Origin of the sequence: Desulfotomaculum copahuensis (assembly GCF_001655685.1) — a bacterium.
In the GTDB taxonomy this organism is placed as follows: Bacteria; Bacillota; Desulfotomaculia; order Desulfotomaculales; family Desulfovirgulaceae; genus Desulfotomaculum_G; species Desulfotomaculum_G copahuensis.
This window is the reverse complement of sequence record NZ_LYVF01000137.1, coordinates 57,672-115,342: the sequence shown is the minus strand read 5'-3', so window position 1 is coordinate 115,342 and position 57,671 is coordinate 57,672. Positions and strand designations below refer to the sequence as shown.

Below are 57,671 nucleotides of genomic sequence, written 5' to 3'. Positions count from 1 at the left end.
CGGCGGAAAAAGTAAACCAGTTGATCGGGAAGTAGGGAAAGCCGTGCGACGTTTCATCCCGCTGGTTTTTATCGCCCCGGCGCTGTTTTTGATCGTTCTGTTTACCTTCTGGCCGGTGCTGTCCACCCTGCACCTGAGCTTTTTACAGTGGAATATGATCAGTCCCCGGGCCCGCTGGGAGGGCCCGGGGAATTACCTCAGCCTGCTCACCGGCCGTGAGTTTTGGCTGGCCGGTTACAATACCCTGGTTTACACCGTTATTTTGCTGGTATTCAACCTGGTACTGCCTTATCTGGTTGCTTACGCCGTGACCAGGGTGCCGCCGCGCCGGCAGACGCCTTACAAGGCGTTGATCTTCGCCCCCGGTGTGATCTCACTGGCTGTGGCGTCGGTAATTTTCTTGTGGCTCTACAACCCAGTTTTGGGTCCGGTGGACATCCTGCTGCGACATCTGGGCCTGGGAGCGCCGGCCTGGCTCACCGGCTACCGGACGGTAATCTGGGCGCTGTCCCTGATCACCACCTGGAAGCTTTTCGGCTACAATTTTATCGTGTTGCTGGCCGGGCTGGTGGCGGTGCCCCGGGAACTGATTCAGGCGGCGCAACTGGAAGGGGCCTCCGGTTGGCAGATCTTCTGGCACATCATCCGTCCGCAGACATCGGCCACGTCCCTTTACGTCCTGGTGATGACTGTTGTTTGGGGGGCGCAGTATGTTTTTGTGCCCATCCAGATGCTTACCAACGGCGGTCCCGATTACGCCAGCACCAACCTGGTCTTTCTCATTTACCAGTACGGGTTTGGCTTTTTCCAGGCCGGCAAGGCCGCCGCCTGTGCCGTTCTAACCCTGCTGGTCTTTCTGGTCTTGATTTTGCTGCAGGCACGTGTCCTGGAAAAAAAGGTTTACTATGAAGATTAGCCGGCGGCCGGGGAAGATTTATGTCTGTAGAAGGAAGGATTTACGATGAAGGTTCGCCGGTGGTCAAAAGAAGCCCCCTGGCACATTTTACTGATCCTGACGGCGGTGCTCTCGCTGCTGCCTTTTATTTGGATGCTTGCCACTGCTTTTAAACCCGAACCGGAAATATTCGCCGGCGGTCTGAATCCGCTGCCTGCCGTCCCGACTTTGGCCAATTTCCGGTTTGTCATGGAACGTGTGCCCCTGTTCCGCTATTTTGCCAATACGCTGCTGGCGGCGGTATTAATCACCGGCCTGAAAATGGTTACCAGCATATTGGCCGCCTACGGCTTTACCCGGTTCCGTTTCCGGGGGCGGGAGTTCATCTTCTATCTCTGTCTGGTCAGCATTTTTGTGCCGGTCCAGGTCACTATGCTGCCTAATTATTTGTTGATATCGCACCTGGGCTGGCTGAACAGTTTTGCCGGTTTGGTCATTCCCCAGCTGGCTGATGCAATGGGCATTTTTCTGCTTCGTCAGAGCATCCGCACAGTGCCGGTATCACTTTTCGAGGCAGCCCGGATCGACGGGGCGGGACACCTGGCCGTCCTGCGGCGCGTGCTTTTACCGGCCATCAAGCCGGCGGTGGTGGCACTGGCCATCCTCTTTTTTATCAATGCCTGGAATGAGTATTACTGGCCGCTGCTGGTATTGAACGATAAATCCATGTATACCCTGCCCCTGGCGCTGCAGATGTTCACCAACCAGGAGGGGGGAACGGCCTGGGGGGTGATGATGGCGGCGGCGTCGCTGACCGCACTGCCGCCTCTGGTTGTTTATCTCCTTACTCAGCGTTACGTGGTGGACAGTTTTATAAATTCCGGCCTGAAAGGCTGAAGTCCGGGAGGGATAAACATTTGACCGTCATTGCGGAAAGTATCCAGTTTGAAGCAGTGACCAAAAATTACGGCCGGGTCACGGCCCTGCGTGAATTCAACCTGGAGGTGGCGGCCGGGGAGCGGATGGTACTGCTGGGTCCGTCCGGTTGCGGCAAAACTACGGCCTTGCGCCTGGTGGCCGGTCTGGAAGAGGCAGGCCGGGGTAAGATCTACTTCGGCGACCGGTCCGTCAATGATTTGCCGCCGGGGGAGCGGGGAGTGGCCATGGTTTTTCAAAACTACGCCCTCTATCCCCATATGACCGTGGCCGAAAATATGGCCTTCGGGTTGAAAATGCGCCGGGTGCCGCCGGATCAGATTAAAGCGCGCATCGACCGGGCGGCTTCCATGCTGGGATTGGAGGAATTGTTGCTTCGCCGGCCGCGGGAACTGTCCGGCGGGCAGCGGCAGCGGGCGGCGCTGGGGCGGGCCATTGTCAAGGAAGCGCCCTTCTTTTTGCTTGACGAGCCGCTTTCCAACCTGGACGCCCAGCTTCGGGCCAGAGCACGGGCGGAACTGGTCAGTTTGCACCGGCAGATCGGCTCCACCATGCTTTACGTAACCCATGATCAGGTGGAGGCCATGACCGTCGGGCAGCGCATTGCCGTTATCGCCGGCGGTGAACTGCAGCAGGTGGATACCCCGGAAAGGATCTACCACCGGCCTATGAATGCGTTTGTGGCCCGGTTTATCGGCAACCCGCCGATGAACCTGATGCCGGTCAAGGTAGCCGGTAACCGGTTGCGCATGGGCGGCGTTTCCCTGCAACTGCCGGCGGTCTGGGCGGCCTGGCTGGCCGAGCGTCCCCAGGGGGAGATTACGCTGGGCATCCGGCCCGAGGATCTGGTTCTGCGCGCTGAGGCCGGTCCGGCCGGTTGCAGCTTTCCCGTCCGGCTTACCTGGCAGGAGGATCTGGGGGCGGAAGCGGTTTTCTACCTGCAAGCGGCCGGTGAATTGGAACTGGTGGTGCGTGGCCGGCCCGGCGGGGTGAACACCGGGGATACGCTTTGGGTGGAAATTAATTGGGAACGGGTACACTTTTTTGACGGTCCGGGCCGCTCGCTGGGGCGGCCGCAGGCACTTGACCGCAATGACCGGTCCGGCGCCGGCGGCGCATAACCGCCTGCAAAACCACTTAGATAGTATATCCATATAAATAATGGCCGGCTGGATACAAACATGTTCTTCAGTAGATGCGAAAAAAATCCAAATCCGGCGGCTCAGAATCAGGGAAGGTGAAATAAAATTATGTCGACGCTGAACGTTTCTTTTTCCGATTTGCCCCTGCTGGGCAAAAAGCCGGCGGCGGTCGTCCGGTTGCTTTGCGAGGCCGGGGCGGACGGGTTGGAAATTTTAATGGACGGCCCGGCCTGGGATGATCCCGGGGAGGCGGCGCGGCAGTTGCGAACGGTGTTGCGCACGTGCCCGGTGCCGGTGTCGCTGCACCCGCCGGCCTGGGACATTAATTTGACCAGTGAAAACGGCGTCATCCGGGCGGCCAGTTTCGAGGCGCACCTGGCGGCGGTGCGGCTGGCGCATGAGGTGGGGGCGAAACACGTGGTGGTGCACCCCGGGTTCCGCCATTCCCCGGCCTTTCCACTGTACGCCGCCTGGGAGCGGGCGGAAGATGCGCTGGCCCGGCTGGTGGAGGCAGCCCGCCCGCTGGGGGTGGTCCTGGCGGTGGAGAATGTCGGTTACGGCGGCGAGTCGCTTTTTACCCAGGATGAATATGTGGTTTTTGTGGAACGGTTCGATTCCGCCGTAACCGGCTATTTAATTGATACGGGGCACGCCCTGCTAAACGGGTGGGATCTGCCGGCGCTTCTGGAGCAGGCGGCGCCGCGCCTGGCGGGCATACACCTGCACGACAACTACGGGGATGCCGACACCCACCGGCCGGTGGGGGAAGGGACCGTTGCCTGGGACGGGATCTGGCGCGCACTGGGCGCGCTGGCCCCGGACTGCCCGCTCATTCTCGAATACGCCCCCGGTACGCCGTTGAGCCGTCTGAGCGCCGACCGGGAGCGCATCGCGCGGTGGATTGCCGGCGCCGGGTGCGGCTTGTCCGCTTGAGTGATTCGTCTTGGCATTTCCGCCGGGGGCGCTGCGCCAATCGCAAGTGAGCGGCCCGGTGCGGGCCGCTGAAAATTGAAGCACGGGCAGCCTGGATACGGGCCGGTTGGCGGGAGTTTTCACGGATTGTTCATTAATTTAACCAGCCCGGCGTTTTGCCTTGTTTTGGCGTGTGACGCCGCCGGTCTTACAGGCGCAAGCCCCGTTTACGCGCTATTTTGTCCGCTTCTCAATTGTTTGGCCAGTGATGCCGCCAGGTCGGGGTTTCTTTCCTTTACTGCGGCCAGGTAGGCGAATACGCTGCCCGGATAGTCTATGTTTTCGGTCAGAATCATGTTCTCCAGACTGTGGCGCACCAGTGAGATGACGCAATCGGGGGAGTGGTTATCCCGGCATTCACGGCATTGCCGGCAGGTTTCGGCCAGGCCGGCGGCAATCATTTCCGGGTAGTAAGGTTTGAAGTCGTGGCCGGGGATTAACCCGGCAGCCCCCGGGATATCCAAAATTCCTTTTGAAATGGCGAATTTCAACACCTTGCGGGCAAAACCGGCCAGACAGGCGGCTTCCCGGCAGTCCGGCGTATCCCGGAGGTCGCAGTTCAGGCAGAGTTTGGCCAGCGGCCTGTCCAGAGCCGCCAAATCAACCTCGCCGGCGCTTCTGATGCTGGTCAACCGGATCACCTGCTTTCATGAAAATACTTCCTTAATTATGGCAGTAGCGCGGCCGTTAATTTTGCAGAAACTGCACGAACTCATCATCAGCGGCCAGGACAGCCTTTTCCGCGCTCAACAATCCGGCCGGCGGCAGGAAAGGAGTCAGTCCCAGTCTCTCGACGGCCCGGCCCAGCTTTTCCCTTGGTTCGGCCAGGACTTCAAAACGTTCCAGCACATGTTCCAGGACGGTAAAAACTTTATCCCGGGGGACGTTTTCAGCGATGATCTCCCCGTGTCTGGGACAGTTGCTGCCGCCCATACCGCCGATGGCAATCCGGAAGCGATCATTTCCGGCGGCGATTACTCCAAAGTCGGCGCAATAGGGGTCGGTACATCCCCGGGGGCAGCCGGCCACGGCAATCTTAAAATCCTTGGGCGTCTCCCGGCCCAGATAGCGTGCCTGGATTTCCACACCCAAATCAAGGGCGTCGCCCAGAGAACGGGGGCAAAGGGAACTGTTGCCGGCGCATGCCTTGACCGGACGCACCACGTTGCCGAAGGGGGAAACCTGCAACTCCAGCGGTTCCAGCGCTTCTTCCAGAGCGGAAACGTTACCCTCCGGAAGTAAAACCACCACCGTTTGCCGGGTGGTCAGCTTGATCCGGAAGGCGTTGTTATCAACCGCCGCCCGGGCCAAACCGGTCAACTGCGCCGGCGTCATCACGCCGCAGGCGGCCGTCACGTCCACTGCGTAAAGGCCGTTTTTTTGTTTGAACAAACCCCGGCCCATAAAAACACCTCTCATTCAATTTAACAGTAACTTTTATTAATATTATGCATGCCGTAAAATTTTCCTGCTTTTTTCCGGGAAAATTTTCATCTTTATTGGGATAAATGTACGTCACAACTGTTTTTGGGCAGGTGGTATTTTTTTTTAAGCATCTATCGTCCGGTATAAAGCGGGGTTGTTTTGTTCAATACTGGAGAAAAGAGGTAAACAGGCAATAAAGCTTTTTCAGGTGGTGAACAAACATGTCCGGGCGGCGCTCCATGCTGGTGTGCCTGGGTATTTGCCTGGCCCTGGTTGTTTTCGGACTGCAGGTGGCGGCGGATGGATTCAACCAGGATGTGCAGCCGGCGCAGCCGGTTTGCCTGTTTCATCTGAACGCGGCCGGTCCGGGGGATGTTCAGGTGGACTTGTTGGGGCGGAACTGGACGCTGACCTGGCCGTCTGACGGCTCCGCGCTGCCGGTTATCACCGGGCAAATAAAAAGGGAATGGCAATGGCGGGTGATCGTTGATACCATTCTTGAATATGGTCAACAGCTGAACGCTATAATCATCGACGGCGTTCACCGGCTGGACCGTCATCTGTAAAAAACCGGGTGCCGGTTTATCCGGACGGTCATCTTTCAGTGGAAAAGTCCACATCGGCTTTGATTGCATCAGCGCCGCCCTGCGGATCCCTGTTGCCCTTTTCCAGCCGCAGATGATATAATTTATTGTTAGGATTTTTTACCGCAGGCAGCAAGGAGGCCATAGCCCTGATGGGGAGAGAGCAGGAACTGATCCGTAATTTTTGCATTATCGCTCACATAGATCACGGCAAGTCGACGCTGGCCGACCGGCTTCTGGAGCATACGGGTGCTTTGAGCGCCCGGGAGATGACCGAGCAGGTCCTGGACCAGATGGACCTGGAGCGGGAGCGGGGGATCACCATCAAAGCGCAGGCGGTGCGCCTGAGTTACCGGGCTAAAGACGGGCGCGAGTACCAGTTGAACCTGATTGACACCCCCGGTCATGTGGACTTCACCTACGAGGTGTCCCGCAGCCTGGCGGCCTGCGAGGGCGCCCTTTTAGTGGTGGACGCGGCCCAGGGTATCGAGGCGCAGACTCTGGCCAACGTGTACATGGCCATTGAACACAACCTGGAAATCATCCCGGTGATCAATAAAATCGACCTGCCCAGCGCGGATCCGGAACGGGTGAAGAGGGAAATCGAAGATGTGATCGGGCTGGACGCTTCCGGCGCCATTATGGTTTCAGCCAAAATGGGCACCGGTGTGGAAGCGGTGCTGGAGAGCATTGTCAGCCGGATTCCGCCTCCCCGGGGCGACAGCAACGCCCCGCTGAAAGCGCTTATTTTCGACTCCCACTATGATTCGTACAAAGGGGTCATCGCCTATGTACGGGTGATGGAGGGGCGCCTGACCGAAGGGATGCGCATGCGCCTGATGGCCACCGGGCGGGAGTTTGAGGTAAACGAGGCGGGTATTTTCCGGCCGGCCATGATTTCCACCGGCGTGCTGGACACCGGCGAGGTGGGCTTTGTGGCGGCCAGCATCAAAAACGTCAAGGACACCCGGGTCGGGGACACGATTACCGACGCGGCGCGTCCGTCCGCAGACCCCCTGCCCGGCTACCGCAAAGTAACGCCGATGGTTTACTGCGGTCTTTATCCGGTGGATGCGGTGGATTACGAAAATTTGCGCGACGCCCTGGAAAAGCTCAAGCTCAATGACGCTTCTCTGATTTACGAAGCGGAGACCTCAGACGCCCTGGGCTTCGGCTTCCGCTGCGGCTTTTTGGGTCTGTTGCACATGGAGATCATCCAGGAGCGCCTGGAACGGGAATACAACCTGAGCCTGATCACCACTGCCCCAAGCGTGGTTTACCGGGTGACCACCACGGCCGGGGAAGTGCTGGATATCGACAACCCGACCAGGTTGCCGCCCGCCGGCAAGGTGGAAAAAATGGAGGAGCCTTTTGTGGCGGCCACCGTTATGGTACCCAAGGATCATGTGGGGGCGGTGATGGATCTCTCCCAGGAGCGGCGGGGGATCTTCAAAAATATGGAATACATGGGGGAAAACCGGGTCATGCTGACCTATGACCTGCCCCTGTCCGAGATTATTTTTGACTTTTTCGATCAGCTCAAATCGCGCACCCGCGGTTACGCCTCCCTGGACTACGAACTGGCCGGTTACCGGGAAAGCCAGTTGGCCAAACTGGACATCATGATCAACAGTGAACCGGTGGATGCCCTGACCTGCATTGTGCACCGGGACAAGGCCTATCAGCGGGGGCGGCAGTTGGTGGAAAAGTTGCGCGGCCTGATCCCGCGGCAGCTTTTTGACGTACCGGTGCAGGCCGCCCTGGGCAACAAGATCATCGCCCGGGAAACCATCAAGGCCCGGCGCAAGGATGTGCTGGCCAAGTGCTACGGCGGCGACATCACCCGCAAGCGCAAGCTGCTGGAAAAACAAAAAGAAGGCAAAAAACGCATGAAGCAGGTGGGGAATGTGGAAATCCCCCAGGAAGCGTTCATGGCCGTACTGAGCATTGAAAACAAATAATACTGGAGAGGGCAAAAATGAGTTGTTATTTGCGTCATCTGGGGCATATTTTAGAGCAGGCCGGGGTGGCGCCCCAAACGAAGCAGGAAAGGAAACGGGTGGATCTGGCCGTGCGTGAGATTGTGGGCAGCAGCGGGGAAAAATGTCCGGCGGTGTGGAAACGGGTCAAGGCTTTGCTGCAGGAGCCGGACGGGGAAGAAAAGCTGATTGACGGGTTGAAAAGGCGCTTCTAGCCGCAGGTGCGCCGATGCCGATTGGACTTTACATTCATGTGCCCTTCTGCCTGCGCAAGTGCCGGTACTGCGACTTTGTTTCCTATCCTTACAGCCATGCGGCTGCCGCCCGTTACCTGGCCGCCCTGGAACGGGAGATGACGTTTTACGGTCACCGGCTGACCGGAGAGGAAAAACAGGTGGCCACCGTTTACATTGGCGGGGGTACGCCCACCTGTCTGCCGGCGGCGGCATTGACCGCCGTTTTGGACCGCTGCCGCACTCTTTTTCAGTTTGCACCGGAAGTGGAAATAACCGTGGAAGCCAATCCCGGCACATTGGATCCGGATAAACTGGCCGCCCTGCGCGCCGCCGGTGTGAACCGGCTTTCCCTGGGTGTGCAGGCCTGCCGGGAAGACCTGCTCCGCCTGCTCGGACGGGTGCATAATTTCGGCCAGGCGGTGGAAGCCGTACATCAGGCGCGGCGGGCCGGCTTCCAAAATCTCAGCCTGGATTTGATTTTCGGCATTCCCGGGCAGACTACCGCTCAGTGGCGTTCCTGCCTGGAACAGGTGCTCGATTTGGCGCCGGAACATGTTTCCGCCTACGGGCTGCAAATTGAGGAAAACACCCCTTTGGGCCGGGCGGTGCAAACAGGGGACGTGATTCCTTGTGACGAGGAAACGGAACTGGCCATGTTCCTGGAATCAATTCACCTGCTCACCGCCCGTGGCTTTGAACATTATGAAATATCCAACTTCGCCCGGCCGGGACACCAGTGCCGGCACAACCTGCGCTACTGGCATAATCTCGAATACCTGGGGCTCGGGCCGGCCGCACATTCCTTCATGCGCGGCTGCCGGTACAGTAATGAAGAAAAAGTGGCCGCCTATGCGGCCCGCCTGGCGGACGGGGAACGGCCGGTCGCTTTCAGTGAACGGCCTTCCCGGCGCACAGCCATGGGGGAGGGCATTTTCCTGGGACTGCGCCTGATCAAGGGGCTGTCCCTGGATGAATTCGCCCGCCGTTATGGAGAGCGCGCGGAATATGTTTTTGCCCCGGAAATAGACCGTCTTTGCCGTTTAAGCCTGCTTGAGAGCAGGGATGGTTATTTGCGGTTGACCGGGCGCGGCCTGCCCCTGGCCAACCAGGTATTTGTCGAGTTTGTTTAAACATCGTGCAGAGCGCTTCCGCCCGGTGCACTTTCCGGCAGGGCGCCGGCCGCAGCGCCAGGGCATGAGCCGCCGTAAACAAGCGACGCGTTTCGCCGGACGGGGCATACTTGACAAAAGTTTACGCCGGTGCTATGTTTTATTTCAGAGGCCTTAGCACTCATGAATTAAGAGTGCTAACAGCAAGGGGTGAGATGAATGGATGCCCGTAAACAAGATATCCTGCTGGCCATAATCACCGATTATATTGCCACTGCGGAACCGGTGGGCTCGCGGACCATTGCCAGGAAGTACCGCCTCGGGATCAGTCCGGCCACCATACGCAATGAAATGGCGGATCTGGAGGAAATGGGCTATATTGAACAGCCGCACACTTCCGCCGGCCGGGTGCCCTCGGAAAGCGGGTACCGTTATTATGTGGACTACTTGATGAAGCGCGAGGAGCTGAGTTCGGGGGAAGAGAAACTGATCCGGGAAAATTACCGCTCCAAGGTCAAGGATGTCGGGCAGGTCATTCAGCTTACCGGGCAACTGCTGTCCCAGCTCACCCGGTATGCGGCGGTGGTCATGTCTCCGCGCGTCGGTCCGAGCGCTTTTAAACACGTGCGCCTGATTGGCATGGGACCGGGCCGGGCCATGATGCTGGTGGTGATGGATAACGGCTCGCTGCATCACCGCATGGTGGAGGTGCCGGAAAGTATTACGGATCCGGATCTGGAAACCATCTCCAGCGTACTCAGCGCCAAGCTTCAGGGGCACACCATGGAAAGCATCAAGATGACGCTGATCAAAGAGATTTATGCGGAGCTGGCCCGGCATAGAAATATTCTGGATCTGGCCCTGGATTTGATCCGGGAAGGTTTGACCGTGGAGCCGGGGGATAAAATTTACCTGGGCGGGGTATTTAATATTCTGAACCAGCCGGAATTCCATAATGTGGAGAAGGTAAAAACACTTTTAAGCCTGCTGGAACAGGAAGAAATGGTTTGCAATTTGTTGAGCGGCGGTGAAGATGCACCGGGAGTCACCGTGCGCATCGGCAACGAGATGCACTGCCGGGAAATTGTCGACTGCAGCATGGTGATCGCACCTTACCGGATCAGCGGGCGGGCCGGGGGGTCGATCGGCGTGCTCGGGCCGACGCGCATGGATTACGCCAAGGTGGTCAGCGTGGTGGAATGCATGACCAGAAACCTTTCCCGTGCTCTGGAGGAAATGTTTGCCGGCCGGGGAACTTAAGGAGGATACCGTAAATTGAGCCTAAAGCAGCAGGCCAGCGGCGGCGCGGAAGTGGACGAACGGCTGGCCGCCCTGGTCACCAACGCCAACGCCGTCCGGGCCATTGCCTCGGCGGTGGAGGGTACCCTGGGACCCAAGGGACTGGATACTATGCTGGTGGATAAGTTTGGTGAAGTGGTGATCACCAACGACGGGGTGACCATCCTGACCATGATGGAAGCCAACCACCCGGCCGCACGCATGTTGATCAACATTGCCCGGGCGCAGCAGGAGGAAATCGGCGACGGCACCACCACAGCCACGGTGATGGCCGGGGCGATGGTGGGCGCGGGAGTGGAGCAGGTGGCCCGCGGTGTGCCGGTGGCCCGGGTCATTGAGGGCCTGCGCGCCGGGGTGCGGCGCGGCCTGGCGGCCATGCAGGAGCGGGCCTGCCCGGTGGCGGATGTGAACAGTCCCGATTTGCGCCGGGTGGCCCTGGTGGCCGGCCGCGGGCACGACGACATTGCCGATCTGGTGGTGCGCGCCGCCGGTTTGATCGGCCGGGAGAAACTGCTGGACCGGGCCTTCAAACTGGCCGACACGGTGGTGGCCGAGGAAGGGGCGGAAAATCAGGTTTTCATGGGTGTGATCATCAACAAGGAACCGGTGAACCGGCAGATGCCCCGGGAGTTGAACGGCGTGCCGGTATTGGTGATTGATGACGCCCTGGAACCGGAGGAGATTGAGGAGGAGGCACTGGCCACCGAGGCCGGTTTCGCCCGCTACATGGAACTGCAAAACCAGTTCCGGGAAAATGTGCAGAAAATCATTCAACTGCAGGCCGGCCTGGTGCTGGTGGACCGGGGTGTGGACGATGCGGCGGAGGAGATGCTCACCGACGCCGGGATCATGGTGGTGCAGCGGGTGGCCAACAAAGAGCTGCGCCGGGCGGCGGAACACACGGGTGCCCGCATGATCAAGCGCACCGGGCTGAAAAAGGACCTGCCCCAGCTGGCCGCCTGCCTGGGCCGGGCCGGCCGCGTCTACAACGATGAGAAGTTGGAGCACGTGCAGGTTTTGGACGGCGGCGGCAAGCCGATGGCCACCGTGCTGGTCGGTGCGGCCACAGGTGAAGTGGTCGGCGAGCGGGAGCGCATCGCCCGGGACGCGGCCTCGGCCGTGCAGGCCGCCCTGCGCGGCGGCGTGGTGCCCGGCGGCGGTGCCGTGGAACTGGCGGTGGCGCGGGAGGTGGAGCAGGTGCGCGCCGGCATGCGGGGCATGGCCGCCTACGGCGTGGACTGCGTTGTGGAAGCCTTGAAACGGCCGCTGGCCCAGATTGTCTCCAACGCCGGATTCAACCCGCTGGAGAAAATCGGTGATGTCATCGCGGCACAGGTGGAAACAGGCAACGATGCGCTGGCCGTGGACTGCGACACCGGCCGGTTGGCCGATATGCGTGAACTGGGAGTGGTTGACCCGCTGCCGGTTAAAACATATGCCTTCAAGGCGGCGGGTGAAATTGCCGAAGCCATTCTGCGCATTGATACGATCATCAAAAAACGCGAAGAAAAGTCTGAAAAAGACACCGGTTGAAACCGCCGCTTGAGAACCGTAATCAGGCAACCGGTTTTTGTTTGCAAGAGCGCGGCCGGCAGCGGCCGGCGGGGTATGTATACAACGCACGGGTGGGAATATTTTTATTTGAATCCATACTGTTGTAAAGTGTAATTAAGTTAGTACATGATGAGGTGAACCGGATGAATGTTGAGGATAAGGAGCGCCTGCCGGGCGGGGAGGATGCCCTTCAGGGGGGTGACCGGCGGTCCGGGGGAAGCCCCGGCGACGATGATCAGACGGTTGCCGGAACGCCGCAGGATTCACGGGAAAAAACCGGGACGGCCGGCGGGCCGGACGGCGCCGTACCGGATGCAACAGCCGGTGCGGACACGGCGAATGCGGCCGGTGTGGTTGCGGAAACAGAGCAGCCCGTGACGGATGCGGCTGAGCTTGAGCGCAAACTGGCGGAGCAGGCCGCCCGGGCGGAAGACTATTACCAGCGACTGGTGCGTCTGCAGGCCGATTTTGAGAACTACCGCAAGCGGACGCAGCGGGAAAGGGAAGAGTTTTTCAAATTTGCCGGGGAACAGGTGGTTACCGCCCTGTTGCCCGTACTGGACAACCTGGAGCGCGCCCTGGCCGCCAAAGACCAGGATCCGGCCGGGGTGGTGGCCGGGGTGGAAATGATCCACCGCCAGTTGCAGGATGTGCTGGCCAAAGAGGGGCTATCCCCGCTCAAGGCGGTGGGTGAGCAGTTCGACCCGGCGTTGCACGAGGCGGTCATGCAGGAAGAAAGCACCACTGCCTGCGATAACACGGTGCTGGAAGAATTTTGCCGGGGTTACTGCTTCAAAGACCGGCTGATCCGTCCGGCCATGGTCAAGGTGGCCCGGTCGGCGAAAAAAACAGGCGAGTGACACACGGGAGGTTGGAAAATTCAGATGGCAAAAGTAATCGGCATTGACCTGGGTACGACCAACTCTTGCGTAGCCGTGATGGAAGGCGGCGAAGCAGTGGTCATCCCGAACGCGGAGGGCAACCGCACCACTCCGTCGGTGGTGGGCTTTTCCAAAACGGGCGAGCGCCTGGTGGGCCAGGTGGCCAAACGCCAGGCGGTGAGCAATCCGGAGCGCACGATCAGTTCCATCAAGCGCCATATGGGCTCGAATTTTAAAGTAAACATAGATGACAAGGAATACACGCCACAGCAAATATCGGCCATGATTTTGCAGAAGTTGAAAACGGACGCCGAGGCCTACCTGGGCGAAAAAGTGGAAAAGGCCGTGATTACCGTGCCCGCCTACTTCACCGACTCCCAGCGCCAGGCCACCAAGGACGCGGGCAGGATTGCCGGACTGGAAGTGCTGCGCATTATCAACGAGCCAACAGCGGCCGCGCTGGCCTACGGTCTGGACAAAGGGGAGGACCAGACCGTCCTGGTTTTCGACCTGGGTGGGGGCACCTTTGATGTTTCCATCCTGGAACTGGGCGAAGGCGTGTTCGAGGTCAAGGCCACCAGCGGCAACAACCGCCTGGGCGGCGACGACTTCGATCAGCGCGTGATGGACTGGCTGGCCGATCAGTTCAAGAGAGACAGCGGCATCGACCTGCGCAACGACCGCATGGCCATGCAGCGTTTGAAAGAGGCGGCGGAAAAGGCCAAGATTGAATTGAGCGGCGTGGCCACCACCAATATCAACCTGCCCTTTATCACCGCCGACGCCAGCGGTCCCAAGCACCTGGACATCAACTTGAGCCGGGCCAAATTTGATGAAATGACCGCCGACCTGGTGGAGAAGACCATGGGACCGACCCGTCAGGCGCTGGCCGACGCCGGCCTGGAGCCGAAGGACATCGACAAGGTTTTGCTGGTGGGCGGTTCCACCCGTACTCCGGCGGTGCAGGAGGCCATTCGCAAGTTTTTGGGCAAGGAGCCGCACAAGGGGATCAACCCGGACGAGTGCGTGGCCATCGGGGCGGCCATTCAGGCCGGCGTGCTGGCCGGGGAAGTGAAGGACGTGCTGCTGCTGGACGTGACGCCGCTTTCTTTGGGTATTGAAACCCTGGGCGGCGTATTCACCCGTCTGATTGAGCGCAACACCACCATTCCCACTTCCAAGAGCCAGATTTTCTCCACCGCCGCCGACGGGCAGACCACGGTGGAGATTCACGTGCTGCAGGGTGAGCGCCAGATGGCGGCGGACAACAAGACCCTGGGCCGGTTCCAGTTGACCGGTATCCCGCCCGCGCCCCGGGGGGTGCCGCAAATCGAGGTCAAGTTTGATATCGACGTGAACGGCATCGTCAATGTATCGGCCAAGGATATGGGCACAGGCAAGGCGCAAAGCATTACCATCAGCGGCGGCACCGCCCTGTCCGACCAGGACATCGATCGCATGGTCAAGGAAGCGGAACAGCACGCGGAAGAGGATCGACGGCGCAAAGAAGAGGTGGAATTGCGCAACCAGGCCGACAGTATGATTTATCAGGCGGAAAAAACAATCAAAGATTTGGGCGACAAAGCGGACAAGGACAAGGTGGACCAGGTCAACCGGGCCGTCGAGGAACTGAAAGAAGCCGTGAAGGGGCAGGATATGGAGGCGCTCAAGGCCAGGATCGAAGCGCTGACCAAACCGCTTTACGAGTTGACCACCCAGCTGTACCAGCAGCAGGCACAGCAGGCACAGGCCGGCACTGGGCCGGCCGGCGGCGGTGCCGGCAAAGATGAAAATGTGGTGGACGCCGATTACGAAGTAAAGAAAGAGGAAGACAAGTAACAACCTGCTGGCCGGAACGGGTCCGGTTGTAGTATAATGTATTTATGCCGGCCCATCCGGCCCGGTTTTGATCATGTTATTTCAGGTGGTGTTGACACCGTGGCGAAACGCGACTATTACGAGGTGCTGGGGGTTTCCCGGGAGGCGACGGCCGAGGAAATCAAGAAGGCCTTCCGTAAACTGGCACGCCAGTATCATCCCGACGCCAATCCGGACAACAAGGCTGCCGCGGAAGCAAAATTCAAAGAAATTGCGGAAGCCTACGAGGTATTGAGCGACCCGGAAAAACGGGCCAACTACGACCGCTTCGGCCATGCAGCCACCGACGGCCAGGGTTTCAGCGGTTTTGGCGGCGGTTTTGGCGGTTTCGGCGATTTTGGCGGACTGGGCGATATCTTTGACATGTTTTTCGGTAGCGGCGGCCGGCAGCGGCGCGGTCCGGAAAAGGGCGCGGATGTACGGGTGGACCTGGAAATATCCTTCAAGGAAGCGGCCTTCGGGCTGGAAAAGGATATCCGCGTGCCCCGGGTGGAAACTTGCACCACCTGCGGCGGCAGCGGCGCGGCGCCGGGCACCCGACCACAGCCCTGCGTGGCCTGTGGCGGTACCGGTCAGATTCAGTTCGCCCAGAGTACGCCTTTCGGGCGCATTGTGCAGACGCGGACCTGCGAGCGGTGTCACGGTTCGGGCCGCATCATTGAAAAGCCCTGCGGCACCTGTCACGGCAGCGGCCAGGTGCGCCGTACGCGCAGTATTCATATCAAAATCCCGGCCGGCGTCGATACGGGCACCCGGCTGCGGGTGGCCGGCGAGGGCGAGACCGGCCTGCGCGGCGGTCCGCAGGGCGACCTGTATGTATACATCCACGTGCGTGCGCACCGCATCTTCCGGCGGGAAGGCAACGATGTGGTGATGGAGGTTCCCCTCTCATTTGTGCAGGCTGCTTTGGGGGACGAAATCGAGGTGCCCACCCTGGAAGGGGACGCCCAGTTGCGCATTCCGGAGGGCACCCAGCACGGCACGGTATTCCGCCTGCGCGGCAAGGGTATTCCCGATCTGGGTGGTTACGGCCGGGGGGATCAACTGGTGCGGGTGAAGGTGGTCACTCCGACCAAAATGTCGGAAGAGCAGAAGCAATTGCTGCGCGAATTCGCTCAACTGGGCGGGGAAAGCCCGGCCGGCGTAGAAAAGGGCTTCTTCAAAAAGGTCAAGGATGCCTTTATGGGATAAGACTCTGAAACCGGGCGGAGCCGATCTTTGCGGCATCTTCAACCGGTCCGGGGATGTGTTTATAGGTTGATGGCATCCCGCGGGACGGCAGGTTGTACGGCGATCAATTCTCCGCTTGGGTCATAACCGTTTGAGCGCCGGAAATATATTTGTTTTACGCTGTGCCGGTATGAAATGTGGTTTAAAATGGCTCCGGACCGGTCTTTTATTCGGATGCCAAGGGGCGTGAACTGTTTTGCAGTGGCTGGAAATAGCCGTCAGCATACCGCCGGAAGACGTCGAGGCGGTGTGTAATTTCTTTGTTGAATTCGATACCGGCGGGGTGGCCGTTGATGACCCCGCCTTTATCTCTGCTTATATGGATCTGCCGCCCGATGCGGTGGTGCCGGGGGCACTTACGGCGCCGGAGATGCCGGTGGTCAGGGCTTACCTGCCGGTGGACGGGCGCCTGGAGGAGCGTCTGGCCAGGTTGCGGCAGACGCTGACCGCTTTGTGGCCGGTAGCGGCGCGCGGGCTGAAAACGCGCCTTTTGGATGAACAGGACTGGGCCAATGCCTGGCGGGCCTACTACAAGCCGGTGCCGGTGGGCCGGAGCCTGGTGGTGAAGCCCTCCTGGGAGGAGTACCGGGTGGACCCCGGGCGGCATGTAATTGAGCTGGATCCGGGTATGGCCTTCGGCTGCGGCACTCATCCGACCACGGTGATGTGCCTGGAATTGCTGGAAGAAACCGTGGCTTCTGGCGAAACGGTAATTGATGTGGGCACCGGTTCTGGTATCCTGGCGGTGGCTGCCGCCCTGCTCGGGGCCGGCCGGGTGACGGCCGTGGACAATGATCCGGTGGCCGTGGCCGCGGCCCGGGAGAACATAATACGCAACGGCGTGCAGGGTATAGTAACGGCCAAACAGGGGGATCTGCTGGCCGGGGAATGGGAACCGGCCGGCCTGGTGGCGGCCAACATAGTGGCTGATGTGATTATCCGCCTGGCTCCCGCCGCGGCGATGCTGCTAAAGCCCGGCGGCCTGTTCATCGTCTCCGGGATCATCCGTGACCGGGAGGCGCAGGTGCGCTGGGCGCTGGCGGCTGCCGGCCTGTCCGTGAGCCGGGAGCGGCGCGGCGGCGAATGGGTGGCGCTGGCGGCCGGGCGGGTTTGACACCGCCGGGGGCAACCGGCGCGAATACAACATCCGGCCGGCCCTGTTCCGGCATTTGTTGCGGAAAGGTTCCGCCCAAGATTAACATGGTGCATTTTCATGCGGATGCTTTTTCCCCCTGCCGCGGCCGGCGGCGGGGGTGCCGGAAGCGGGGGCTGGTTGTGAGCCGTTTTTTTGTCGCACCGGAACAAATCAGCGGGGAGCGGGTGATCATCACCGGCCCCGATGTTATACATATATCTCGTGTGCTGCGTCTGGGGGCGGGGGATACGGTGACCGTCCTGGACGGCGCCGGCCGGGCCTGCCGGGTGCGCCTGACCGCCGCCGGAAAAGACGCTGTGGAAGGACTGATCATTGAGGAGTTTGCCGCCGGCGGTGAATCGCCTTTGCGCGTGACCCTGCTGCAGGGGTTGGCCAAAGGTGACAAGATGGAAATGATTATCCAGAAGTGCACCGAACTGGGGGTGGCGGCGGTGGTGCCCCTGCACTGCCGCCGTTCGGTGGCGCGGCTGGAGCCCGGCAAGGCCCGGCAACGCCGGGAGCGCTGGCAGCGGGTGGCCATGGAGGCGGCCAAGCAGTGCCGGCGGGCGGTGATTCCCCGGGTGACGGAAGTGATGAGCCTGCCGGAAGCCCTGGAATTGATTCCGCCGGACGCGCTGGCTGTGATGCCCTATGAAATGGAGAAATGCCGGGCCTTGAAACAGGTTTTGCGGGGGCGGGCGGCCGGCGAGGTCTATCTTTTGATCGGCCCGGAAGGCGGCTTTGAACCGTTGGAAGTGGACCTGGCCACCGGGCGGGGAGTGATTCCGGTTTCCCTGGGACCGCGCATCTTGCGCACTGAAACGGCCGGCCCGGCGGCGCTGGCCATGGTTTTGTACGAATTGGGCGATTTGGGGGGCACTTAGGGACTTATGCCGGAGAAAAAAGTGGCCCTGGTCACCCTGGGCTGCAAGGTGAACCAGTACGAATCGGCTTCCCTGGCGGAAATGTTCCGGCGGCGGGGCTACCAGGTGGTTGATTTTAAACAGCCGGCGGATATTTATGTGATCAATACCTGCACCGTGACCCATTTGGGTGACCGCAAGTCCCGCCAGCTAATCCGCCGCGCCGGCCGGAAAAATCCCGCCGCGCTGATCGTGGTTACCGGTTGTTATGCCCAGACCGCTCCGGGGGAGGTGCTGGCCATCCCCGGGGTGGATCTGGTGGTGGGCACACGGGACAAGGCGCGCATTGTGGAGTTGGTGGAGTTCCACCGTCCGGGCGGGGAGCCGCTTGATGCCGTCAGCGATGTTTTCGCCGGACATGGGTTTGCCGAACTGCCGGCCACGGCAGTTACCGGGCGGGTGCGCGCCTTTTTGAAGGTGCAGGAGGGGTGCAGCAACTACTGCGCCTATTGCATTGTCCCTTATGCCCGCGGTCCGTTGAAAAGCCGCCGGCCGGAAAATGTGATCGAAGAGGCCCGTCGCCTGGTTGCGGACGGCTTCAAAGAACTGGTGCTCACCGGCATTCACACCGGCGCCTACGGCCGGGACCAGCCGGACGGACCGGACCTGGCCGGTCTGGTGGCCCGTGTGGCCGCAGTCCCGGGATTGCTCAGGCTGCGTTTGAGTTCGGTGGAGCCGCTGGATGTAACCACGGAATTGCTGGACGTAATGGCTTCCCGGGGAAATGTCTGCCCCCATCTGCACATCCCGCTGCAAAGCGGCGACGATACCGTGCTCGAGCGCATGCGCCGGCACTATACCAGCGCCTGGTTCGGCAACCTGCTGGAAGAGGTGCGCCGGAAAATACCCGGTGTGGCCGTGACCACCGATGTGATTGTTGGTTTTCCCGGTGAAACGGAAGAACAGTTTGAACGTACGTTGCAGTTTGTCGGAGAAATGGCCTTCAGCCGTCTGCATGTGTTTAAATATTCCCCGCGCCGGGGAACACCCGCGGCCGCTTTTCCCGGTCAGGTTCCGGCGCAGGTAAAGGAGGAGCGCAGCCACCGGCTGATTACCCTTGGTGAGGCGCTGGCCCGTGATTTCGCCGTCCAATACACCAGCCGTCAGGTGACAGTATTGGCCGAGGAGCCCTTCCCGGCCGGGGATGGTCTTTGGGAGGGCTATACCGGGAACTACTTGCGGGTGGTTTTCCCGGCCGGACCGGCCGTGCGCGGGGAGCTGGTGCGTGTACAGGTGGAAGAATGGCGGGATAATCACTTAAAAGGCAGAATAATTTAAATCCGCGGCAGGATTTAATTCCGCCGGTGTTGAATAAAATAAAACTGCCGTGGTGTTTCCTTTAAGGCAAGGGGGGAGGTGGTTACAATGCAGGATTGTATTTTTTGCAAAATTGCAAGCAAAGAAATTCCCGCCGAAGTTGTCTATGAGGACGATTACGTAATGGCCTTTGAAGACATCCACCCGGCGGCGCCGATCCACCTTGTATTGATCCCCAAAAGGCATATCCCGACGTTCTTTGATATAAAAGATGAGGATGAAGCCGCGCTGGGCCGTTTGCAGCAGGCCGCGGCCCGGGTGGCCGCCAAACTGGGCCTGGAGGAGAAAGGTTTTCGCCTGGTCAGCAACTGTAAGGAGGATGCGGGCCAGCTGGTTTTTCACCTTCACTACCACCTTTTGGGCGGCCGGCCGTTTCAATGGCCTCCGGGTTAGTTATTGACGGTGACGCCGGCTCACAGTATAATAATATGGTGTTCGCAATTTAAAGCTGGAGGCTGTATCATCCGTATGATTAAGCTTGACGGCCTGGCGGAGGGAGGGAAAGAGCAGTGGCAGAAGTGCGTGTAGGCAAGAATGAAACCCTGGACAGCGCCCTCCGCCGTTTTAAACGGACCTGCCAGAAGGCGGGAGTATTAGCAGAGGCCAGAAAACATGAACATTATGAAAAACCCAGTGTAAAGCGCAAGAAAAAATCCGAAGCGGCTAGAAGACGCAAGTTCCGTTAATTCCCCAGCCGGCCGGGTTATATAGACAATGACGCCCGGTGAAGAAAACATTTTTCTTCACCGGGCGTTTTTATTTTACAGACGCCTGCAGAAATATCATGGTGGTTTTCCATGGCGAATGCATGTTTATCTTGCTGCGCTTGATGTTGCAAATATTACTCGGACAGGGCGTACCTCTGATTGCATTGACATATCTGTTGGCAAAATCTTCACGGTCACCCTGGAAGCGGCTGCTTGGGTTTGTCCCTCACTATCTCCTTTTTAAAATATTGCCTGCAAACTCATGTGCTCATCTTGTGCGTGCGATCAAGCCGGCATATAATAACTGGTAGGCAAAACCGGTTGGCGGCATTATTTGCCGCACCGGCTTTGGCTTAGGGACCGTGTTGTTTAATACTCTTGGAAGGTTGGAAGGGGTATTTATTAAGGGGGTGAATATCTTGCCATGTCCCAGCAGATGTTGACCTGGCTGGCCGTGCTGGCTTTCCTTCTGGGCATTGTCGCACTGATGCTGGAGATCTTCGTTATTCCGGGGGTTGGCGTGGCCGGTATGCTCGGGTTGCTCCTGGTGGCCTGGGGTGTGCTGCTGCTGGCGGTGGATTTCACCCGGGCCACGGCGGCGCTGGTGATTGCCCTGGCGGCAACCGTGGTAATCTTTGTACTGGGCGTGCGTTTTTTTGCCCGCTTCAAACTCTGGCAGCGCCTGGCCCTGGGTACCAGGCAGCATAAAGAGGCCGGTTACGTGACCGGGCAGGTGGATCTGGTGCATTTGGTGGATCTCACCGGGGTGGCTGTAACTCCCCTGCGTCCTTCCGGTACGGCGGAAGTGGCCGGCCAGCGCCTGGACGTGATTACCACCGGGGAATTTATTCCGACCGGCGCCGCTATCAAGGTGGTCAGGGTGGAGGGAGTGCGGGTGGTGGTGCGCCGGGCAAGTGCGGTGTAGGGGCATCTGCCTTTAACAGGGCTGAAGGCGTGGTGTCAATTTGCGGTGTTATCAAGGTTTCCATTCAGTGCCGTATATACAGGCAAACGGGTAATACGCGCTTTTATTTTTTAATGCGGCAGAAACATTGACGTTGACATGCCAATGGCGTTCTGGTCTATTTTACGGTATTGCTATGGGCATAATGGTAGGTAATTCATAGCGGAAAACAATGTTTATACGTTGAGCAGGTATGCAGGTATATTGCCGCCGGCATCCTGCAACCTGTAATCAAATTGGGAGGTGTCTATTCTTGTCATTGGTCGGTACACTGGTCGGTCTTTCTTCACTCATTCTGATTGTGCTCATTTTGGTCGGCCTGGCGATCATCTTCAGCTTTATTCCGGTCGGACTGTGGATTTCTGCCCTGGCGGCCGGGGTGCACATCGGCATTTTCACCTTGATCGGCATGCGTCTGCGCCGTGTGCCGCCGGTGCGGATAGTCGGCCCGCTGATCAAAGCGGACAAGGCCGGCTTGAACGTAACGGTGAACCAGCTGGAAGCGCACTACCTGGCCGGAGGCAACGTGGACCGAGTGATCGACGCCCTGATTGCCGCCGAGCGTGCGGACATCCCTCTGGCCTTCGAGCGGGCGGCGGCTATCGACCTGGCCGGCCGCAATGTGCTGGAAGCGGTGCAGATGAGTGTCAATCCCAAGGTGATCCAGACACCGCTGGTTTCCGCCGTGGCCAAGGATGGCATTGAAGTCAAAGTAGTGGCCCGGGTGACCGTGCGGGCCAACATCGATCGCCTGGTGGGCGGCGCCGGCGAGGAAACGGTGCTCGCCCGGGTGGGCGAGGGCGTGGTCACCACTGTCGGTTCTTCTTCCAGCCACAAGCAGGTGCTGGAAAACCCGGACTCCATTTCGCGCACTGTGCTGGAAAAAGGCCTGGATGCCGGCACCGCCTTTGAGATCCTTTCCATCGACATCGCCGATGTGGATGTGGGTCGGAACATCGGCGCCCAGTTACAGACCGACCAGGCCGAGGCCGACAAGCGCATCGCCCAGGCCAAGGCGGAGGAGCGGCGGGCCATGGCCGTGGCCAAAGAGCAGGAGATGAAAGCCGGGGTGGAGGAAATGCGCGCCCGGGTGGTGGAGGCTGAAGCAGAAGTGCCCCGGGCGATGGCCGAGGCGCTGCGCCAGGGCAAGCTGGGCGTGATGGATTACTACAACATGCAGAACCTGCTGGCTGACACCCGCATGCGCGAGGGCATCGCCGGCGCAGGCGGCGGCGCCCCCGGCGGCGGGCAGCGGGGGGAACAGCACGGGGGCAAATAGAGCCCGAAAAGAGGTGCGACCGGAATGAAATTCATCTGGTTATTGTTGCTGTTGATTTTCATCTTCAGTCAAATTGCCAAAGCGGGGCGTACCGGACGGCAGCAGTTGCCCCGGCCGGGCAATCCGCTTCCCCGGCCGCGTTCCGGGGATGAAAATGATGATCGTTCTGTACCCGGACCCTGGAGTCAAAGGGGTGAGCGGGTGCCGGAAATGGACCGGCCCGCCTCCGGCCGCCGCAGTGGGGTGGATGACGGGTATGCGGCAGACGGCCGTCCGGTGGCCGGCCCCTGGAGCACGTCCGGGCCGGCCTCTGAACGCACTTCCCGGCCGGGAGGCGCGACAGCCCGCCGGGGGGAAAAGCCAGCCGCTACAACCCAGCCGCGCCGTTACCGGAAAGATGAGCCGGCCACGGACGGGATGCCGCAAAACGTCCGGGACGGCCGAAGAGGCGGGGAAGTGACGGCAGATCCTTTGCGGTCGGATTACATACCGGAGCGCCAGGCGGACGGCATGTTCGCCGCAACTACCGCCCCGCCGGACCGGGAAACCTGTCCAGAGGTTTCGCCGGGGGCTTGCGGGGATGTACGCAGACTCCTTTCCCCGGGCAACCTGGCGGCTGCGGTGGTATTGTCCGAAATGCTGGGTCCGCGGGGCGGCCGGCGGGCCGGCCGCAGGTAAGGGCGGGTAAATTTTAGCTTTTCAGCGGGACTGGAAGCGACTGGACTCACACTTTGGGAAAAGTAAAAAATGGCGCCGATTGATTTTCTGCCGCCGTAACATGACTCTCCGAAAGGCCCGTATCTTAAGACCGAATGAACCGGGAAGCCCCCGCCTTTCAAGCGAATGAAGGCGGGGGCCTGCACAAAAAAATTACACGGAAGAAAGGTGATTTACATGTCTAATGAAATTTGCGGCGTCAGTCCGTCCGGCGCCGCGGGAATGCCCTGTCCGCAATGCCGCCGGCCCGGACTGCCGGTGAAACAGGTGACCGTGGCCGCCCTGGTGAAGGATGAGCAACTGCTGCAGGCTACGGGGGAAGGATTTCATCTTTGCACCACGCCGTATTGCCCGGTGGCCTATTACAACAGTGAAAATGTAATTGCGGCCGAAGAACTCAAAGTGCCCGTCTGGTTCAAGGAGCATACCGGACCGGTGCCGGTCTGCTATTGCGCCGGAGTGACGGACTGGGAGATACAGGGCCATATTGAGCAGGGTTGCTGCTCGACCCTGGCCGATATCCAGAAACATACCGGGGCCAACACGGGCAAACAGTGCCTGACCAAAAACCCGGCCGGCCGCTGATGCAAACCGACAGTGCAATCGGTGATTGCCAAAGCAAAGCGGGCTAAAAACCTTTAAACACGCATGAATACCGGGCCGGAAAGATCGAACAAGTCGAATCGGAAAGGATATGGCTATAATAGAATTGTTTAAGATAAAATCTGTAAAAATAATGCCAAGTGTATGTGCATTATTAATATTTATTGCATTGACATCATATTTAGTTATGGCAAGGACTAAGGATGTTAACCCTCAAAAATCATCTGAAAATCATATTTCAGATTATAATGAGTTGGATATTGAAAGAAATAGTATTATACCTGAAATTTTGTATAAAAAACCATCCGGAATAATAAAAAGCATGAGTGAAGATGGTGCAGCACTAGGAGTAAATAGTAATTGGGAAAAAGGATTAGGAAATAAGTGGTATATTGAAGAGCAAAGATATGGAGAAGATGCAGTTGTCGGAGGAATTATTAAAGGCGATACAAAAGCTATAGATGCTGGATTGAAGATGTTTAATTGGGGTTTCAAGCATCAAGGAAATGATGGAAGCTTTTTGGGAACGAGTGATGCTTTTCACAGTACATCATTTTTTGTAGAAGCTGTATCCCGTTCAATATTATGTCTTGAAGAATCAAATTTCAAAGAAAAATATAAAGATAGAATCAATTATTATATACCATTAGTTCATAAGGCAGCCAAATGGATGATGGAGCCCGATGTGTTGTCTAAAGGGTTAAGAAATGATGCGCCTTATACACACAGAAAATATTTAGATGCGGCTGCGTTGGGTCTTGCAGGGAAGCTTACGAATGACAATAAACTAACTGAAGAGTCACGCAAGTTAATTAAAGATGGAATTAAGCTTCAGCTTAAAAATGGCGTAAATCCTGAAAAGGGCGGATACGACAGTAGCTATCAGATGGTTGGAGTGGTGTATGCGGAGAGATGGCTAGTTTATTTTAAAAATGATCCACTCAAGCCGGATGTAGAAAACATGATTGAAAAGGCGCTTAAATGGGAGGAATCCAGAATTCTTAAGAGCGGAGTTATTGATACTTCGGGTAATACCAGGGTTGAAGGACAAGGAAAGGAGAAAGGCCCCAATGATACAGTTAAAACTGTATCTTATAGTTTCGTAGTCAGAGGTTTTGCCTTCTGGGCTGTTTATGATCATGATAAACATTCGGAACTTGTAGCAAGAAAGGTAGCAAGTGGGTGGGACTGTATAAAGAAAAGAAAAGCGAAACATATTTAATAAATTGAGATCAAAGCCATGGCTATATGAGGACTGATGGTGTGCGCAATTGCTTTCTCCGAAGGCTCACCGGTGAACAGGTTTATGAGCTCATGCTTGAGGTGAGACATTATACCGGAGCCCATATTCAAGTAGGCATTGATCACATAACCCTGAGGATTAGCCCGGTAAAAATCGAGGTCGTGAATTTTGAGCATATAAAGAGTTTACCGGTGTCGCCCCACTTGTGATTAAAGTAGGTCTTGGCGTATCACCTATTGGAAACAGATACCATATCCCGGAGAGATATGGTAAAAAACATGGGAATGTTGTTCTGACACGGGCCTCACCTGCAGGGGAATTTTTCCTGAATGAGGGTGGGGCTAAATACTTTATTCGGCAAAAATGGGTTTTATCAACGTATCTTTGGTTAATTCATCAATGTTTCGGCTGATTTTGGTTTTGTCCCTGGGTCTGATCAAGGTTGAAGTAGGCCGACAGAATATCCTTGGCCACCGGGGCAGCCGCCACGGCGCCCTCCCAGCCGTGCTCCACAAGCACCGCCACAGCCACTTGCGGGTGATCGGCCGGGGCATAGCAGACGAACCAGGCATGGTTGTTGTGACCGGCTACTTCGGCGGTGCCCGTCTTGCCGGCCACCGGAATTGGAAAACCGGCAAAGACTGCCGCCCCGGTGCCGGTTCCCTGGGTAACCAGGGACATGCCCTGATGAATTACATCCAGAGTTTGGGCTGATACAGGCACGCGCCGGACAGCCTGGGGAGTGAAGGTTTTAACCGTCTGCCCGTCCGGCGATGTTATTTTTTGTACCAGGTAAGGGCGGTATAACGTGCCCCCGTTGGCGATGGTGGAAACGTAGTCGGCCATTTGCAAGGGAGTATACAGATTGTATCCTTGACCGATTGACATGTTGATTGTGTCAAACTCCTGCCAGTTGATATCCCAGCTGTGACTGGCATTAATTTGTTCTATTAACCTCGCCACCTCGTTATCGCGCTCGTTTGCCAGTTCGTCCTTTTGTGCTTTATCAGCAGTTTTGTTGATTTGCTGGTTGTACTTGTCCACAATTGCCTTGATCCGTCCGTTATTCATGGCTTTCAGGAAGCTCTCCACCATATTCTTTTTGTACTGCGGTGTGGGCAGTGTTCCGGTAGTTTCCCCGGGCAAATCAATGCCTGTTTTTTGCCCCAGTCCGAATTCCCCGGCCCAATGGGCGATCGGCTGCCAGCCGAGCATGTGGCCAACCTTGTAGAAAAACGTGTCGTTGGAGACCTGCAGCGCCTTGACGACATTGATCAGACCGAAACCGTAGCTGGCCCAGTTGTGAAAAATGTGGTTTCCCAACTGGAAGTAGCCGGGGTCGTCAATCAGTGTGTCAGGGGTGATCACCTTTGCTTCCAACGCCGCCGCGGCCACCACCATTTTGAAGGTGGAACCGGGGGCATAGGCGGACAGCGCCCGGTTTAAGAAAGGATGCGCCGGTCCGTTGAATATTTGCTGTGCTTCCTGGGGCGACAGTCCTCTGGCGAAATCGCCCGGATTGAAGGTGGGTACGCTGGCCATGGCCAGGATCTGCCCCGTATGCACGTCTTCCACTACGGCCGCGCCGCCCATGGAGTCGGTGCGGCCGCTGGCCCGGGCCTGCTGGACGGCGTTGATCAGCGATTGTTCCGCAGTCTGCTGAAGCTTTTTCGAGATGGTCAACTGCAGGTTGTCGCCGGGCACCGGCGGTTTCACGCCCTGATCGTGAATGGGCCGGCCCAGGGAGTCCACGGCGATTTCCCGCGCCCCGTCCTGTCCGCGCAGGTAGCTTTCATATTCATTTTCCAGACCGGTCTGTCCAAAAAGCGAGTTCATCTGGTAGCCGTCATCCTTGTGGGCGGCCAACTCCTGGGGAGTGATCTGCTGTACATAGCCCAGCGTCTGGGCCAGCAGGCCGCCGTAAGGGTAATTGCGCTGCGGGACTGCATCCACGTAAACTCCGGGCAGGTTCATCTTGTTTTCTTCCACTTTGGTCACGGTGGCCTGATCCGCATCCTGTACCAAGGGGATGGGCAGGTACAGCTGACCGGCATCTTTGTATTTTTTGATGGTGTCCTGAATCTGGGACGGACTGATGCCCAGCAGGCTGCTGATGTACGCAATCTCCTTGTCTTTGTTCTGCATATCGGTGTAAAAAAGATCAATGTTAAAAGCAGCCTGGCTGCCTACCAGCTCGACCCCGGTACGGTCGTAAATGCGGCCCCGGGGCGCCTGGATGGGGATCATGCGCATGTAGTTCTGCCTGGCCAGCATGCGGTAGCGTCCGTTTTGCAACAGCTGCACCTGGGCCAGATGCAGGGAGATCAGCAAAAAAGCCAGGGCGATGATAACCATAAAAATGTGCAGTTTTCTTTTTAAAGCGCTGTTCTGACCCATTTTTCGGCTCCCTTGAAGGCATGAGTATGGTGGTTTTCCCGTGCCGGCGGCGTCACTGTTTGACTGCCGTCTCCCGGGCCGCCCGGTGGATTGTTGTTACCGGGCGGCTGGTTTCCGGCAGGCGGTTGGTTCCCCGGCGGGTTGCCGCCGCCCTGTCCGTTGCCGGGCGGCGGTGTGCTGTTGCCGGGGGGTTGGCTGTTGTCCGGCGGCGTTCCGGCCGGCGGGTTGTTTCCCGGCTGTTGCTGGTTGTTTTGCGTCCCGCTGTTATCAGGCGGCGGTGTGCCGGCAACCGGCGGCGGCACCTGCGCTTCCGGATAAATACCGGGATAGAGGTCGCGGAAATGTAGCACCGGTTTTCCGGCCAGGGCGTCAAGCATGATCTGGCGCCAGATCATGGCCGGGTAGGTGCCGCCGTATTGCAGCGGCATGTTCTGCGGATGATCGTAACCGATCCAGACCACCCCGGCCAACTGGGGGGTAAAGCCGCCGAACCACAAGTCACGGCCGTGTTCGGCGGTACCCGTTTTGCCGGCCGCCGGCCGGCCGTCAAGCTGGGCGTTGGTGCCGGTACCCGACAGGACGCCGGTTTCCATCATGGAGGTGAGCGCGGCGGCCGTATAGGGCTGCATGGCCCGGTGTATTTCAGTTTTATTCTTATAAAGCACGGAACCGTCCTGGCCGTCGACCTCACTGATTACAAAGGGTTTGGCATACATGCCGCCATTGGCCACAGCCCCGTAAGCGCCGGCCATCTCCAGCGTGGTCACCCCTTTATACAGTCCGCCCAGGGCCATGCTCAGCCCTTCTTTATCCGGGACCAGCGAAGTGATGCCGACTCCCCGGGCGAATTGCACCGCCTGGGACATGCCCACCTGGTCCAGCAGCTTCACCGCCACCACGTTCCGGGACAGGGCCAGGGCGGTGCGCAGGGTAACCGGTCCCATATAAGTGCCGTCGTCATCTTTCGGTGAATAATTGCCGAAACTCACCGGGCTGTCGTCCACGATGGAATCGGGAGTCAGCCCGTCGTTTTCAATGGCCGGTCCGTAGGCGACGAAGGGCTTGATGGACGAGCCGGGCTGCCGGTAGGTCTGGTAGGCGCGGTTGAGCACCTGACGGCCGGTATGTTCCCGTCCGCCCACCATGGCCCGGATGGCGCCCGTCTGCGGGTCCAGGAAGACTGCCGCCCCCTCCGGTTGCAGTATCCCGTTGGCGTCGCGTACCGAGGCGGGAAAATTGGCCGGGTTGGCAAAGGCCGTTTCCGCCGCCAGTTGCACCTGGGGATCCAGTGTGGTATACACTTTCAAGCCGCCCCGGTAAATGGCGTCTTCGCCGATCAGTTGGGCCAGACGGCTGGTCACGTAGTCAACAAAATAAGGATACATTTTTCCGGTTTCCGGCGGGGGATTCAATTGGATTTTGGCTGCTGCCGCCTGCCGGTATTGCTGTTCGGTAATCAGGTTGTACCTGAGCATTTTGCTCAGCACCTCATCCCGCCGCTGTTTGGCTGCCTCCGGGTGGCTTACCGGCGAATAGGCCGACGGCGCCTGGGGCAGTCCGGCCAGTAAAGCCGCTTCGGGCAGGGTGAGCTGGCTCACGTCCTTGTTGAAATAAGCCCTGGAGGCGGCTCCGATACCGTAGGCACCGTTGCCCAGGTAAATTTCGTTCAGGTACATTTCCAGGATTTCATCCTTGGAGTAACGGTGGGCCAGCTCAAAGCCCAGCATGACTTCCTGCACCTTTCTTTTGATGGTGCGGTCGGGAGTCAGGAAGGCGTTTTTGGCCAGTTGCTGGGTGATTGTGCTGGCTCCCTGGCTCAGGCTCAAAGTGGTCAGATCATGCCAGACGGCCCGGCCGATCGAACGCAGATCAATGCCGTTGTTTTGATAAAAACGGACGTCCTCGGCAGCCAGAAAAGCGTTCTTGACCACCGGCGGCACCTGGGACAGCTTTACCGGGAGCACTTTTCTGTTGCCCAGTTGATCAACCAATTTGCCGTTGGCGTCGTATATGGCGGTCTGTTCCACCGGGCGCAGGGAGGCGGGGTCCACAGAGGGCAGATCGCGCGCGCTGATATATATGATCCAGGCCGCTGCCAGGAAGCAGGCGGTCAAAGCAATGGACAAAATTGACTTGAGCAGTCTGGCCGGTTTTAGCTTCCGCTTCTTCGACATGTATTTCACCCCGCTTTTAATATACCATAATCATTAAGCGGGCACCAATGCGTATATTTGCAGGAAAACCAGTCTCTGGTTGAAAAACGTGAAATTTTTTGCCGGTGCTGGTCTTACGGCACGGTCGATTGGCGCTAACACTAATTATTACTAGCGGGTCTTTTCATTTTTTCCTTTCTATGCTAGAATCATTAGAAAAGGAGGGTTTGACTCATGAAATTCCAGTGTTCCAACTGCGGCTATGTTCTGGAGCAGGCTTCGGAACCCCTGCCCGAAAAGTGTCCTTCCTGCGGACAGGCCTGCACCTGGCTCGATGTTTCCTGTTATATTCCTGATTGCGGCGGTCCCGGCGAAGGGACGATGGATGAGCGGTTATACAAAAAGAAAGAGGAGAAGGATATTCCCTAAATGTTTGACTGATGACCGGCTGAAGGCCGGTTATTTTTTGTGCCGGCTGCCGGATTCCGGTACAGCCGTTGTTTGCGCCCGGGTCCAATCAATACCGGGCATATTTTTCATCTCAATTATGTAATGACCGGACCGGGTTCCGGTTCGCCCCGGTGCTGCCGCCGCCTGAAAAAAATCGCTTTTTAACATTAACCGGTTAGCGTAATAATAAAATTAAAAAACGTGGGAAAATTTCGAGATTGCGGCAGGTTTTTCGTCACCTCATGTTGAATGAATACTCATTTATTGTGAAGGAGGGTGGTTTGAAATGTCGGAGAATAAAGAACGGCCGTGGTTGCGGTACTATGAACCGGAAGTGCCTGCCGCCCTGGAATACCCCCGGGCGACCATGCCGGATCTGGTGGAAAAGGCGGCGGTGGACTTTCCGGAGCGCAATGCGATTGTTTTTGCCGGGGTGGAAATAACCTACCGGATGCTGGTCGGTATGATGCACAAATTTGCCGCCGCGCTACACGGCCTGGGCGTGAGGAAAGGCGACCGGGTGGCCCTGATGTCTCCGAACAGTCCGCATTATGCCGTAGCCTACCTGGCGGCGCAGAAAACCGGCGCGGTGGTGGTGCAGGTCAATCCGATGTACGTGGAAAGAGAGCTCGAACATATTTTAAACGACGCCGGCTGCCGGGTGATCATTGCTTACGACGCCCTGTATCCGCGTATAAAAAGCATCCGTGAGTCTACTCCGCTGGAACATGTCCTGCTTTTCAGCCTGGGTAAGCCTGCCGGCACGGCGGATGACTGCGCGCTCCCGGCCGAGCAGTTGCTGGAGCAAAACCCGCCCGCGCCGCCGGCGGTGGACATCGATCCGGTGGAGGATTTGGCCGTGCTGCAGTATACCGGCGGTACCACCGGCGTATCCAAGGGGGCCATGCTCACTCACCGCAATATTGTGGCCAACGCCTTGCAGGTTGTTTCCTGGTTTACCGGCTGCCGCTACGGCCAGGAGCGGGTGCTTTCGGTGCTGCCTTTCTTCCACGTTTACGGCATGACGGTGGCCATGAATTTTGCCCTGACCATAGCCGCCACCCAGATCATCCTGCCGCGGTTTGAAATCAATCAGGTGCTGGAAACTATCAATACACACAGGCCCACCCTTTTCCCGGGCGTGCCGACCATGTACGTGGCGATCAACAACTATCCCGAAATCGGCAGGTATGACCTGCGTTCAATCAATTATTGCATCAGCGGCTCGGCCCCCCTGCCGGTGGATGTGGCGGAAAAGTTTGAGCAACTGACCGGCGGTTACTTGGTGGAGGGTTACGGTTTGACGGAAACTTCCCCGGTGACACACTGTAACCCCTTGAAGGGACGGCGCAAGGTGGGCAGTATCGGTCTGCCCGTGCCGGATACGCTGTGCAAAATTGTTGATCTGGAAACCGGGGAACAGGAACTGCCTCCCGGTGAGGTGGGCGAATTGTGCATCAATGGTCCGCAGGTGATGAAGGGATACTGGAACATGCCCGAAGAAACAGCGTGTTCACTGAGAGACGGCTGGGTTTATACCGGTGACGTGGCCAAAATGGACGAGGACGGCTATTTTTATATTGTTGAACGCAAAAAGGACATGATCATTGCCGGCGGGTACAACATTTACCCCCGGGAAGTGGAGGAAGTGCTCTTTGAGCATCCGAAGGTGATGGAAGCGGTGGTGGCCGGAGTGCCCGACCGTTACCGGGGCGAGACGGTAAAGGCCTATGTGGTGCTGAAAAAAGGACAGACAGCCTGCGAAGAGGAGTTGATCCAGTACTGCCGCGGGCGGTTGGCCGCCTACAAGGCCCCCAGGCAGGTGGAATTCCGGGACAGCCTGCCCAAAACCATTGTGGGCAAGGTGCTGCGCCGTTACTTGCGGGACGAGGAGGCAGCGGCCGCGCGCCAGGATGACGGGGAAAACAAGTGAACAAGCGGCCGGCGGGAATGACGGGAAACAGTATGCCGGAACCGGCGCTGTTTTCCGTTTCCGGGTTTGCTTTAAAAAACACGCCTGTATTTTGCAGCTTACAGCAGGGATAATTGTTTCATCTGTCGAATACTCCCGTTATCACATCAGATAAGGGAGTGGGGAGTTAACATGGCAGTGGATAAAAAGCCGCAAAAGGAAGTTAAAATCACTTTAAACGGGGTCGAATTTGTCGTTCCGCCGGGAGGCAAGGTTAAAGACGCCGCCGCCGCGGCCGGCATTGAAATACCGGCTCTGAAAGTGGACCAGTCCACCTGCAAAGGCTGCCAGATGTGCACCAAGGTTTGTGAAACGGGCGCCATTTCCGGCAATAAAAAGGAGCCGCATGCCATCGACCAGGAAAAATGCGTCCGCTGCGGCGAGTGCCTGGCCAAGTGCAAAACCGGCTCCATCGTACCGGCGTAAGGATATCGCAGTCGATTCCGGGAGACATAATAAGCCAGGCCTGTTCATGGTCCGGCTTATTTTTCATTAATGCGGGGCAAGCGAACGGAGCGCGAATCGCGTTTTTAATATTTGCTTACGGGGGTGTGTTCATGAAGGAGAAGGAAAAAATCGCGGTATCACAAGCAGTTTTAGATGCCGTGCGCAGGGAAGTCCGGGATGGACGGCTCACCTGCACGGCGGCGCAACGTCTGGCGGCGGAACTGGCCGTACCGGTCAGGGAAGTGGGTGCGGCCTGTGATGCCCTGGGGGTGAAAGTCCAGGCCTGTGAACTGGGTTGCTTTTGATTGGTAGGGCAATGATTGGCGGTGCGCCGGTAATCATTGCCCGCCAAAAATAATGCGCTGTGCGCCGGTATACACGTTCATCCGGTCCCCCCGGGCGAAACCGGCCACGGTGATGCCTGTTTCCGCGGCCATGGCCAGGGCCAGATCGGTGGGCGCCCCGCGGGAAACGAGGACCGGTATGCCCATGCGGGCCACCTTGATCAATATTTCCGAAGAGATGCGGCCGCTGAAGGCAAGGATTTTATCGTTCAGTGCGAGTCCGTCCAAAAAGCAGCGGCCGAATATCTTGTCCACGGCGTTGTGCCGGCCGATGTCTTCGTAAAAAAGCAGAATTCCCGCCGATGAACACAGTGCCGCCCCGTGTGTGCCGCCGGTGGCACCGAAGGTGGCCGCGGATGCTTCCAGTTGACGTTCCAGGTCAAGCAACCGGACGGCTTCGATTTGCAGTTTGCTGTTTACCGGGGGGATGCTCCGGGCATCATTTACAAAATAAAAGGAGGAACGTCCCCGGCCGCAGCAGGTGGTCAGGTAGCGCTTCATGAAGGTTTGCCGCTGGGGCGACGGGCCGGCGGTTTCCACCCAGATCAAGCCGTCTTCGCGGTTTACGGTGATTCCTTTCAGGTCTTCACGCCGGTGGAGAATGTTTTCGGCGCATAAAAAACCCACTGCCAGTTCTTCCAACTGATCCGGCGAACAGACCAGAGTGACCAGTTCCTCGTCATTCAAGAAGATGGTTACGGGCACTTCCCGCACCACCTCGTCCGTGGCCGTTATTACCCGGCCGTCTTTAAATTTCTCGACCGGCAGGGTGGTGGTGATTCCGGGCATAATGACCTCCTGGCTGACCGTACCCGGATTGACCGTTTTCAAAAGCCGCCGGACCGGCACGGACACACCTGGTATGAATAAACATAGCTTTATTTTATCCGTCCGGCCGGGCGGATGCAAGCAGGCGGTACGGATAAAAATTTTACCTTGCAGTGAAGTGATCCGCCGGATCAGAGTGCGGCGGTGATTATCAGCCAAGGGACCGGTCTTTTTTGGGGGCAATCCCGGATGTATGATATTCTCATCCGCACTTGGCCCGCAATTACCACCGGTGAAAATTGTCATCAAAAAGGAAGGTGGAGAAAATGTGGCGGACAGGTATATTGACGGCCAGCGACAAGGGTGCCCGGGGTGAGCGGGAGGATAAAAGCGCGGCGGTGATCCGGGAAATGCTGGCCGGTATGGACGGCGTGGTGCTGTCCTACCGCATTGTGCCTGACGACCCGGAGGTAATCAAGGAAAACCTGGTGGAAATGAGCGATATAGATAAGCTGGATCTGATCCTGACCACCGGGGGTACGGGCTTAGGCCCCCGGGATAACACTCCCGAGGCCACCCGGGCGGTAATCCTGCGGGAAGTGCCGGGCATACCGGAAGTGATGCGTGCGGCAAGCATGAAAAAAACCGCCCGTGCCATGCTCACCCGGGCGGTGGCCGGGGTGCGCCACCGGACGCTGATCATCAACCTGCCGGGCAGTCCGAAAGCGGTACGGGAGTGTCTGGAAGTAATCCTGCCGGCGCTGCCGCACGGCCTGGAGATCCTGACCGGCCGGGGCGGCGAATGCGGGCGTGAATAGGGAAAATTTTTTCAGCATGCCGTATATTGTTAATTTTTTTGGCAAAAATATTTTTAGAAACGTCAGTAAAATTTGCATCAAAGCTAATAATACCTCAGCAGGAGAAAATTAAAGATATCCATCAATAATTTCCCTCGGCTGGCCGGAAAGGGGGTTTTTGTGGTGTCAGGGTAGTTGATTTTGCCTGCACTGCTTTATATTATATTACATGGGTATTAGCACTCAACTTGAATGAGTGCTAACAACAAGTTAACAATTCTCTAAGGAGGGGTTTTGAGGTGATCAGACCGTTAGGTGAACGGGTGGTTGTCAAGCCGCTGCCCAGTGAGGAAGTGACAAAAGGTGGCATCGTGCTGCCGGATACGGCCAAGGAAAAGCCCCAGGAGGGCGAAGTGGTGGCTGTGGGACCGGGCCGTCTGTTGGAAAACGGCACCCGGGTGCCCATTGATTTGAAAGTGGGCGATAAAGTCCTGTTCTCCAAGTATGCCGGCAACGAAGTCAAAATTGACGACGTGGAGTACATGATCATGCGTGAGGCCGACATCCTCGGCGTCATTGAGAAGTAACCCGATTATAAGGAGGTAAACAAAATTGGCTGGTAAAGAAATAATTTTCCGGGAAGACGCCCGCCGCTCGTTGGAAAAGGGCGTGAACGCACTGGCTGAAGCAGTGCGTGTAACCCTCGGTCCCAAGGGCCGCAACGTGGTGCTGGAGAAAAAATTCGGTTCGCCGATGATTACCAATGACGGTGTAACCATCGCCCGGGAAATCGAGCTGACCGATCCTTTTGAAAATATGGGCGCCCAGCTGGTCAAGGAAGTGGCCACCAAGACCAATGATGTGGCCGGCGACGGTACCACCACGGCCACCGTGCTGGCTCAGGCCATCGTGCGGGAAGGTTCCAAAAACGTGGCCGCCGGCGCCAACCCGATGATCATCAAACGGGGCATCGAGCTGGCGGTGGAAAAGGCTGTTGACGCCATTAAAGCATCCGCCAAACATGTGGAAAGCAAGTCCGAAATTGCCCAGGTGGCGTCCATTTCCGCCAACGACAAATCGATCGGAGAACTGATTTCCGAGGCGATGGAAAAGGTGGGCAAGGACGGCGTGATCACCGTCGAGGAATCCAAGGGTATCGGCACCACCCTGGAAGTGGTGGAAGGGATGAATTTCGACCGGGGTTACATATCCCCGTATATGATTACCGATACCGACAAGATGGAAGCCAACCTGACCGATCCGTACATCCTGATTACCGACAAGAAGATCAGCGCTGTGGCCGACCTGCTGCCCGTGCTGGAAAAAGTGGTCCAGTCCGGACGGCCGATGTTGATCATTGCCGAGGATGTGGAAGGGGAAGCGCTGGCCACCCTGGTGCTGAACAAATTGCGGGGCACCCTGTCGATATGTGCCGTGAAGGCCCCCGGTTTTGGCGACCGGCGCAAGGCCATGCTGGAGGATATCGCCATCCTTACCGGCGGCACGGTGATCACCGAGGATCTCGGCTTGAAACTGGACAAGGCCACAGTGGATATGCTCGGCAAGGCGGCCAAGGTCCGGGTGAAAAAGGAAGAAACGATCATTGTCAACGGTGCCGGCGATGCGGAGAAAATTACCGGCCGGGTGGCCCAGATCAAGAAACAAATTGAAGATACCACTTCCGATTTTGACCGGGAGAAGCTGCAGGAGCGTCTGGCCAAGCTGGCCGGCGGCGTGGCGGTAATCCAGGTGGGCGCGGCCACGGAAACCGAGATGAAAGAAAAGAAACTGCGCATCGAGGACGCTTTGAACGCCACCCGCGCGGCGGTGGAAGAAGGCATTGTTTCCGGCGGCGGCGTGGCCTACGTGGAAGCGGTCAAGGCACTGGACGGCGTGCAGACCGCCAGTCTGGACGAGAAAACCGGTGTGGACATCGTGCGCCGGGCGCTTGAAGAACCTCTGCGGCAAATCGCCAACAACGCCGGCATGGAAGGCTCCGTTGTAGTGGAAAAGGTGAAAGCGTCACCGGCCGGCGTGGGCTTCAACGCCCTGGACGGTTCCTACATCAATATGATTGAAAACGGTATCGTGGACCCGGCCAAGGTGACCCGTTCCGCTCTGCAAAACGCCGCATCCATTGCAGCCATGATCCTGACCACGGAAACACTGGTGGCTGAAAAGCCTGAAAAGGAAAAGGATATGGGCGGCATGGGCGGCATGGGCGGCGGCATGCCTCCCATGATGTAACCATTTACGGAAAAGTCCCCGCGTTGTTTGACGCCGGGGACTTTTTTTATCAAAAATTTTTCTAGTTTTGGATAAAAAGGTATTGTCAAATAGAAACTTCCATGATACTATCACTATAGTAATAATTACTGATAAGTTTTTACAAATAGCTGGGCGCCAACGGGTAAAATAGGGTTGATAAAAATCAAGGCGAATACGGAGGCTGGCCACCGGCCGCGGGAGAAGGGAGAAAGCCGCAGCCGGCGGCCACAACGGGTGAGCTGCCGGCCTGAAATTCAGGCGCATTATAATTTACTTACAGGGAGGTTTGTGTCATGGCTAAAACAGTAGGTATCGATCTGGGTACCACCAACTCGGTGGTTGCGGTGATGGAGGGCGGCAAGCCAACGGTAATTGTCAACGCCGAGGGTTCGCGCACGACCCCTTCCGTGGTGGCTTTCAAGGAGGACGGGGAAAGGCTGGTCGGCCAGGTAGCCCGCCGGCAGAGCGTCCTCAATCCGGAAAATACCTTATACTCGGTGAAACGCTTTATCGGCCGCCGCTATTCCGAAGTGGCCGACGAGCGCAAGCTGGTGCCTTATAAAGTGGTGGCCGGTCCCAACGACGCGGTACGGTTTGAAATCCGCGGCAAGCTTTACGCTCCGGAGGAAGTCTCGGCGCTGGTGCTGCGCAAGCTGGTGGACGATGCCGCCAAGTACCTGGGCGAAAAGGTTGTCGACGCGGTGATCACCGTGCCGGCCTATTTCAATGACGCCCAGCGGCAGGCCACCAAGGACGCCGGCAAGATCGCCGGTTTGAACGTATTGCGCATCATCAACGAGCCCACCGCGGCGGCGCTGGCCTACGGACTGGATAAAAAGGCCAACCAGACCATCCTGGTGTTCGACCTGGGGGGCGGCACATTCGACGTATCCATCCTGGAGGTGGGCGACGGCGTGTTTGAAGTCAAGTCCACCAACGGGGACACCCACCTGGGCGGGGACAACTTCGATAAGGCCGTGGTGGACTGGATGGCCGAAGAGTTCAAGAAGGACTACGGCATCGATCTGCGCAATGACAAGCAGTCCCTGCAACGGTTGACCGAGGCGGCGGAAAAGGCCAAGATGGAACTCTCCGCCACCATGGAAACACAGATCAGCCTGCCCTTTATAACTGCCGACGCTTCCGGGCCCAAACACCTGGAAATGAAACTGACCCGGGCCAAGTTCGACGACCTGACCCACCATCTGGTGGAGCGCTGCCGGGGGCCGGTGCAGGCCGCCCTGGCCGACGCCAAACTGACGGAAAAGGACATCGACGAAGTGATTCTGGTCGGGGGTTCCACCCGTATTCCGGCGGTGCAGAAACTGGTGCGCCAGTTGACCGGCGGCAAGGATCCGCACCAGGGCGTCAACCCGGACGAGGTGGTGGCCGTGGGCGCCGCCATTCAGGGCGGTGTGCTGGCCGGGGAAGTGAAGGACGTGCTGCTGCTGGACGTCACGCCCCTTTCTTTGGGCGTGGAAACCCTGGGCGGCGTGATGTCCAAAATCATTGAGCGCAATACCACCATTCCCGTGCGGCGCAGCCAGGTTTTCACCACCGCCGAGGACAACCAGCCGGCCGTGGACATCCACGTGCTGCAGGGTGAACGGGAGATGGCCCGGGACAACCGCTCCCTGGGGCAGTTCAAACTGGACGGCATTCCCGCGGCGCCCCGCGGTGTACCGCAGGTTGAGGTGACATTTGATATCGATGCCAACGGCATCCTCAAGGTCAGCGCCCGGGACAAGGGTACGGGCAAGGAGCAGACGATCACCATCAGCGGGTCCACCAGCCTGGACAAGTCCGATATCGACCGCATGGTGCGCGAGGCGGAAGCCAACGCCGCCGAGGACAAGCAGCGCAAGCAGGAAGTGGAGACGCGCAACGAGGCGGACGCCCTGGTCTACCAGGTGGACCGGCAGCTCAAAGATTTGGGGGACAAAGTGCCCGTGCATGAAAAGGCGCGCCTCGAGCAGTTGCTCAACGACCTGCGCACGGCTTTGAAGGAAAACGCACCCGTCGACCGCATCCGCACGCTGCACAGCGATTTGCAGCAGGCGGCCTACGCCCTGTCCCAGGCGGCCTATCAGCAGGCCGGCGGCGCGGCCGGCGGTTGTGCCGGCGGTACCTGCGGCGGCGGTGCCCGGCCGCAGGGCGGCGACGATGTGGTGGATGCTGAATTTGAGGAAAAATAAAATTGAAACGGGGCCGGGACGGTAATGATGATTAATCCGGAAAAGGATCCGGCGCCGGACGGGGTGACCGTCCTGCGCCGGGAACTGGCGGAAGAGAAAAACCGCCACCTGCGTACGCTGGCCGATTTCGACAACTACCGCAAGCGGGTGGAGCGCGATGCCGCCGCCTGTGCCGCCCAGGGCAAAAAAGAGCTGGCCGGCGACCTGCTGGAAGTACTGGACAACCTGGAGCGGGCGCTGGCCGGGGTAACGGATGAACGCGTGCGGCAGGGGTTGCAAATGGTTTACCGGCAGTTTCTGGACACACTCTGCCGGCACGGGCTCGAGCCGGTGGAATGCGTGGGCAGACCCTTTGATCCCGGTGAACAGGAAGGGGCCGGCTATGTGGAAGCGGCCCGCTTTCCGCCGGGCTATGTGGCCGAAGAACTGAGCCGCGGCTACCGGTTCAACCGGGAGCTTTTGCGCCCGGCCGTGGTCCGGGTGGCTGGAGGCAGGTGAAAATCGCATGGGCGTGACTTATCAGGACTATTATGAAACTTTGGGCGTCGGCCGCAATGCCACGGAGAAGGAGATCAAAACCGCCTACCGCAAGCTGGCCCGGAAATGGCATCCGGACCTGCATGCAGGCAAGGATAAGGAAGCGGCCGAAGAAAAGTTCAAGCAGATCAACGAGGCCTACGAAGTGCTGAGCGACCCGGAAAAACGGGCCAAGTACGACCGTTTGGGAGCGAACTGGCAGGCCGGTCAGGATTTCCGGCCGCCACCGGATATTAACGGTTTTGAGTTTCATACCGCCACGGGCGCCGGTCCAGGCGGCTTCAGCGATTTTTTTGAAACCCTTTTCGGGGGGGCGGGACCGTTTGTCCGGACCGGCCGGACCGCACGCCGCGGCCCGTTGCGCGGCCGGGACGTGGAAAGCGAATTGGAACTGACGCTGCAGGAAGCTTATCACGGCGGGGAGAAGACGCTGCAGTTGACCACTCGCGAGGCTTGCCCGGCCTGCGGCGGCGCCGGTTTTGAGAATGACACTTTCTGCAGCCGTTGCGGCGGCACCGGTGAGGTAAACGGGGTAAAAACGCTGGCTGTGAAAATCCCGCCGGGCGTACACGACGGCAGCCGGATCCGTCTGAAGGGCCAGGGCGGTGAGGGGCTGAACGGGGGCGAACGGGGCGACCTCTATCTCAAAATACACCTGCGGCCCGATCCGGTGTTTACAGTGCAGGGCGACGACCTGGAAACGGAGATCATCCTGCGGCCCGAGCAGGCCGTGCTCGGTGACCGGGTGACGGTTTTCACTCTGGACGGCCCGGTGAACATGAAAGTACCGGCTGGCGCCCGGGCCGGCCGGCGCCTGCGCCTGCGGGGCAAGGGCTGGCCGCGTAAGGGCGGCCGCGGAGATCAGTACGTGCGGATCAAAATCGATATCCCGGCAAGTCTGACGGCGGCGGAAGAGCAGCTTTACCGTCAACTGGCCGCCCTGCGGAAAGAGGTGTGACGGCGTGGAAAAATTTTATATTCAGGTTTACCGCCATACCCTGCTTCCGGGGGAGGAAGAGGCCTGGGTGGAGGCGGGTTCGCTCGGTCTGCATCCGGATTTGCTGCAGCAGCTGGCCGAATTGGGCATTGTGGAGGTGCGCCGGGGGCATATACCGGCCCGCCAGGCGGCCCGGCTGCATAAACTGTTCCGCCTGCGCCGCAATCTGGGGGTGAACCTGGCCGGAGCGGCCATCATCCTGGATCTGCTGGAACGGGTGGAGAAATTGCAGGACGAAATCGAACGGTTGCAAAGGAGGTGAGCACCCGGGGGACTATTAAAAGCCGTCCGGGTTTATATCCATGGATCTGAACCGCTATACGCAAAAATCAAGGGAGGCGCTGGCCGCGGCACAGCAACTGGCTGCGGAAAGACACCACCAGGAGGTGACCGGCAAGCACCTGCTGGCAGCCCTGTTGAACCAGGAAGGGGGTATGGCACCCCGCTTCCTGGAACATGCCGGGATCAGCCCGGGAGCGCTTGCCGGCCGGGTGGAGGATTTACTGCGCCGGATCCCGGTGGTTACCGGTTACGAAGGCTCCCTGCATCTGGGCACGGCCCTGGCCCGGGTGCTGGCCCGGGCGGAAAAGGAAGCCCGGGAGATGAAGGACGACTATGTCAGCGTGGAGCACCTGCTGCTCGCCTTGCTCGAGGAAGGCGAGCCGGAAACAAAAGAGGCGCTGCGTCAGTCCGGTTTGACCCGGGACACCCTGCTCAATTCCCTGCGCGCGGTGCGGGGCAACCAGCGGGTGACCGGGGAAAACCCGGAAGAAACCTACGAGGCGCTGGAGCGCTACGGCCGCGACCTGACCAAACTGGCCCGGGACGGCAAGCTGGACCCGGTGATCGGCCGGGACGACGAAATCCGGCGGGTGATGGAGATCCTCTCCCGGCGCACCAAGAACAACCCGGTGCTGATCGGCGAGCCGGGCGTGGGCAAGACGGCCATTGTGGAGGGCCTGGCCAGGCGCATTGTGGCCGGCGACGTGCCCGAGGGGTTGAAGAACAAACGCTTGATCGGCCTGGACATGGGCGCTCTGGTGGCCGGGGCCAAGTACCGGGGCGAATTCGAGGAGCGGCTGAAGGCTGTGCTCAAGGAGGTACAGCAGTCCGAAGGCCGGATCATCCTGTTCATTGACGAACTGCATACCGTGGTGGGCGCCGGGGCGGCGGAGGGGGCCGTGGACGCGGGCAATCTATTGAAGCCGATGCTGGCCCGGGGCGAGCTGCGCACCATCGGCGCCACCACTTTGGATGAATACCGCAAGCACGTGGAAAAGGACGCCGCTCTGGAAAGGCGCTTCCAACCGGTGATGGTCAATCCGCCTTCGGTGGAGGACACCATTTCCATCCTGCGCGGGCTGAAAGAACGTTACGAAGTGCACCACGGCGTGCGCATCACCGACGGCGCCCTGGTGGCCGCGGCCACTCTGTCCGACCGCTATATTTCCGACCGCTTCCTGCCTGACAAGGCTATCGACCTGATGGACGAGTCGGCGGCCCGGCTGCGCACGGAAATAGACAGCATGCCCACGGAGCTGGACGAGATCACCCGGCGCATCATGCAGCTGGAAATTGAAGAAGCGGCTTTGAGCAAGGAAAAAGATGCGGCCTCCCGCGAGCGCCTGGAAAAAATCAAGGAACAGTTGGCCGGACTGCGCGACGAAGCCGATGCCATGAAGGCGCAGTGGCAGGTGGAGAAGCAGGCCATCTCCCGGGTGCGCCAGTTGAAAAAGGAAATTGAAGAGACGCGCCAGGAGATGGAGCGCGCCGAGCGGGACTACGACCTCAACCGGTTGGCCGAACTGAAGTATGGCAAACTGAACGACCTGGAGCGCCGCCTCAAGGCCGAGGAGGAACTGCTGGCCGGCAAGCAGAAGCACGGCATGCTGCTCAAGGAAGAAGTGGACGAAGAGGACATCGCCCGGGTGGTCAGCCGCTGGACCGGCATTCCGGTGAGCAAACTGATGGAAGGGGAAAAAGAGAAGCTGATCCATCTGGACGAGGAGTTGCACAAGCGGGTGGTCGGCCAGGACGAGGCGGTGCGGGCGGTGGCCGACGCCGTGCTGCGCGCCCGGGCGGGGATCAAGGATCCCCACCGGCCGATCGGCAGCTTTATCTTCCTCGGTCCGACCGGCGTGGGCAAGACCGAATTGGCGCGGGCGCTGGCCCAGGCGCTTTTTGACGACGAACGCAACATGGTGCGTCTGGATATGTCCGAGTACATGGAAAAGCATACCGTGGCCCGGTTGATCGGCGCGCCCCCAGGCTACGTGGGCTACGAGGAGGGCGGCCAGCTTACCGAGGCGGTGCGGCGCAAGCCCTACTCGGTGATTCTGATGGACGAAATTGAAAAGGCGCACCACGACGTGTTCAACGTGCTGCTACAGTTGCTGGACGACGGCCGGTTGACCGACGGCCAGGGACGCACGGTAAACTTCCAGAACACGGTGGTGATCATGACCTCCAACCTGGGCAGCCAGGAAATCCTGGCCCAACAGGAGCGGGGCGGCAGCTTCGAACAGATGAAAACTGCGGTGCTGGATATCCTGCGCCGGCACTTCCGCCCCGAGTTTCTCAACCGGGTGGATGAGATTGTGGTCTTCCACGCCCTGAACCAGGCGCAGATGCGGCAAATCGCCGGCCTGCTGCTGGAGCGTCTGGCGGCGCGCATTTACGCCGGCACCGGCAACAAACTGGAATGGGACGAAGCTGCTTTGAACTACCTGGCCAACAAGGGCTACGAGCCGGTCTACGGCGCCCGGCCGTTAAAGCGTTTGATTCAGCAGGAAGTGGAAACTCCTTTGAGCCGGCTGATGATCAAAGGGGAAATTTCGCCCAAAGGTACCGTTTTTCTGAAGGGAGGCGACGGCGGCTTGCGCCTGGAACCGGCCAGCTAAAATCCGGAAAAATTTTAAAAAAAGCAGGAAAAAAGGAATTGATGTAGTAATAGATACTATGAGTGTTTGAGGCTTATACGAAGGGGGTTTACAGGTGAACGAGCAAGCCGAACAGATTGATATCAGGAAGTTTTTCGACGAGGAATTTGACGTTAAGAAATTTATCGGAATCATGGCCGCCATTGAAGTAAAGGGTGTTAAATTTTACGAAGCGCTGGCGGAGCGGGCGGCCACCCCGGAAGTAAAGGATTTGTTTTTGTTACTGGCCGGCGAGGAAAAACAGCATATCAAGGATTTCAAGACGCTGGCCAGGGTGCTGGAAAATGAACTCACCCCCGGTGAAAGCTGCAGTCTGGAAGAGAAGGAATTCCTGAGAGGTATTGTCAGCAGTCACTCCTTTTTCCAGAAGGGGGCGGCGGATGCGGTGGTGATGGGGCCCTCCTTCACCTATATCAACCTGGCGCAGGTGAACACGGCCCGGGAAGCGCTGGAACTGGCCCTGCGCTTTGAGCGGGATTCGATCATGGTTTTTCAGGAAATAGAGAATTACGTTTGTGATGCCGGCAAGGAAATTTTAAAGGACCTGATCGCCCAGGAAAAGGGTCATGTGCGCAAGCTGATGCACTACTTTAAAGAACTTTAAAACAGGAGCAACTCCCCGGCGAAACGGAGGCTGACAGGTGCGATGAAAAAATGGATTTGTAGTGTATGCGGCCATGTTTATGATCCGGAGAAGGATAGCCCCCCCGGTGAGACGGCGGGAGCGGCGGTCTGCTCTTATGTAGACGGGGCGGGTGAGATTATTGAGGGCTTCACCTGCGTACAATGCGGGGCAAAAAAAGAAGCGTTGAAAGAGAGTGAACAGCTTGATAAAAGACGGTGAAAAAGGTGCGGTCCTGCAGCGGGACAAAACTACCTATGCCATAGTGCCGCATTTTCCCTGCGGCGTTATTACCCCGGCCCAGCTGCGGCGCCTGGCTGACGTGGCGGAAAAACACGGCGTGCCGGCCATGAAGCTGACCAGTGCGGAAAGAATCGCCATGGTCGGGATTGCAGAAGAAAATATTGACCGGGTTTGGGCGGAGCTTGATATTCAGCCGGGACATGCGGTCGGTCTGTGTATCCGGAGCGTTAAAGCCTGTCCGGGCACCACTTTTTGCCGTCTCGGCCAGCAGGATGCGCTGGGCATAGGAATGAAGCTGGATCAGCAATATCACGGCCTTTCCCTGCCGGGCAAGTTTAAAATCGGCGTCAGCGGCTGTATGAACCAGTGCACGGAAACCTGCATCAAGGATATCGGTTTGGTAGGCAAGAAAACCGGCTGGACGGTGCTGGCTGGCGGATGTGGCGGGGCCAGGCCGCGACTGGCCCAGGTGCTGGATGAGGGCCTGGGTGATGAAGATACTTTGGCTCTGGTGGCCAGGATCGTGGAGTACTACAAGGAGCACGGCAAGTCAAACGAGCGGTTGGGACACCTGATCGACCGGGTCGGTTTTGAAGAGTTTAAAAATTGTTGTAAACTCAAATCATAAATTCAGGAGGCGTTTGAAAATGACGGTGTTAAACCAGGTGTACAAGTGCAATATCTGCGGCAATATGGTGGAGATGATCCATACCGGTGCGGGGGAATTGGTTTGTTGCGGGCAGTCGATGGAACTGCTCACACCGAACACCAAAGATGCGGCCAAAGAAAAGCATGTGCCGGTAATTGAAAAGACGGCCGACGGTGTTTTGGTCAAAGTGGGCAGCGTGCCCCACCCGATGGAGGAGAAGCACTACATCGAATGGGTCGAGATCATTGCCGACGGCAAAGTATACCGCAAGTATTTGAACCCGGGCGACAAACCGGAGGCGTCTTTCTGCGTACAGGCGCAGAACATATTGGCCCGCGCCTACTGCAACCTGCATGGTTTGTGGCAATCCCAAGGATAATCATGAGCAGAAGTTCACGTGGTCGTTATATGGGAGCAGGCCGGCCCGCCTGCTCCCCTCCTGTCCTGAAGGAGGCTGTGCAGTGCATATTGTAGTGCTGGTCAAGCAGGTGCCCGCCACGGACAATGTCAGGCTGGATCCGGAGAAGGGGATCATGATCCGGGGGGCGAAAGATAATATTATCAACCCGCTGGATGAAAACGCCGTGGCCGAGGCGGTGCGCATCAAGGCGCTGTTGCCGGAGGCAACGGTGACCGCCCTGGCCATGGGACCGGAAGCGGCCCGGGAAGTGCTGCGCGAGGCCGCGGCCAGGGGCGCCGACCGGGGAGTCCTGCTTTCCGGACGGGCCTATGCCGGCGCCGATACCATCGCCACCTCCCGGGCGCTGGCGGCGGCGATCAAAAAATTGTCCCCGGTGGATCTGGTGCTGGCCGGTGAGCGGGCCACGGATGGTGAAACCGGTCAGACCGGCCCGATGGTGGCGGCCCGGCTGGATATGCCGGTGGTTACCTACGTGCGCAAGGTGGATTGGCAGGACGGCGTGCTGCAGGTGGAAAGAATTGTGGAAGACGGCTATGAACAGGTGGAAGTGACGCCACCCGCCCTGCTTACCGTAGTCAAGGACATCAACAAACCCCGCCCCCCTTCCCTGAAGCGCCGTTTGAAAGCGCTGAAAATGGAAGTGCCGGTTTGGGGACCGGAGGACCTGGCTCTTGCCGCAAATGAACTTGGTTTGAAAGGTTCACCGACCCGGGTGGTCAAGGTGTTCAGCCCCAGGTTGGTCCGGCAAACCCGCATGTTCGGGGAAAATGAAACCACGTCGGCGATTGACGAATTATTACGGCAATTGACGGCCAGAAATGTGGTTTAAAGGGGGCGGTAAATTGGCTGGGCATGACGGTGTAATGATTCTGGCCGAACAAAAAAACGGCCGCATACATCCGGTTACCCATGAACTTTTGCACCGCGGCCGGCAACTGGCGGACGCCCTGCACACGGAGCTTTCCTGCGTGGTGATTGGAGCCGGCCGGGATGATTTGCAGGAACTGATCTACCGGGGCGCGGACCGGGTCTATCTGCTCAATCCCGGGACGATGTCCTTTTTCCTGGCCGGTCCGGTGGCCGGGGCGCTGACCAGGCTGATCCGGGAGGAAAGGCCGGCCGTGGTGGTGGCCGCGGCCACCACCAGCGGGCGCACAGTGGTGCCCCTGGCGGCCGCACGGCTGGAAACGGGCCTGACCGCCGACTGTACCGAACTTTCCATTGAGCCGGAGTCGAAGCTTCTTTTACAGACCCGCCCGGCCATCGGCGGCAATGTCATGGCCACGATCAAAACGCCCTTTTCCCGCCCCCAGATGGCCACGGTGCGTCCCCACTCCATGCCGCCGGCGCCCCGGGACACCTCGCGCCACGGGGAGATTATAGAGAAATCTTACCCAATACTGTCCGGACCGGAAAAGTTTCTGGGTTTCATCAAGGACGAAACTCAGGAGGTGAACCTGCAGGAAGCGGATGTGGTGGTCACCGGCGGACGGGGAATGAAAAGTCCGGCCGGTTTCAAGCTGGTTGAGGAACTGGCCGGTGTGCTGGGAGCCGGCGTGGGCGCCACCCGGGCGGTGGTGGAACTGGGCTGGGCGCCCTATTCGCACCAAATCGGCCTCAGCGGCAAGACGGTGGCGCCCAAGGTCTACATTGCCGCGGGCGTATCCGGGCAAATTCAGCACCTGGCCGGGATGCAGACTGCGGAGTACATCGTGGCGATCAATGAGGACCCGGAGGCCATGATCTTCAAAGTGGCCGATCTGGGGTTGGTGGGGGATGCGCTGCAAATTGTACCCCGGCTGACGGCGGAGGTTAAAAAGTTAAAAGAGGCCCGTTAAAAACTTTTCGGGAAAGCAGGTGGTCTGATGATTCCCGCTCAATTGCCGGCAGAAATTCTGGCCGGATTGAGGCGCATTGCCGGCGAAGCCAATGTGCGGCTGGAAACACCCCCGGACAGTGTCCCTCCGGACGGTCAAACCGGCGGCGTGACGGTATACCCGTCCAGCGCCGCTGCGGTGGGGGAGATCATCGAGATGGCAAGGAGGGGAAACGTGCCGGTGCTTGTCCGGGAAGCCGGCGCGCCGCCGGATGCCTGGTTCCCGCTGGTGAACCGCGCAGCGGCGGAAAAAGCCGCCGGACCGGCCGGCATTGTGATCACCATTTCTTTGGAGCACATGAAAGACGTCCGTTATGTGAATCGCGAGTGTCTTTCCCTGCTGGCCGAACCGGGGGCGACAGTGGATGGGATTAAACGGGAGGCGGAACGCGCGGGCGTTGTCTGCCCGGCCGGGCCGCAGGCGGCCGCGGCCTGTTTCGTCGGCAATTGCGCCCGCTGCGGCATCACCGGCTGTGTCGCCGATCACATTCACGGCCTGGAAGTGGTTCTCTCCAGCGGGGAACTGACCAGCATCGGCGGGGAGGGAACCAGGGATCTGGACGAGTACCAACTGACTTACCTGTTGACCAAAGGAGAACACCTTTCTGCTGTGATCACCGGAGTTTACGTGAAACTGCATGCGGGTGATTAGCCCGGTGCTGCTGGACGAGCCGCAGGCGTGGCATTTCTAATGTTGAGGATGCGGCGCAAATTTACTTGGGCAAAAATACAAGTTCCTTTAATGGCCGGGGCCGCAACTGCTTTTGATGCGTCAGCATTGTGCCCGGCCTGACGGGCTTGTCAAAAAAATGATTATATATTATAATCGTAAAAATTATTATTAAGGAGGCGGATGAAAATGAAAGTGCTGGTTCCGGTGGATGGTTCGGAAAATGCCTTGCGGGCGGCCCAATATGTTCTGCAAATGGCCAAAACCCATTCATTGGTCGAAGTGTCCCTGCTGGCGGTGGCTTGTGATTATGACGCCGTTTATTATGGCGGGGGGATAGTCGAGCAGGACGTGTTAAACCAGAGGTGCCGTGAACAGTTTGCAGAAAAGCTGAACGAGGCCAAAAAGATTTTCGATGAGGCCGGCGTTACGGTGAACAGCGAATTGCGCACCGGCGATCCGGGACGGGAAATCATCAAATATGTCAATGAAAACGGCATTGACAAGGTGGTCATGGGCAGCCGGGGATTAAGCGCCTTTTCGGCCATGATTTTGGGCAGTGTCGCCTATAAAGTGCTGCATGGCGTCAAAGTGCCGGTGACCATCGTCAAGTAACGGAGGGGAGACTGGCCTGCTGCCGTGCGGTTCCGGCGGAAGCATGAAAATCGCCCGGCTGATTCAAATCAGCAGTTATCAAACCCGGTAAAATTGAACATGATTCTTTTATGGCGCTAAATTTATAGGGCATGGGTTTCCGGAGGCTTGTTTCACCATTGATTCCGCAACCGGTTACATGCCTGTTTTGTTAAAAGGATTCGTGCCGTTGCTTCAGTAACCAGGCTGATTTGTTTTTGCCTGCCGACAGTATAAAACTTGGATTTGCAATGGGGGTATTCTATTTGACCGCCAACATATCAGATAACGTGGTTCATATCCTCGGTTTTGCCGGCAGCCTGCGCAAGCATTCCTACAACCGGGCGGCGTTGCGGGCAGCCGGGGAACTTCTGCCCGAGGGCATGACCATGGATACATTCGACTTGTCCCCGGTTCCAGTTTACAATGAAGACGTGGAAGCGGAAGGCTTCCCCGCGCCGGTGCAGGAATTCAAGGCACGCATAGCTGCCGCGGACGCTTTGCTCATCGTCACGCCCGAGTACAACTATTCCATTCCCGGGGTGTTGAAAAACGCTTTGGACTGGGCCTCCCGTCCGCCCGGCCAGTCTCCGCTGGCCGGAAAACCGGTGGCTTTTATGGGGGCTTCCTCCGGTTATTTCGGAACTGCCCGGGCGCAATACCACCTGCGCCAGGTTTGCGTTATTCTGGACATGTACCCGCTCAACAGCCCGGAGGTCTTCATACCTGCCGCCCAGACCAAATTTGATCAAAACGGCCGGTTGACCGATGACCGTACCCGGGAAAGCATTCGCAGGCTGCTGTTGGCTTTGCGGACCTGGACAAACAAATTACAGGCAAAAAATTAATTGAAGATCATGTCCTGATATGGCGATCTGTTCGCTCAACTGTTATATTGCCAATCCGGCTATTGATGCCCCGGGCGGTAGCCAAAACAAAAAGGTTGCCGTTTTTAGCTACTCCGTCAACCAGCACTGGGGATCATCGGCCAGATAGCTTTCCGGGCCGGAGGCGGTTGCCCGGGCTACGGCACGGCAGCCGCGGCAATGCGACCAGAACCGGCACCGGCCGCACCGTCCGGAATAATGGTGCCGGTTACGCAGGTTTTCCAGCACCGGGGAACCCACCCACAATTCCCGGAAGGAGGTTTGCTGCAAATTGCCGATGGGCAGCTCCATGCGCCGGCAGGGCATCACCGTGCCGTCGGGCATTACCGTAATACCGCCGATGCCGGCCGCGCATCCCCCCAAAGGGATCTCCCCCGGTCCGGAGCGATCATCGTCTTCGCCGCACAGGCAGGTGAGCGGGTCATTGATTGTTACGGTCACCCCGCTGCCGTCCAGGGCGTTCAGCCGGGCATAAACGGCGCGCAATTCCTCGCCGCCGAGCATTTCCCGGGCCAGTGCGCCGCCGCGGCCGGAGGGCACCAGGCGGGCGAAACCGATGCGGGAAACCCCTGTGGAGGCGGCCAGGTGCACCAGTGTCTCCACCTGCTCCGCATTGATCCGGGAAAGGGTGACGTTAAAGTTTACCGTCAGGCCGGCCCGTTGCAAATGAGCGGCTCCGGCCAGCGCATTGGCAAAGGTTCCCCGTCCGCGGATGGAATCATGTGTTTTTTCAAGCCCTTCCAGGCTTACCTGGGCTTCAGCCAACCCCGTTTCCGCCAACTGCCGGGCAATGGTTTCATTGACCAGTGTGCCGTTAGTCATTACGGCGCCACGGTAACCCAGGCGGACGGCATCACCGGCCAAATTCCGGAAACCGTCAAAGAGAACGGGCTCGCCGCCGGTAAAATGGACGGAAGGTGCGAAACCCAGGCCGTATTCCGCAGTCCAGTCGTCCAGGGTGGTTTTTATTTCTCTCAGGTATTCCAGTATTTGCCCGGAGGAGAGTTCCGGATAACCGGCATCCCGCTGGTAGCAATGCCGGCAGGCCAGGTTGCATCTTTCAGTCAGGTGCCACTGGACGAAAAATTCCTGCCTCACGGACGGGCCGCCTTTCAGTATAGTTTTAGCCTCAAGAAGAGGGTTTCTCTTCTTGAGGCCATCAATGTTGAACCATCCAGCGCATGAAAGCCGCTTACCAAGCGACTCGCTAAGCTTTTCAGCTTTTTCATTTGTGACAAAGGCGCCGTCCCGCACTTGTTTGCTCCCGCTCCAGGGCCTCGCGGCGACGGACCCACAGGGCTGCTTCCTTTTCTTTCAATTTGTCTGAAGGTGTGCCACGCCATGTTTTGTCCGCCATGATCCACTCTCCTTTCCGGAAAAGGTATTTTTTGACTGGCTATTGATAATTACTATAAAAGCTAATCAAAATCCTGCCAAACATAAAAATTTTTTATTTTATCCCGTTCCAGATCAACCTGCCGGCGTTAATGGCCGCGATAAACCTGGTTAAGCCTGCTCCTTACCCGGAATAACCAGCGCATTGCTGACCATGTGGTGAATATGCTTCACTTTTACGTCCAGTTTGTAATACCGGATGATGTCATCCAGGGCGTCAAAACAGTTATGACAGGGGGAAAGGACTATTTTCGCCCCCGTTCTTTCGATCTGCTCCGCTTTCAGCCTGCCTTTTTCCATCCGGGCGGGACGGTATTCGTCGCCGAAGGCCAAAGCGCCGCCGCCACCGCCGCAGCAGTAATTATACCGTCCGTTGGGCCACATTTCCCGGAACTCCGTGACAGCGTGCCGGATTACATAACGGGGAACCTCGACCAGCCCTTCTTTACGCACCAGGTTGCAGGGATCGTGCAGGGTTACCGGTTCCCGGTTGCGGGACGGGTCCAGTTTGATCCGCCCTTCCTTGATCCAGTCGGCAATTAATTCGAGAATGCTGTAAACCGGGTAATCCGCCCCCAGCCACACTTTGCGCCCCCAGCGCTGCGCCCGCATGGCGTGACCGCACTCGGTAACCACGACCATCTTTGCCTTCAGCCGGATGTATTCGTCCATGGTCCGCTGTACCAGAATACGTGAGGTTTCATCGTCACCACTGAAAAGTGCGTAATGGGTACCGTCCCACCATTTGCTGCTGCACGTCCAGTTGGCTCCTGCCGCCCAGAAAATCTTGGCGATACTGAGGATGTCCTGTGGATAATACTTGATTTCGCGGGGATCCCAGAAAAATAAATAATCCGCCCCTTCTTTGTCTACCACGATGGCGGCGTTTGGATCGCCCACTTCGGAGACCAGTTCTTCGGACATCCAGTCCAGCGTTTCCAGATAATCCTCCCGCGTCACTTCCATCTGGTTGCCCGTTTTGAGCTGCGCCTCCACGACATCCTGAAGAAAACCGGGCGCTCTTTCCCCCTCGCCGACACGCATGCCCCGGACCGTTCTGACCAGTCCGGCGATATTTACATTCATCGGACATTCCATGGTACACCGTTCGCACATCGTACAGTTCCACAAAAACTTTGAATCCAGTACTTCGTCGTGCATACCAAGCAGGATCTTTCTGATAAATTTACGCGGGTCCATTTCATCATGCAGGCCGTTGAAAGGACAGCCCGCGCTGCAGACCCCGCAGGTCAGGCAATTGGAAAAATCGGCCGGGTTTGGAGTCGTGATAAACTTGGAGGTTATCTCCTGGCGTAATCCGGGATTCAGTTTGTTGGCAATGATCGTATTCAATGAATTTCCCCCTCTTTATAATTTATACTAATTATAATTGTTACCGGTTAGTTTTTCTATAAGCATAATTCCCTGTTTAAAGCTTTTTCCACTTGTTCTGATAGAATTTGCGTCCCGTCTTTGCTTTTACGGAAATTTTCTTAAAATACTCTTTTTCAGGCTATATTTGACGCCGTTTTTTGGCATATCTTTTTTGGGGATATGGGATACCGGCACGCTGGAACATTTTTTCTGTAAATGAATATTATTGATAATAATAACAGAAAGGGGGTTTTTTTGTGTCCGATGCCACTAAAGGAAATAACGATAGTGCCGGCGCAGCAATTTTTCATTATCCTCCGGGTAATAACCCGAACTATCCAATGCAGTCGCCTTACCCTGGTTACCCCGGTGTGGTTTACAAATACCATCCGACATATGAATATGTTTCCATTTACGCGCTTCCGGAAGCAGTTGACTTGATCGCAAAGTCAGTTGGCTCTGAAAGGGAAGACGAATTGTTTTATGACTATCTGCTCAGCGTAGCGCCGCCTGCCCAGCGGGACGTCATTTCCTCCATCCGGGATGATGAAAGAAAACACTTCAGGTTGTTTAAAGAATTATATTGGGAGCTTACCGGACGGGATATCCCCCCGGCCTCCGAGGTGACATTTAAAAGACCGGACAGTTATTGCGAGGGTATTTCAAGAGCACTTTTCGGGGAACTCGCGGCGGTGGAAAGATACCGTAAAATCTTGTTCGGGTTCGAATTTATACCATATAGAAACATACTTACCGAAATTTATACTGACGAATTAAAGCACGCCTCTAAATGGAATTACTTGTTTTCGTTAAATGCATGTCACAAATAACGTGTTGCTCTGATAATCTCACTTTCCATTGTCATTCAGCCAGCCTGCATCTGGTCTCACCGGCCGGATAGCTATCCGGGCCGGAGGCGGTTGCCCGGCGCGGCAATCATGACAATGAGCGCAACCGGCACCGGCCGCGGCATCCCGGCCGGCGGTGCCGGTTGCGCCGGTTTGCCAAGTACCGGGGAATCCCCCGCTATTTCTCGCTATAATAAAAGCGATAATTAATATTTTTAGAAGTAGCAGGAATTTAGCGCAATTTGCTTAATATAAATTGTTGACATATTGATTGCCCAAGGGGGGATTGTTTTGGATCTGACCATAAAAATCACCGGCGAGGCCGGGCAGGGACTGCAGTCCATCGGCCAGTTGCTGGGCAAGTATTTCGCCCGGCGGGGCTATTATGTATTTGCCAATCAGGACAATGAATCCCGCATCCGCGGCGGGCACAACTTTTTCCAGTTGCGGGTGGCCGGCGCGCCGGCGGGCGCCGCCGCCGATGCAGTGGACATGCTGGTGCCCCTGGACCGGGCCGGCGTCGATCTGCACCTGGACGAGGTGACTCCCGGCGGAGTGGTGCTGGTGGACAGCGCCATGGATGCACACCCGCGCCGGGATGCGCGGTTTTTGGCCCTGCCTTTGATGCAGTTGGCGATGGAACAGGGCGGGAATAAAATTTACGCCAACGCGGCCGCCACGGCCGCCGTGCTGGCACTGCTCGGCCAGACGGTGGAACCGCTGGAAGAGCTGTTGCAGGAGACATTCGGCCCGGAGGCCGGACGGATCAACGCCCGGGTGGCCGCCGCCGCTCACGCCCTGGCACGCCAGAGCCGTCCGGCGCTGTCCGTGGACCCGCCGCCGCCTATGCCGGCGCCGCGCCTGTTCATCAACGGGCACGAGGCGGTGGCCCTGGGGGCGCTGGCGGCCGGCTGCAAATTCATGGCCGCTTATCCGATGAGTCCGTCCACGCCCATGATCACCTTTCTGTCCGGTCAGGCGGAAAAGTTCGGCCTGGTGGTGGAGCAGGCCGAGGATGAGATCGCGGCCGTGAACATGGCCATCGGCGCCGCTTACACCGGTGTGCGGGCGATGACGGCCACCTCCGGGGGCGGCTTTTCGCTTATGGTGGAGGCACTGGGACTGGCCGGCATGACTGAAACCCCGGTGGTGGCGGTCAACGCCCAGCGTCCCGGACCGGCCACCGGACTGCCCACCCGCACCGAGCAGGGTGATCTGGAATTCGTCATCCATGCCGCCCAGGGGGAATTCCCGCGCTTCGTGCTGGCTCCCCGCACCATTGAAGAGGCCTTTTACCTGACGGTGCGCGCCTTCAACCTGGCCGAACGCTTCCAGGTGCCGGTGATTATTCTCACCGACCAGCACCTGGGCGAGTCCTACACCACTGTGGAACGGTTTGATTTGAGCCGGGTCACGGTGGAGCGGCACCTGTCGTCAATACCCGCCGGCGGGACTTACCGGCGTTACCGCTACACTCCGGACGGCATTTCCCCCCGGGTCGTGCCGGGTACGCCTGGTGCGGCGGTCACCCTGGATTCGGACGAACACGGCGAAGACGGCCGGATTATTGAGGACGCGGCTACCCGCCGCCGTATGGTGGAAAAACGCCTGGGCAAGCAGCCGGCTATGACCGCCGCCTTGCAGCCGCCGGAAATAGCCGGTGATCCCGGCGCCCGCTGGGTGCTGCTGGGCTGGGGCTCCACCCGGGGCGCCCTGGCCGGGGCCTGTGCCATACTGCAACGGCGTGGGGAAAGGGTACAAATGCGCTGCCTTTGTGACCTGTGGCCGCTGGACGGCCGGGTGCTGGCCGACTGGCCGGCCGGCGCCGGGCTGATTGTGGTGGAGGGCAATTACACCGGGCAACTGGCCCGCCTGCTGGCGGCGCAGACCGGCCGCCGGGCGGAGCACCTGATCAACCGTTATGACGGGCGTCCCTTCACCCCGGGCTATATAGTGGAACGTTTTGAAAAAATAACGCGCGAAGGGGGAGCGGCCAATGACTGAGCGGTTCATGACGGCGCGGCAGACGGCCTGGTGCCCGGGGTGCGGCAATTTCTCCATTTTGCGGGCGCTGCAACAGGCGCTGGAAAGCACGGATCTGCAACCGCACCAGGTATTGCTGGTGTCCGGCATCGGCCAGGCGGCCAAATTGCCCCAGTATACCAACTGCAACTATTTCAACGGCCTGCACGGGCGTGCGCTGCCGGCGGCTACGGCGGCCAAGGCGTGCAACCATGAGCTGACGGTGATCGTCACCACCGGCGATGGCGACTGTTACGGCGAGGGAGGTAACCATCTGCTTCACGCCATCCGGCGCAACCCGGACATCACAGTCTTTGTGCACGACAATCAGATTTACGGACTGACCAAGGGGCAGGCTTCACCGACCAGCGATCTGGGCATGCGTACGAAATTGCAAGCGGGCGGGGTATACAACGAACCGCTGAACCCGCTGGCCCTGGCTGTTGCGCTGGATGTTTCCTTTGCCGCCCGGGGATTTGCCGGCGACGTTGAGCATCTGGCGGAAATTATGCGTCAGGCTATCGCCCACCGGGGCTTCTCCCTGGTGGATATCCTGCAGCCCTGTGTGAGTTTCAACAAGGTAAACACTTTCGACTGGTACCGGCGGCGGGTTTACCGGTTGGAGGAAACCGGCTACGATCCGGCGGACCGTATGGCCGCCTTCCAAAAATCGCTGGAGTGGGGTGAGCGCATTCCCACCGGCGTTATTTTCCGCCAGGAGCGGCCGGTATTTGAAGACCACTTTGCGGCGTTGCGGCAGGCTCCCCTGGTTGCGCGGCAGTTGCCGGCCGCCGCGGAGCTGGATGCCCTGCTGGACAGTTTTTGTTGATCGCGGGGCGTGGGGCATGGGGAAAAACCGGGGGCAACCGCCAAATGAAATAAAAAGCCGGAAGCCGGGATTGCCCCGGTTTCCGGCTTTTGAGCAGGATATTTTTAAATCATTCGCTGGTGTTGACTGCGTTTTAATATCAAGCCGGCGAAAAGCCCTGCTTTTCCCACCATTCTTCCTTCAGATAGTCGTAAGTTTTTTCCAGCATGTCCAGGTGGCCGGTTTCCCATTCGGCCAGGCGGGCGCACAGTTTTTTGACATCATCACGGCGGCTTTCCGCCGCCGCCCGGCGGTAGAAGTCGACCGAAGCCTTTTCCATTAAAATGCCGATACGGAAAACGGATACTTCCAGCGAACCGGATTCCGGCTTCACCTTTCCCGGCTCAAAAATGCCCGGGGAGGGTATATCCCGGAAAGCGGACGGATCCGGAGGCTGGTTCCGGGCAATGTTCCGGTACAGGTTGAGCAGCCAGGATTTGTGTTTTTCTTCCTCTTCGGCCAGGAACAATAAAGCCTGCTTTGTGTCGGTATCCTTGACCTGTTGGGCGGCCAGGGTGTAAAACTGGTGGCCCTCCATTTCGTTCAGGATGGCGGTTTTTAACAGATTCAATTCATTTTCCGGCACAGCATTCAACCCCTTCGATATAAGTTTTTTCCCACTCAGGCCAGTTCTTTTTTGAATTGAGCCAGCTTCCGGATATGCTTTTGTTCTTCGTGAATCAGTTTATCCACCGTGGCGCGTTCCCTTTCCGGAACCAGGCCGCGCAGCTCATAAAAGAACAGGATGGAATCCTTTTCAAATCCGATGGCCAGATTAAGCGCCTCTAGCGCATTGTTGACTTTGGCCGCCAGCGCCACCGGGTCGGTATCGCTGGAAAAGACGTGTTCGTCAACCAGCACCCTGACGTAATCCTGGTATTCGCCCGGATAGCTTTCGGGCGGATTGTAGTCTTCCAGCCCGGGCAGCATGGCGGCGAAAATCCTTTCATGTTCTTCTTCCTCGGCGGCCAGGTAATTAAAAATTTCTTTTACGCCGGCATCAGCCGTTTTTTCAGCCACCGTCCGGTAGAAAGCGAGACCGTTTTTTTCCACCCGGCGGCCGAATTCAACTATTTCCTTGGCACGAAAATACCACATGATGTGCATACCTCCAGCTTGAATATTTTTTGCAAAATATATCTCAAATATGCTTATAATTCTTATTCTCTCTAAGCCTTGTTTTTTCCTTCCGGCAGCCATAAATTATTTCCTCTTTTAAGAAGAAGTAAGCCGGAAAAAGAAAAAAGCATCAGGCCGTAAGACCTGACAATGACGGTTCGGGCGGTCCGGTTTCCTGGTTTATTCAATGCTCACGTTGACCTGTTTGGGCTTGTCCCCGCCCGCCTTGGGCAGGGAGATTTCCAGAACCCCCTCGTTGAACGTGGCTTTGGCCTTGGACTGGTCCACGGGGGCAGGCAGGGGAATGGTACGGGAGAATGAACCGTAAAAGCGTTCGCTCCGGAAATAGTCTTTTTCTTTGACCTCTTCGTCCCGTTTTATCTCGCCTTTTAAAGAAATCTGATCCTCGGAAACCAGGATGGAGACGTCCTCTTTTTTTACACCCGGCAACTCGGCTTTGACAATTAATTTATCCTCTCCATCGATGACATCCACTGCCGGACGCCACGATGCAGCCAGGGCGGGCAATTGCCATTGGCGCATCTTTTGACCGAAAGCGCGGTCAAATGCTTCCTGTACTTCCTGCAGATCCCGCCATGGATTCCAGGGCACCAATTGCACTTCAATTCCCCCTTGTTTAAATATGATTGAACAGCGCAAAAAGCCGGTTAAGCATTGCTTCCTTTAGACCGCCCGGTTATATTATCTTTAACTATAATGGTAATATAATCCAATATATTAGTCAATAATGATAATCGGTAGCGGCGATTAA

Annotated in this window: 59 protein-coding genes (1 of these 59 only partly in view); 49 read left to right on the top strand and 10 right to left on the bottom strand. The window is 58.0% G+C overall.

Annotated elements, in window-relative coordinates; genetic code table 11:
* The 5 genes from A6M21_RS08675 to A6M21_RS08655 all read left to right on the top strand — a co-directional run.
* Positions 1-35 carry the 3' portion of an ABC transporter substrate-binding protein gene (locus A6M21_RS08675; protein WP_242868806.1) on the top strand. Its footprint begins 1,294 nt before the window's first position, so 35 of the gene's 1,329 nt are visible here — the last part of the coding sequence; its start codon lies off the left edge, out of view; it ends in the stop codon at positions 33-35.
* An 8-nt stretch (positions 36-43) separates the two neighbouring features.
* On the top strand, positions 44-916 hold the full coding sequence (locus A6M21_RS08670; protein WP_066667823.1) for a carbohydrate ABC transporter permease: 873 nt from the start codon (positions 44-46) through the stop codon (positions 914-916).
* Positions 917-961: 45 nt separating this feature from the next.
* Positions 962-1,792: a carbohydrate ABC transporter permease gene (locus A6M21_RS08665; RefSeq protein WP_066667821.1), complete on the top strand. Its 831-nt coding sequence runs from the start codon at positions 962-964 to the stop codon at positions 1,790-1,792.
* A 20-nt stretch (positions 1,793-1,812) separates the two neighbouring features.
* The gene (locus A6M21_RS08660; RefSeq protein ID WP_066667819.1) at positions 1,813-2,952 is read left to right on the top strand and encodes an ABC transporter ATP-binding protein; all 1,140 of its coding nucleotides are present in this window, start codon (positions 1,813-1,815) and stop codon (positions 2,950-2,952) included.
* Positions 2,953-3,081: 129 nt separating this feature from the next.
* Positions 3,082-3,906: a sugar phosphate isomerase/epimerase family protein gene (locus tag A6M21_RS08655; RefSeq protein ID WP_066667817.1), complete on the top strand. Its 825-nt coding sequence runs from the start codon at positions 3,082-3,084 to the stop codon at positions 3,904-3,906.
* Positions 3,907-4,112: 206 nt separating this feature from the next.
* Here the strand turns inward: A6M21_RS08655 and A6M21_RS08650 are convergent, their stop codons facing one another.
* Entirely contained in the window at positions 4,113-4,577 is a 465-nt protein-coding gene (locus A6M21_RS08650) for a hypothetical protein (RefSeq protein ID WP_201721855.1), read from the bottom strand.
* Between the two features lie 55 nt (positions 4,578-4,632).
* A complete protein-coding gene (locus A6M21_RS08645) occupies positions 4,633-5,349 on the bottom strand; it encodes a nitrite/sulfite reductase domain-containing protein (protein ID WP_066667815.1) in 717 nt (238 codons plus the stop codon).
* A gap of 242 nt (positions 5,350-5,591) precedes the next feature.
* On the opposite strand from A6M21_RS08645, the gene A6M21_RS08640 reads away from it, so the two are divergent.
* The 20 genes from A6M21_RS08640 (at position 5,592) to A6M21_RS19470 (ending at position 25,217) form a co-directional block, all read left to right on the top strand.
* Positions 5,592-5,936: a hypothetical protein gene (locus A6M21_RS08640; RefSeq protein ID WP_151191864.1), complete on the top strand. Its 345-nt coding sequence runs from the start codon at positions 5,592-5,594 to the stop codon at positions 5,934-5,936.
* A 170-nt stretch (positions 5,937-6,106) separates the two neighbouring features.
* On the top strand, positions 6,107-7,915 hold the full coding sequence (lepA, locus tag A6M21_RS08635; protein ID WP_066667812.1) for a translation elongation factor 4: 1,809 nt from the start codon (positions 6,107-6,109) through the stop codon (positions 7,913-7,915).
* A gap of 17 nt (positions 7,916-7,932) precedes the next feature.
* Positions 7,933-8,148: a hypothetical protein gene (locus tag A6M21_RS08630; protein ID WP_066667811.1), complete on the top strand. Its 216-nt coding sequence runs from the start codon at positions 7,933-7,935 to the stop codon at positions 8,146-8,148.
* A gap of 14 nt (positions 8,149-8,162) precedes the next feature.
* Positions 8,163-9,299: a radical SAM family heme chaperone HemW gene (hemW, locus tag A6M21_RS08625; RefSeq protein ID WP_066667810.1), complete on the top strand. Its 1,137-nt coding sequence runs from the start codon at positions 8,163-8,165 to the stop codon at positions 9,297-9,299.
* A gap of 198 nt (positions 9,300-9,497) precedes the next feature.
* A complete protein-coding gene (hrcA, locus tag A6M21_RS08620; protein ID WP_066667808.1) occupies positions 9,498-10,538 on the top strand; it encodes a heat-inducible transcriptional repressor HrcA in 1,041 nt (346 codons plus the stop codon).
* A gap of 15 nt (positions 10,539-10,553) precedes the next feature.
* Positions 10,554-12,110 (top strand): TCP-1/cpn60 chaperonin family protein, encoded by a 1,557-nt coding sequence (locus tag A6M21_RS08615; protein ID WP_066667806.1) that lies wholly within the window; start codon positions 10,554-10,556, stop codon positions 12,108-12,110.
* A 164-nt stretch (positions 12,111-12,274) separates the two neighbouring features.
* Positions 12,275-12,991, top strand: coding sequence for a nucleotide exchange factor GrpE (gene grpE / locus A6M21_RS08610; RefSeq protein ID WP_066667803.1), 717 nt, complete (start codon positions 12,275-12,277; stop codon positions 12,989-12,991).
* A 24-nt stretch (positions 12,992-13,015) separates the two neighbouring features.
* Positions 13,016-14,851, top strand: coding sequence for a molecular chaperone DnaK (gene dnaK / locus A6M21_RS08605; protein ID WP_066667801.1), 1,836 nt, complete (start codon positions 13,016-13,018; stop codon positions 14,849-14,851).
* Positions 14,852-14,950: 99 nt separating this feature from the next.
* Positions 14,951-16,081: a molecular chaperone DnaJ gene (gene dnaJ / locus A6M21_RS08600; RefSeq protein ID WP_066668001.1), complete on the top strand. Its 1,131-nt coding sequence runs from the start codon at positions 14,951-14,953 to the stop codon at positions 16,079-16,081.
* Positions 16,082-16,316: 235 nt separating this feature from the next.
* A complete protein-coding gene (gene prmA, locus A6M21_RS08595; RefSeq protein WP_066667800.1) occupies positions 16,317-17,234 on the top strand; it encodes a 50S ribosomal protein L11 methyltransferase in 918 nt (305 codons plus the stop codon).
* Positions 17,235-17,395: 161 nt separating this feature from the next.
* Positions 17,396-18,139: a 16S rRNA (uracil(1498)-N(3))-methyltransferase gene (locus A6M21_RS08590; protein ID WP_066668000.1), complete on the top strand. Its 744-nt coding sequence runs from the start codon at positions 17,396-17,398 to the stop codon at positions 18,137-18,139.
* A gap of 6 nt (positions 18,140-18,145) precedes the next feature.
* Complete coding sequence (gene mtaB, locus A6M21_RS08585; protein WP_066667799.1) at positions 18,146-19,456, top strand: tRNA (N(6)-L-threonylcarbamoyladenosine(37)-C(2))-methylthiotransferase MtaB; 1,311 nt, start codon at positions 18,146-18,148, stop codon at positions 19,454-19,456.
* Between the two features lie 87 nt (positions 19,457-19,543).
* A complete protein-coding gene (locus A6M21_RS08580) occupies positions 19,544-19,888 on the top strand; it encodes a histidine triad nucleotide-binding protein (protein ID WP_066667796.1) in 345 nt (114 codons plus the stop codon).
* A 116-nt stretch (positions 19,889-20,004) separates the two neighbouring features.
* Positions 20,005-20,181, top strand: a complete 177-nt coding sequence (gene rpsU, locus A6M21_RS08575; RefSeq protein ID WP_066667794.1) for a 30S ribosomal protein S21 — start codon at positions 20,005-20,007, stop codon at positions 20,179-20,181.
* Positions 20,182-20,626: 445 nt separating this feature from the next.
* Positions 20,627-21,127 carry an NfeD family protein gene (locus A6M21_RS08570; RefSeq protein ID WP_066667792.1) on the top strand — a complete coding sequence of 167 codons (501 nt, stop codon included), beginning with the start codon at positions 20,627-20,629 and terminating at the stop codon, positions 21,125-21,127.
* A 331-nt stretch (positions 21,128-21,458) separates the two neighbouring features.
* The gene (floA, locus tag A6M21_RS08565; RefSeq protein WP_427854618.1) at positions 21,459-22,445 is read left to right on the top strand and encodes a flotillin-like protein FloA; all 987 of its coding nucleotides are present in this window, start codon (positions 21,459-21,461) and stop codon (positions 22,443-22,445) included.
* Between the two features lie 24 nt (positions 22,446-22,469).
* Entirely contained in the window at positions 22,470-23,123 is a 654-nt protein-coding gene (locus A6M21_RS08560) for a hypothetical protein (RefSeq protein WP_066667787.1), read from the top strand.
* Between the two features lie 216 nt (positions 23,124-23,339).
* Complete coding sequence (locus A6M21_RS08555) at positions 23,340-23,747, top strand: (2Fe-2S)-binding protein (protein WP_066667997.1); 408 nt, start codon at positions 23,340-23,342, stop codon at positions 23,745-23,747.
* A 109-nt stretch (positions 23,748-23,856) separates the two neighbouring features.
* Positions 23,857-24,987: a hypothetical protein gene (locus tag A6M21_RS18395; protein ID WP_151191862.1), complete on the top strand. Its 1,131-nt coding sequence runs from the start codon at positions 23,857-23,859 to the stop codon at positions 24,985-24,987.
* Between the two features lie 26 nt (positions 24,988-25,013).
* Positions 25,014-25,217: a DUF3888 domain-containing protein gene (locus tag A6M21_RS19470; protein WP_078060514.1), complete on the top strand. Its 204-nt coding sequence runs from the start codon at positions 25,014-25,016 to the stop codon at positions 25,215-25,217.
* Positions 25,218-25,404: 187 nt separating this feature from the next.
* Here A6M21_RS19470 and mrdA read toward each other — a convergent pair whose 3' ends face one another.
* The gene (gene mrdA, locus A6M21_RS08540; RefSeq protein ID WP_066667784.1) at positions 25,405-27,405 is read right to left on the bottom strand and encodes a penicillin-binding protein 2; all 2,001 of its coding nucleotides are present in this window, start codon (positions 27,403-27,405) and stop codon (positions 25,405-25,407) included.
* On the bottom strand, positions 27,384-29,579 hold the full coding sequence (locus tag A6M21_RS08535; RefSeq protein WP_078060513.1) for a transglycosylase domain-containing protein: 2,196 nt from the start codon (positions 29,577-29,579) through the stop codon (positions 27,384-27,386). The genes mrdA and A6M21_RS08535 overlap by 22 nt, the downstream gene beginning before the upstream one ends.
* Before the next feature lie 213 nt (positions 29,580-29,792).
* On the opposite strand from A6M21_RS08535, the gene A6M21_RS08530 reads away from it, so the two are divergent.
* From A6M21_RS08530 to A6M21_RS08515, 4 genes are all read left to right on the top strand, one after another.
* The gene (locus A6M21_RS08530) at positions 29,793-29,987 is read left to right on the top strand and encodes a rubredoxin-like domain-containing protein (RefSeq protein ID WP_066667778.1); all 195 of its coding nucleotides are present in this window, start codon (positions 29,793-29,795) and stop codon (positions 29,985-29,987) included.
* A 307-nt stretch (positions 29,988-30,294) separates the two neighbouring features.
* Positions 30,295-31,941, top strand: a complete 1,647-nt coding sequence (locus A6M21_RS08525; protein WP_066667777.1) for a long-chain-fatty-acid--CoA ligase — start codon at positions 30,295-30,297, stop codon at positions 31,939-31,941.
* Between the two features lie 171 nt (positions 31,942-32,112).
* Positions 32,113-32,406: a 4Fe-4S binding protein gene (locus A6M21_RS08520; RefSeq protein ID WP_066667776.1), complete on the top strand. Its 294-nt coding sequence runs from the start codon at positions 32,113-32,115 to the stop codon at positions 32,404-32,406.
* A gap of 131 nt (positions 32,407-32,537) precedes the next feature.
* Positions 32,538-32,732, top strand: coding sequence for a hypothetical protein (locus A6M21_RS08515; RefSeq protein WP_066667774.1), 195 nt, complete (start codon positions 32,538-32,540; stop codon positions 32,730-32,732).
* A 33-nt stretch (positions 32,733-32,765) separates the two neighbouring features.
* On the opposite strand, the gene fdhD is transcribed toward A6M21_RS08515, so the two are convergent.
* Positions 32,766-33,560, bottom strand: a complete 795-nt coding sequence (gene fdhD / locus A6M21_RS08510) for a formate dehydrogenase accessory sulfurtransferase FdhD (RefSeq protein ID WP_066667986.1) — start codon at positions 33,558-33,560, stop codon at positions 32,766-32,768.
* A gap of 305 nt (positions 33,561-33,865) precedes the next feature.
* Here fdhD and A6M21_RS08505 point away from each other — a divergent pair, with 305 nt between their 5' ends.
* The 17 genes from A6M21_RS08505 to A6M21_RS08430 all read left to right on the top strand — a co-directional run bounded on the left by A6M21_RS08505 (position 33,866) and on the right by A6M21_RS08430 (position 49,234).
* Positions 33,866-34,357 (top strand): MogA/MoaB family molybdenum cofactor biosynthesis protein, encoded by a 492-nt coding sequence (locus A6M21_RS08505; RefSeq protein ID WP_066667772.1) that lies wholly within the window; start codon positions 33,866-33,868, stop codon positions 34,355-34,357.
* Positions 34,358-34,635: 278 nt separating this feature from the next.
* Complete coding sequence (gene groES, locus A6M21_RS08500; RefSeq protein WP_066667770.1) at positions 34,636-34,923, top strand: co-chaperone GroES; 288 nt, start codon at positions 34,636-34,638, stop codon at positions 34,921-34,923.
* 25 nt (positions 34,924-34,948) lie between these two features.
* Entirely contained in the window at positions 34,949-36,583 is a 1,635-nt protein-coding gene (gene groL, locus A6M21_RS08495; protein WP_066667765.1) for a chaperonin GroEL, read from the top strand.
* A gap of 314 nt (positions 36,584-36,897) precedes the next feature.
* Positions 36,898-38,799, top strand: coding sequence for a molecular chaperone DnaK (dnaK, locus tag A6M21_RS08490; protein ID WP_066667764.1), 1,902 nt, complete (start codon positions 36,898-36,900; stop codon positions 38,797-38,799).
* A gap of 24 nt (positions 38,800-38,823) precedes the next feature.
* Positions 38,824-39,297, top strand: coding sequence for a nucleotide exchange factor GrpE (locus A6M21_RS08485; RefSeq protein WP_066667763.1), 474 nt, complete (start codon positions 38,824-38,826; stop codon positions 39,295-39,297).
* Positions 39,298-39,304: 7 nt separating this feature from the next.
* Positions 39,305-40,294, top strand: a complete 990-nt coding sequence (locus tag A6M21_RS08480) for a DnaJ C-terminal domain-containing protein (protein WP_066667762.1) — start codon at positions 39,305-39,307, stop codon at positions 40,292-40,294.
* A gap of 4 nt (positions 40,295-40,298) precedes the next feature.
* Positions 40,299-40,595, top strand: a complete 297-nt coding sequence (locus A6M21_RS08475; protein ID WP_066667760.1) for a chaperone modulator CbpM — start codon at positions 40,299-40,301, stop codon at positions 40,593-40,595.
* Between the two features lie 40 nt (positions 40,596-40,635).
* Positions 40,636-43,233, top strand: a complete 2,598-nt coding sequence (gene clpB, locus A6M21_RS08470) for an ATP-dependent chaperone ClpB (protein ID WP_066667759.1) — start codon at positions 40,636-40,638, stop codon at positions 43,231-43,233.
* Between the two features lie 94 nt (positions 43,234-43,327).
* Positions 43,328-43,876, top strand: a complete 549-nt coding sequence (locus tag A6M21_RS08465; protein WP_066667758.1) for a ferritin-like domain-containing protein — start codon at positions 43,328-43,330, stop codon at positions 43,874-43,876.
* Between the two features lie 42 nt (positions 43,877-43,918).
* The gene (locus A6M21_RS17890) at positions 43,919-44,116 is read left to right on the top strand and encodes a rubredoxin (protein ID WP_078060512.1); all 198 of its coding nucleotides are present in this window, start codon (positions 43,919-43,921) and stop codon (positions 44,114-44,116) included.
* Positions 44,100-44,765, top strand: a complete 666-nt coding sequence (locus A6M21_RS08460) for a nitrite/sulfite reductase domain-containing protein (RefSeq protein ID WP_066667977.1) — start codon at positions 44,100-44,102, stop codon at positions 44,763-44,765. The genes A6M21_RS17890 and A6M21_RS08460 overlap by 17 nt, the downstream gene beginning before the upstream one ends.
* 19 nt (positions 44,766-44,784) lie before the next feature.
* Positions 44,785-45,165, top strand: coding sequence for a desulfoferrodoxin (locus A6M21_RS08455; protein ID WP_066667756.1), 381 nt, complete (start codon positions 44,785-44,787; stop codon positions 45,163-45,165).
* An 82-nt stretch (positions 45,166-45,247) separates the two neighbouring features.
* Positions 45,248-46,036 carry an electron transfer flavoprotein subunit beta/FixA family protein gene (locus A6M21_RS08450; protein WP_066667754.1) on the top strand — a complete coding sequence of 263 codons (789 nt, stop codon included), beginning with the start codon at positions 45,248-45,250 and terminating at the stop codon, positions 46,034-46,036.
* A 13-nt stretch (positions 46,037-46,049) separates the two neighbouring features.
* Entirely contained in the window at positions 46,050-47,045 is a 996-nt protein-coding gene (locus A6M21_RS08445; protein WP_242868805.1) for an electron transfer flavoprotein subunit alpha/FixB family protein, read from the top strand.
* 27 nt (positions 47,046-47,072) lie between these two features.
* Positions 47,073-47,735: an FAD-binding oxidoreductase gene (locus A6M21_RS08440; protein WP_066667750.1), complete on the top strand. Its 663-nt coding sequence runs from the start codon at positions 47,073-47,075 to the stop codon at positions 47,733-47,735.
* Positions 47,736-47,942: 207 nt separating this feature from the next.
* Entirely contained in the window at positions 47,943-48,368 is a 426-nt protein-coding gene (locus A6M21_RS08435; protein WP_066667748.1) for a universal stress protein, read from the top strand.
* 284 nt (positions 48,369-48,652) lie between these two features.
* Positions 48,653-49,234 (top strand): NADPH-dependent FMN reductase, encoded by a 582-nt coding sequence (locus tag A6M21_RS08430; RefSeq protein WP_282434536.1) that lies wholly within the window; start codon positions 48,653-48,655, stop codon positions 49,232-49,234.
* Positions 49,235-49,342: 108 nt separating this feature from the next.
* Here A6M21_RS08430 and A6M21_RS08425 read toward each other — a convergent pair whose 3' ends face one another.
* Both A6M21_RS08425 and A6M21_RS08420 read right to left on the bottom strand, forming a co-directional pair.
* Complete coding sequence (locus tag A6M21_RS08425; RefSeq protein ID WP_066667746.1) at positions 49,343-50,371, bottom strand: radical SAM/SPASM domain-containing protein; 1,029 nt, start codon at positions 50,369-50,371, stop codon at positions 49,343-49,345.
* 408 nt (positions 50,372-50,779) lie between these two features.
* Positions 50,780-52,021 (bottom strand): (Fe-S)-binding protein, encoded by a 1,242-nt coding sequence (locus A6M21_RS08420; RefSeq protein WP_066667745.1) that lies wholly within the window; start codon positions 52,019-52,021, stop codon positions 50,780-50,782.
* 278 nt (positions 52,022-52,299) lie between these two features.
* Here A6M21_RS08420 and A6M21_RS08415 point away from each other — a divergent pair, with 278 nt between their 5' ends.
* The 3 genes from A6M21_RS08415 to A6M21_RS08405 all read left to right on the top strand — a co-directional run bounded on the left by A6M21_RS08415 (position 52,300) and on the right by A6M21_RS08405 (position 55,741).
* Complete coding sequence (locus tag A6M21_RS08415; RefSeq protein ID WP_066667744.1) at positions 52,300-52,872, top strand: ferritin-like domain-containing protein; 573 nt, start codon at positions 52,300-52,302, stop codon at positions 52,870-52,872.
* Between the two features lie 309 nt (positions 52,873-53,181).
* Complete coding sequence (locus tag A6M21_RS08410) at positions 53,182-54,894, top strand: 2-oxoacid:acceptor oxidoreductase subunit alpha (RefSeq protein ID WP_161486038.1); 1,713 nt, start codon at positions 53,182-53,184, stop codon at positions 54,892-54,894.
* Positions 54,887-55,741, top strand: a complete 855-nt coding sequence (locus A6M21_RS08405) for a thiamine pyrophosphate-dependent enzyme (RefSeq protein WP_066667742.1) — start codon at positions 54,887-54,889, stop codon at positions 55,739-55,741. Before A6M21_RS08410 ends, A6M21_RS08405 begins: the two co-directional genes overlap by 8 nt.
* Before the next feature lie 139 nt (positions 55,742-55,880).
* Here the strand turns inward: A6M21_RS08405 and A6M21_RS08400 are convergent, their stop codons facing one another.
* The 3 genes from A6M21_RS08400 to A6M21_RS08390 all read right to left on the bottom strand — a co-directional run bounded on the left by A6M21_RS08400 (position 55,881) and on the right by A6M21_RS08390 (position 57,520).
* Positions 55,881-56,366, bottom strand: a complete 486-nt coding sequence (locus A6M21_RS08400) for a ferritin family protein (RefSeq protein WP_066667740.1) — start codon at positions 56,364-56,366, stop codon at positions 55,881-55,883.
* 35 nt (positions 56,367-56,401) lie between these two features.
* Positions 56,402-56,878: a ferritin-like domain-containing protein gene (locus A6M21_RS08395; protein ID WP_161486037.1), complete on the bottom strand. Its 477-nt coding sequence runs from the start codon at positions 56,876-56,878 to the stop codon at positions 56,402-56,404.
* 201 nt (positions 56,879-57,079) lie between these two features.
* A complete protein-coding gene (locus A6M21_RS08390) occupies positions 57,080-57,520 on the bottom strand; it encodes an Hsp20/alpha crystallin family protein (RefSeq protein WP_066667730.1) in 441 nt (146 codons plus the stop codon).
* Between the last annotated feature and the right edge of the window lie 151 nt (positions 57,521-57,671).

Bases quoted from the DNA above. Each gene is read 5' to 3' on its own strand.
- A6M21_RS08580 (WP_066667796.1), top strand. From the start codon at position 19,544: ATGCAGGATTGTATTTTTTGCAAAATTGCAAGCAAAGAAATTCCCGCC.
- A6M21_RS08530 (WP_066667778.1), top strand. From the start codon at position 29,793: ATGAAATTCCAGTGTTCCAACTGCGGCTATGTTCTGGAGCAGGCTTCG.
- A6M21_RS08485 (WP_066667763.1), top strand. From the start codon at position 38,824: ATGATGATTAATCCGGAAAAGGATCCGGCGCCGGACGGGGTGACCGTC.
- A6M21_RS08440 (WP_066667750.1), top strand. From the start codon at position 47,073: ATGATTCCCGCTCAATTGCCGGCAGAAATTCTGGCCGGATTGAGGCGC.
- A6M21_RS19470 (WP_078060514.1), top strand. From the start codon at position 25,014: ATGAGGACTGATGGTGTGCGCAATTGCTTTCTCCGAAGGCTCACCGGT.
- A6M21_RS08435 (WP_066667748.1), top strand. From the start codon at position 47,943: ATGAAAGTGCTGGTTCCGGTGGATGGTTCGGAAAATGCCTTGCGGGCG.
- A6M21_RS18395 (WP_151191862.1), top strand. From the start codon at position 23,857: ATGGCTATAATAGAATTGTTTAAGATAAAATCTGTAAAAATAATGCCA.
- mtaB (WP_066667799.1), top strand. From the start codon at position 18,146: ATGCCGGAGAAAAAAGTGGCCCTGGTCACCCTGGGCTGCAAGGTGAAC.
- fdhD (WP_066667986.1), bottom strand. From the start codon at position 33,560: ATGCCCGGAATCACCACCACCCTGCCGGTCGAGAAATTTAAAGACGGC.
- A6M21_RS17890 (WP_078060512.1), top strand. From the start codon at position 43,919: ATGAAAAAATGGATTTGTAGTGTATGCGGCCATGTTTATGATCCGGAG.
- A6M21_RS08645 (WP_066667815.1), bottom strand. From the start codon at position 5,349: ATGGGCCGGGGTTTGTTCAAACAAAAAAACGGCCTTTACGCAGTGGAC.
- A6M21_RS08405 (WP_066667742.1), top strand. From the start codon at position 54,887: ATGACTGAGCGGTTCATGACGGCGCGGCAGACGGCCTGGTGCCCGGGG.
- A6M21_RS08455 (WP_066667756.1), top strand. From the start codon at position 44,785: ATGACGGTGTTAAACCAGGTGTACAAGTGCAATATCTGCGGCAATATG.
- lepA (WP_066667812.1), top strand. From the start codon at position 6,107: ATGGGGAGAGAGCAGGAACTGATCCGTAATTTTTGCATTATCGCTCAC.
- hrcA (WP_066667808.1), top strand. From the start codon at position 9,498: ATGGATGCCCGTAAACAAGATATCCTGCTGGCCATAATCACCGATTAT.
- A6M21_RS08570 (WP_066667792.1), top strand. From the start codon at position 20,627: ATGTCCCAGCAGATGTTGACCTGGCTGGCCGTGCTGGCTTTCCTTCTG.
- A6M21_RS08555 (WP_066667997.1), top strand. From the start codon at position 23,340: ATGTCTAATGAAATTTGCGGCGTCAGTCCGTCCGGCGCCGCGGGAATG.
- mrdA (WP_066667784.1), bottom strand. From the start codon at position 27,405: ATGGGTCAGAACAGCGCTTTAAAAAGAAAACTGCACATTTTTATGGTT.
- A6M21_RS08525 (WP_066667777.1), top strand. From the start codon at position 30,295: ATGTCGGAGAATAAAGAACGGCCGTGGTTGCGGTACTATGAACCGGAA.
- grpE (WP_066667803.1), top strand. From the start codon at position 12,275: ATGAATGTTGAGGATAAGGAGCGCCTGCCGGGCGGGGAGGATGCCCTT.
- A6M21_RS08515 (WP_066667774.1), top strand. From the start codon at position 32,538: ATGAAGGAGAAGGAAAAAATCGCGGTATCACAAGCAGTTTTAGATGCC.
- A6M21_RS08655 (WP_066667817.1), top strand. From the start codon at position 3,082: ATGTCGACGCTGAACGTTTCTTTTTCCGATTTGCCCCTGCTGGGCAAA.
- dnaK (WP_066667764.1), top strand. From the start codon at position 36,898: ATGGCTAAAACAGTAGGTATCGATCTGGGTACCACCAACTCGGTGGTT.
- A6M21_RS08520 (WP_066667776.1), top strand. From the start codon at position 32,113: ATGGCAGTGGATAAAAAGCCGCAAAAGGAAGTTAAAATCACTTTAAAC.
- A6M21_RS08640 (WP_151191864.1), top strand. From the start codon at position 5,592: ATGTCCGGGCGGCGCTCCATGCTGGTGTGCCTGGGTATTTGCCTGGCC.
- dnaK (WP_066667801.1), top strand. From the start codon at position 13,016: ATGGCAAAAGTAATCGGCATTGACCTGGGTACGACCAACTCTTGCGTA.
- A6M21_RS08480 (WP_066667762.1), top strand. From the start codon at position 39,305: ATGGGCGTGACTTATCAGGACTATTATGAAACTTTGGGCGTCGGCCGC.
- A6M21_RS08505 (WP_066667772.1), top strand. From the start codon at position 33,866: ATGTGGCGGACAGGTATATTGACGGCCAGCGACAAGGGTGCCCGGGGT.
- hemW (WP_066667810.1), top strand. From the start codon at position 8,163: ATGCCGATTGGACTTTACATTCATGTGCCCTTCTGCCTGCGCAAGTGC.
- A6M21_RS08630 (WP_066667811.1), top strand. From the start codon at position 7,933: ATGAGTTGTTATTTGCGTCATCTGGGGCATATTTTAGAGCAGGCCGGG.
- A6M21_RS08535 (WP_078060513.1), bottom strand. From the start codon at position 29,579: ATGTCGAAGAAGCGGAAGCTAAAACCGGCCAGACTGCTCAAGTCAATT.
- clpB (WP_066667759.1), top strand. From the start codon at position 40,636: ATGGATCTGAACCGCTATACGCAAAAATCAAGGGAGGCGCTGGCCGCG.
- A6M21_RS08560 (WP_066667787.1), top strand. From the start codon at position 22,470: ATGAAATTCATCTGGTTATTGTTGCTGTTGATTTTCATCTTCAGTCAA.
- A6M21_RS08665 (WP_066667821.1), top strand. From the start codon at position 962: ATGAAGGTTCGCCGGTGGTCAAAAGAAGCCCCCTGGCACATTTTACTG.
- A6M21_RS08395 (WP_161486037.1), bottom strand. From the start codon at position 56,878: ATGTGGTATTTTCGTGCCAAGGAAATAGTTGAATTCGGCCGCCGGGTG.